This window comes from Streptomyces sp. NPDC014861 (assembly GCF_043081625.1).
Taxonomy (GTDB): Bacteria; Actinomycetota; Actinomycetes; order Streptomycetales; family Streptomycetaceae; genus Streptomyces.
Window position 1 is genome coordinate 31,475 of record NZ_JBIBWV010000014.1, and the last position, 57,671, is coordinate 89,145.

Genomic DNA, 57,671 nt, shown 5'->3' on the forward strand with positions numbered 1-57,671 from the left:
CTCGGTGACCTCGGCCGTCTTCTTGGCGGCGGTCCGCTTGCGGGGAGCCTTGGGGGCTTCCTCGGCGGGGGCCTCGGCGGCGGGCGCCTCGGTGACGGCGGCGGCGGCCGTCTTCTTCGCGGCGGTCCGCTTGCGCGGGGCCTTGGGGGCCTCCTCGGTGGCGGCGGGGGTCTCGGTGACCTCGGCCGTCTTCTTGGCGGCGGTCCGCTTGCGGGGAGCCTTGGGGGCTTCCTCGGCGGGGGCCTCGGCGGCGGGCGCCTCGGTGACGACGGCGGCGGCCGTCTTCTTCGCGGCGGCGCGCTTGCGCGGGGCCTTCGGGACCTCCTCGACCGGAGCGGCGACCGGGGCCGGGGCCTCGGCGACCGGGGCCGGGATGACCATGACGGCCTCGATGGCGGCGGTGGTCGTCACCGGGCTGGACGCCTTGCGCACCGCGCGGCGGCGCGGCCGGGCGGCCGGCTCCTCGACGACCGGGGCCGCGGGGGCCTCGACGACGGCCGGAGCGGCCTCGATCACGGCACCCGGGGTGGTCGCCGGGCGGGTCGCACGACGCCGGCCCCGCGGCGGCGCGGCCACGGCCACGGCCACGGCCTGCGCGGGCACGGAGGCGGGCGCGGCCTGGACCGGGGCGGTCCGGACGGGCGCGGCCTGGACCGGGCGCTCCACCGACTGGGCGGGGACCGGGGCGGACCGCTTGCGGGCGGCGGCCAGCTCGGCGGCGGCGCTCTCCACCGTCTGGAACGACACGGTGTCCTCGGCGCGCGGCCGGACCCGGCGCTTGCGCGGCGCGTGCGTCGGCGCGGGAGCGGCGGCCGGGGCGACGGGCGCCGCGACGACCGTCTCCGGACGCCCGCCACGGCCACGGCGGCGGCGCGGAGCAGCCTCCTCGGCCGGGGCCTCGACGGTCTCGGCGGCCGGGGCCGTCTCGGTACGGCCGCCGCGGGCGCGGCGGCGGCGCGGAGCAGCGTCCTCGGCCGGGGCCTCGACGGATGCCGGAGCCTCGACGGGCGCCGGGGTCTCGACGACCGGGGCCTCGACCGGCTCGGCGACGACCGTCTCGGCGGCGGCCGGGGCCGTCTCCGTACGGGCGCCGCGGGCGCGGCGGCGGCGCGGGGCCGCCTCCTCGACCGGGGTCTCGACGGGCGCCGGGGCCTCGGCCGCCGGGACGGCCTCGACCGTCTCCGCGGCGGCCGGGGCGGCGCCGGCGACCGGGATGCCCCCGCCGACCGGGCCGGTGCCGCGGGTACGGCGGCGGCGCGGGCGGCGCGGACCGTCGACGGCCTCCGGGGCCTCGGCGGTCTCGCCGGCCGGGGTGCCGGTCGTCGGGGCGGCCTCGGCGTCGGACCCGCCGCGGGTGCGGCGGCGCTGGCGCGGGGTCCGCGTACGCTCCGGGCGCTCCTCGACGGGGGCCGGGGCCGCGTCACGGCCGCCGCGGCCACGACGGCCGCCCGGCTCGCCCAGGTCCTCCAGCTCCTCCGCGGCGAGACCCGCGCGGGTCCGCTCGGAGCGCGGCAGGATGCCCTTGGTGCCCTCGGGGATGTCCAGCTCGGAGTACAGGTGCGGGGAGCTGGAATAGGTCTCCACCGGGTCGGCGAAGTTCAGCTCCAGCGCCTTGTTGATCAGCTGCCAGCGCGGGATGTCGTCCCAGTCGACGAGCGTGATCGCCGTACCGGTGTTGCCCGCGCGGCCGGTGCGGCCGGTGCGGTGCAGGTAGGTCTTCTCGTCCTCGGGCGTCTGGTAGTTGATGACGTGGGTGACGCCCTCGACGTCGATGCCGCGGGCGGCGACGTCGGTGCAGACGAGGACGTCCACCTTGCCGTTGCGGAAGGCGCGCAGCGCCTGCTCGCGGGCGCCCTGGCCGAGGTCGCCGTGGACCGCGCCGGAGGCGAAGCCGCGACGCTGGAGCTGCTCGGCGATGTCGGCCGCCGTCCGCTTCGTACGGCAGAAGATCATCGCGAGGCCGCGGCCGCGGGCCTGGAGGATGCGCGCGACCATCTCCGGCTTGTCCATGTTGTGCGCGCGGTAGACGTGCTGCTTGATGTTGGCGTGCGTCACGCCCTCGTTGTCCGGCGAGGTGGCGCGGATGTGCGTGGGCCGCGACATGTAGCGGCGGGCCAGGCCGATGACCGCGCCCGGCATGGTGGCCGAGAAGAGCATGGTCTGGCGGGTCGCCGGAAGCATGTTGATGATCTTCTCGACGTCGGGCAGGAAGCCCAGGTCGAGCATCTCGTCGGCCTCGTCCAGGACGAGGGTCTTCACGTGCGACAGGTCGAGCTTGCGCTGACCGGCCAGGTCGAGCAGGCGGCCGGGGGTGCCGACGACGACGTCGACGCCCTTCTGCAGGGCCTCGACCTGGGGCTCGTACGCCCGGCCGCCGTAGATGGCGAGGACGCGCACGTTGCGCACCTTGCCGGCGGTGAGGAGGTCGTTGGTGACCTGCTGGCACAGCTCGCGGGTCGGCACGACGACGAGGGCCTGCGGGGCCTCCGTCAGCTGCTCGGGCTTCGCGCGGCCCGCCTCGACGTCGGCGGGGACGGTGACCCGCTCCAGGATCGGCAGACCGAAGCCGAGGGTCTTGCCCGTGCCGGTCTTGGCCTGGCCGATGACGTCGGTGCCGGTGAGGGCGACCGGAAGGGTCATCTCCTGGATGGGGAAGGGGGTGATGATGCCGACGGCTTCAAGCGCTTCGGCGGTCTCGGGAAGGATTCCGAGCTCTCGGAACGTAGTCAGGGTGCTGCCTCTTCTGTGAGACGCGGCGCGAGGCGAACGAAGGGGGTCTCATCGTGCCGGGCTCTTCCCGCGGGATCCTGGGGAAGATCGCCGCCGGGTGGCACGGGACCACTGCCGTCGCTCGAGCGTCGTACCGCTGAGGGACCCTTCGGCGGGTCCGCCGGAAGGGCTGTCGGGCCGGAGCCGATCGGGCCACCGACCGGGCATCCTCATTCATGCGTCGGCCCACCGGGTACGTCCGAACGTGCGAAAGCATGTACGCATACTCGGCAGGCGCATTACCACTGTACCTCGGAATCGCGCATGTGTGTTGGGGGAAATGGTGATGAGGGCACGGTCACACTGACTGACCAGCGCCTTCGGGGGCCCTGGGGGCGGGCTATTGTGCGCTCCATGGAGACGCCTGACAACGCCACACCCGCCGGAGCCCCGGACGACGCCGACACTCCCACCGGCATCGCCGCCAAGGACTGGGCCACGGCTTCCGCGGAGCCGCAGTACCGCGCCGCCGTGATCGACCTCCTCGGCGCCCTCGCCTACGGCGAGCTGGCGGCCTTCGAGCGGCTCGCCGAGGACGCCAAGCTCGCGCCGTCCCTGGAGGACAAGGCGGAGCTGGCGAAGATGGCCTCCGCCGAGTTCGCTCACTTCGAGCGGCTGCGGGACCGGCTGGCCGCCGTCGACGCGGAGCCCACCGCGGCCATGGAGCCCTTCGCGAAGGCGCTCGACGACTTCCACCGCCAGACCGCCCCGTCGGACTGGCTGGAGGGTCTGGTCAAGGCGTACGTGGGCGACTCGATCGCCAGTGACTTCTACCGCGAGGTCGCGGCCCGGCTCGACTCGGACACCCGCGCCCTGGTGCTCGCGGTGCTCGACGACACCGGGCACGGGAACTTCGCCGTGGAGAAGGTCCGCGCGGCGATCGACGCCGACCCGCGCGTCGGCGGCCGGCTCGCGCTGTGGGCCCGCCGGCTGATGGGCGAGGCGCTGTCCCAGGCGCAGCGGGTGGTGGCCGAGCGGGACGCGCTCTCCACGATGCTCGTCGGCGGGGTCGCGGACGGCTTCGACCTGGCGGAGGTGGGCCGGATGTTCTCCCGGATCACCGAGGCGCACACCAAGCGGATGGCGGCCCTGGGCCTCGCCGCCTGAGCCGGCGTCACCCCTGGAACGGATCGGCCGCGTGGCCCGGGACCTCGGTCCCGGGCCACGCGGCCGTCCCACGCGCGGTGCGGCGGGTCAGTACGCCGCGGGCGATGATCGGCGGAGCCGGCGGGCGGCCGGGCGCACGAGCAGCGAGAGCAGCACCGCCGCCACCGCGACGGCGCCGACGAGGGTGGCGAGGAAGTGGCCGGGTCCGAGCGCCCCGTGGGTGACGAGCGCACCGAAGACGGCGCCCAGCCCACCGGTCAGGAACACGGTCCTCCGGGCGGGGAGGCGGTGGGGCAGGCGATGCGCGGCGGCCCAGGCCAGGGCCAGTCCGAGCAGGGCGGAGCCGAGGGCTTCCAGGAACACGGTGGATCACCTCGCGAGGGGTGCGGGGCGGGCTGTGCGGTCAAGTCCCCTTCTACCCCGGGCCGTCGGAACGCAACCCTCCCCCCGCCCCGCCGAGAGGCCCCCGCGGGGCGGCCGCGGCGCCGGAGGGCGTACCGGAGCGCCCTCGCGCACACCACCCGGACGGCCCCGCGCCCGACCGGCGCGGGAGCGGGACCGACGGATCCCGCGCGGACGTGTGAAGAGCCCCGGACGCGGGCGCGCACGGGGGGCCTGCGCGTGTGTGGCACTCGGTCCGTACGCACGCGCGTGGCACTCGGGCAGCGCGCACGCGCGGGCACGTACGGACGCGAGGAGGCCCGGAGGGACGGGTGTCCCTCCGGGCCTCCTGTGCGGGAGCCGCGGCCTCAGAGCGTGCCGAAGCCCACCCGGCGCACCGCGGTCTCGCCGAGCTCCACATAAGCGATCTTGTCCGAGGGGATGAGGACCCGGCGGCCCTTCTCGTCCTCAAGGCTGAGCAGCGGTGCCTTGCCGGACAGCGCGTCCGCGACGGCGCGCTCCACGTCCTCGGCGGACTGCCCGCTCTCCAGAACGATCTCCCGGGGTGCGTACTGCACGCCGATCTTGACCTCCACGGCTATGTCCCTCCGAACGGTCAGCCATGCGCGATGAACCCGCGCCGTACGCTGCACACATTAGCCCGGTGAGGGGACGCGCACGGCTCAGCCGCCGCACGCCAGGAGCGAACAGGGAGCGGGAACAAAGCCCGGGACCCGTCCGCGGCCGGCCCGGGTCAGTGGCCCTCGGCGCTCAGCTGGCCGTCGACCGGGTGCAGCGGGAAGCCCGCGATGCCGCGCCAGGCGAGCGAGGTGAGCAGCGAGACGGCCGTGTCGCGGGGGATCGGGGACTCGCTGGAGAGCCAGTAGCGGGCGACGACCTGAGAGACGCCGCCGAGGCCCACCGCGAGCAGCATCGATTCGTCCGTGGAGAGACCGGTGTCCTCGGCGATGACCTCGGAGATGGCCTCGGCGCACTGGAGGCTGACGCGGTCCACGCGCTCGCGGACGGCCGGCTCGTTGGTGAGGTCGGACTCGAAGACGAGGCGGAAGGCGCCGCCCTCGTCCTCGACGTAGGCGAAGTAGGCGTCCATCGTGGCCGCGACCCGGAGCTTGTTGTCCGAGGTGGAGGCGAGGGCGGTGCGGACCGCGTGGAGCAGGGACTCGCAGTGCTGGTCGAGCAGGGCCAGGTACAGCTCCAGCTTCCCGGGGAAGTGCTGGTAGAGCACCGGCTTGCTCACGCCGGCCCGCTCGGCGATGTCGTCCATGGCCGCGGAGTGGTAGCCCTGGGCGACGAAGACCTCCTGGGCCGCGCCGAGCAGCTGGTTCCGCCGGGCACGGCGCGGCAGCCGCGTACCGCGAGGGCGTGCTGCCTCTGTCTGCTCGATGGCGCTCACGCGGCCTCCCAAGAATTCGATCCATGTGCGCTGTCGCGCCGCGCCGCCATCGTACTTTTGGGTAACCCGGCTGTGCGCGGTGCGGACGCAGAATTTCACGGACCGGACGTTGGGGTCGACAGTCGATTCAATATTAAACCGAACAAATCAGCGGTAGTCGTCAGCGGTAGTCGTCCTCGTCGAGGGTGACCACCCGTGCCTGCTCGGAGGCGTCGGCCTCGTCCGCCGCCTCGTGGTCGATGTCGCCGAGCGGTTCGTCCTCCCTCGGACGCAGTTCCGTGTGCTGCTCGGCCGCGTCGGCCTCCGGGACTTCCTCGTCGAGCACGGCGTCCTCTTCCTCGGGGAACGTGTCCGGCTCGGACGGATCGACAGTCATGCGATTCCTTCCCGTCCTCCCCGCGCGCGGACGGCCGCCCGCGCGGATGGCCCTCCCTACGAGCGTAGGAGCACCGGCGTCCCCCCGCACCCGAGCCGCCTCCGCCGGGGGCGAACGGAGGCCCCCGCGGACGCCACGCGCGCCTGTGACCGCACCCACACCCGAGCCCGCGTGATCGTCTCGTAATATTGCGGCCATGTCCTCGACCGAGCTGCCGGAAACCCGGACCGCCGACACCGCTCCGCCGGCGCCGCGTCCGCGCGCCGTCCGGATCGCCGACGGCGAGGAGCTCCGCTCCGTCGCGCTCCCCGGTCTCACCCTCACCGTGCGCTCCCGGCCCGGCACCCGCCCCGGCCTGCCGCCCGCGCTGTACGTGCACGGCCTCGGCGGTTCCTCGCAGAACTGGTCCGCGCTGATGCCGCACCTCGCCGACCTCGTCGACGGCGACGCCGTCGACCTGCCCGGCTTCGGCGTCTCCCCGCCGCCCGACGACGGCAACTACTCGGTCACCGGGCACGCCCGCGCGGTGATCCGGCTGCTCGACGCCTCGGGGCGCGGCCCGGTCCACCTCCTCGGCAACTCGCTGGGCGGCGCCGTCGCCACCCGGGTCGCCGCCGTCCGGCCCGACCTGGTCCGCACCCTGACCCTGATCTCGCCGGCCCTGCCCGAGCTGCGCGCCCAGCGCACCGCCTGGCCGACGGCGCTGCTCGCGGTGCCCGGAGTCGCCGGACTCTTCGCCCGCGTCTCCCGCGACTGGACCGCCGAGCAGCGCGTCCGGGGCGTCCTCTCGCTCTGCTACGGGGACCCCGGCCAGGTCACCGACGAGGGCCTGCGGCACGCCGTCGAGGAGATGGAGCGCCGGCTGGAACTCCCCTATTTCTGGGACGCGATGGCCAGGTCCTCGCGCGGAATCGTCGACGCCTATACTCTCGGCGGCCAGCACGGCCTGTGGCGGCAGGCGGAGCGGGTGCTCGCTCCGACCCTGCTCGTCTACGGCGGCCGTGACCGGCTCGTCTCGTACCGGATGGCCCGCAGGGCCGCCGCCGCCTTCCGGGGCTCGCGGCTGCTGAGCCTGCCCGACGCCGGACACGTGGCGATGATGGAGTACCCCGAGACGGTCGCCGCGGCCGCGCGGGAGCTGATCGCGGAACACGACGCACGGCACGACGGGAGCTGAACCCGGGGTGGGACGACATAGTCGCAAGGGGCCCGTGCCCTCGGCGGGCGACACCGGGCGCGCGCCCGTGAGGGACGCCGGGCGTCCGCAGGCGGCCGAGACCGGGCGCACGCCCGTCGTGGACGGCGGCACGGGGACGGGCACGGGCCGGCGCCGCAGGGCCGCCGAGTCCGGCCGGCCGGAGTACGGCACGCCCCCGGGCGCCGCACGCGGCCACGTCCCCTTCCCCGGCCACGGCACCCCCGCGCAGGGGACCCCCCAGGCGTACGGGACGCCCGGGCAGGGCGGTCCTGGCCGCGCCGCGCCGGGGCAGGGCGGCTCCGGGTACGGGACCCCGGCCCACGGCACGCCGGTGTACGGGACGCCTGCTCACGGGACCCCCGTCCCAGGGACCCCGGCCCACGGCACCCCCGTCTTCGACGCGCCCGCGCACGGGGCTCAGCACACGCCCGCCCACGGCATTCCGGTGCGCGGCGGGCATCCCGCGCACGAGGAGGGCGTGCGGTCCGCGCCCGAGCGGTACGGGCCCACCACCGGTGGTCCCTCCAAGGTCCCCGCCCCCCGCCGGGTCGCCGCGGCACCGCCGGACGGGCCCGACGCGCCCGCGGCGGACGCCGAGGGCGCGGACGAGGACGAGACGTCGGGCAGAGGCGGCAAGGGGCGGGCCCTCACCGGCATCGCCGCCGCCGCCGTCACCACCTGCCTCGCGATCGTCGTCGCGGGGCAGGTCGCCGACCGCGAGGACGGCGCCCCGGCCGTCCGCGCCGCGCAGGAGCCCGCCCAGCGGGCCTCGGAGGACTCCGCCTCCCGCTCCGAGGAGCGGGTCGGGCCGGCGGAACCGGCTCCCGTGAAGCGGCAGCCGGCGCCCACGTACGAGCAGTTGATGACCCACCAGTTCCCGATCGACCCGAAGCTCAGCGGCTCCGGTGACTTCGAGGCGGTGCCCGGGCTCGACAAGGCGCCGGGCAAGGGGCAGAAGTACCGCTACCGCGTGGACGTCGAGAAGGGCCTCGGGCTCGACGCCGGGCTCTTCGCGCGGGCCGTCCAGCAGACCCTCAACGACAAGCGCAGCTGGGCCGGTCAGGGCGCGATGACCTTCGAGCGGATCTCCAGCGGGGAGCCCGACTTCGTCATCACGCTCGCGAGCCCCGGTACCACCGGCAAGTGGTGCGCCAAGTCCGGCCTCGACACCACCGTCGACAACGTCTCCTGCGACTCGGCCTCCACCGAGCGCGTGATGATCAACGCCTTCCGGTGGGCGCAGGGCTCCGAGACCTTCGGCCCGAAGGCGATGCACGCCTACCGGCAGATGCTCATCAACCACGAGGTCGGGCACCGGCTCGGCCACAACCACGTGACGTGCCGGACGCCGGGCGCACTGGCGCCGGTGATGCAGCAGCAGACGAAGTCCCTGGAGATCGACGGCGTGGCCTGCCGTCCCAACCCTTGGGTGCACCCCGGGAGTTGATCGCCGCGGTCCGCATCCTGAGGCGTACGTCCCGGGATGCGGTCGGCGGGCCCGTGTCGCACGTGCGTCGGCGGTGGCGCCTCGGTGAACCGGCTCGGGGGTGTCGGCGGCCGGGCCCGCCGTGACCGGCTCGGGCGTCGTCCGGTCGCCCTTTCGCCGTCGGCCCGGGTGTCGTCCGGTCGCCCTTTCGCCGTCGGCCCGGGTGCCGTTCCGTCGCCCTTTTCGCCATCGGCTCGGGCGTCGTTCCGTCGTCCTTTCGTCACCTGCTCGGGTGCCGGTCGGTCGCCCTCCGTCGCGGGTTCTCGTTTTCCCGGCGGTGCCCGCATTCACGCGGGCGCGCCCCTCACCGTGTTCCCCTCTTCCGGTGATTTCCCGCGTCCGCGCAATTCCCTTTCCCCGGGCGTGGTTCACGCGGGAGACCCTGAGCCGCGCGCCCTCCGTCCGTGCTCTCGCGCGGGGCCCGGCGCCGCCGAGAACCGGCTGCCCGCCGTCCTCCGCCGCGTATCGCGACCGAACGCGACCGGAGTGGGAAAGTTACGTGCATTCACCCCTTCCGGTGGTGCGGCGGACAACCGTCCGTCGCGCCGCCGCTCCCTGCGCTTACGTTCTACCCGCTGCGGGAATCCCGCCGTGGGACTCCCGCCGAGCAGCGCGCACCACCGACGGGACCGGTGGGCGCCGTCGAAAAGGACCGGGGGTGGGTGCTCGTGCGGATCGGACTGCTCACGGAGGGTGGCAAGCCGTGCGCCACCGGTGACACCGGCGCGTGGTGGCAGCGGCTCGTCCGCGGCCTCGCCTCCCACGACTTCGACCTGTACGCCGTCGGCGGCCCCCTCCCCACCGGCCCGCTGCCTCCCCACGCCCGCCCCGTCGCCGCCACCGGCGCGGGCGCCCTCCCCGCCGGACCGCCCGAGCGCGCCGGCCGCCGCGCCTACGGCCGCCGCGACCGCCGCCGCTTCGCCGAGGGCTTCCACGCCCTCGCCACCGGCCTCGCCGCCGAGGCCGACCCCGCGCGCCCCGCCGAAGGCGCCGCCGCCGACTCCTTCGCCACCGGCCTCGGCGCCCTCGCCGACCTCGCCCGCGACACCGGCGGACTGCCCGGCGCGCTCCGCTCCGACGACGCCGTCCGCCTCCTGGAGAGCGCCTGCCGCGCCCCCGGCGCCCGCCGCGCCGCCGCCGCGGCGGGACTCCGCGACCACCTCGCCTTCGCCGACCACCTGGAGCGGGCCCTGCGCCCCCTCTCCCTCGCCTGGTACGACGAGACCGCCCTCGGCGCCGCCGACCTCTGCCACGCCACCGCCGGCGGCCCCGTCGCCCTCCCGGGCCTGCTGGCCAAACGCTTCTTCGGCACCCCGCTCCTCGTCACCGAGTACGGCGTCGGCCTCCGCTCCCACTACCTCGCCCGGCCCGGCACCGGGACCTCCGACGCCTCCACCGCCCTGCGCACCCTGCTCGCCGCCCTCCACGGCCGCCTCGCCGGCGAGACGTACCGCCAGGCCGCCCTCCTCACCCCCGGCAACGCCCACGCCCGCCGCTGGCAGGAGCGGCTCGGCGCCGACCGCGACCGGGTCCGCACCGTCCACCCCGGCATGCCCGCCGAGCGTTTCGCCGACGTCGGCGAGGACGAGGAGAGCGGCGAGCCCGGCACGCTCGTCTGGATCGGCCGCGTCGAACCCGCCAAGGACCTCGTCGCCCTCCTCCACGCCTTCGCCGAACTCCGCGCCCGCCGGCCCGACGCCCGGCTGCGGATCGTGTCCGTCCCCGCCGACGCCGGCGCACCCGACGGAGCCACCGAACCCTGCGCCTACCTCGCCCAGTGCGCCGCGCTCGCCGCCCAGCTCTTCCCCGACGAGGCCGCCGGCGCCCACGCCGTCGGCGAGAACCCCGTCTCCTTCGAGGAGTTGGGCGGACCCGAGGCGCCCACCCTGGAGGACGTCTACGCCTCCGCCGCCGTCGTCGTCCTCTCCAGCACCGTCGAGGGCTTCCCCGCCAGCCTCGTCGAGGCCATGTTCTGCGCCCGCGCCACCGTCTCCACCGACGTCGGCGCGGTGGTCGAGATCATCGGCGGCACCGGGCTCGTCGTCCCCCCGCGCAACCCCCGCGCGCTCGCGGACGCCTGCCACGCGCTGCTGAGCGACCCCGAGCGCCGGTACCGGCTCGGCGCGGCCGCCCGCGCGCGGGCACTGGAGCTCTTCACCGTCGACCAGAACCTCGCCGCGTTCCGCGGCATCTACCTCGAACTCCTCTCCCACGCCCCGGTCCGCCACCGCGCCGGGTCCGACGTGCCCTTCGCCCACCCCGCCGAGGCGCACCTCCCCGGCAGCTGGGCGCCGAAGGCCGTCGCCGCGGGCACAGGAGCCCCCGATGCCTGAAGGAGGCACCCCCATGCGCGGCCCCGCCGCCCCGACGAGCCCCGGAGCCTGGGACGCCCGCTCCGAAGCCCTCCTCGGCGCCCCCGCGGTGGACGCGGAGCCCGCGCCGCCCGCGATAGCCCCCGGGGCCGCCCGCCCGCTCCCCGCCCTCGACCTCCACGCGGACCCGCCGTCCGCGACCCCCGATCCCACCCCCGGCCCGTCCGCCCTGGACGACCTCCTCTCCGCCTTCGGCCCGCCCCGTCCGACCCCGCACGCGCGCGTGCCCGAGGAAGGGCACGCGGAGGCGACCGCCACCGACCCGGAGCCGGTGGCGCCCTCCCCGGCGGGGACCGGTACAGGCGCGGAGCCTCGAACCGATGTCGAGCCCGATGCCGATGCCGAGCCTCAGGCCGACGTCAGGCCCGAGCCGGGGACCCGACGTGAGGGCGCGTCCGGCGCGGAGCCTTGGCCCGAGACCGAGCCGTCGACCGCCGAGCCCGCCGACGGGACCGGGCGCGCACCCGCCCCCGCGCCAACGCCTGCGCCAACACCCACACCCGCACCCACCCCCGCGCCCGAACCCGTGTCCGCCCCCGAGCCGGTCGCCGCGGGCCCCGCCGTCGCCTCCCCGCCGCCCGTACCCCAGGACCCCACCACGGGAGGGGCCGTCGCGCCCGGGCCCGGGGCGGCCTGGGGGGAGCCGCCCGCGCCCGTCGCGCCGCCCGCCGCCCCACCCGCCGCCCCGCCCGCTCCCGCGGGCAGGGCCCGCCGCGCGGGAGACCCCGTCAAGGTGCTCATGCACCGGCACCGGGAGCTGTGCGCCCGCGCCGTCGACCCGCTGGAGATCGCCGCCGGGCTCGAAGCCCAGGGGTTCACCGACCGGACCGCCGCCCGCTACCGCCACCGCGACGTCTTCTCCCTCGCCGAGGAGCTGTACGCGCGCGTGCCCCGCGGCCACCAGGAGGCCACGCCCCCGCGGGACGCCCCCGCGCCCCGTACCCCGTGGGCACTCGCCGCGCTCGCCCCCGGCGCCGCGGCGGCGCTCCTGGTGCCCGCCCTGCTCCACCTGGACGGGGCCGCCCGGTTCGCCGCCGCGACCGCCGGGACGCTCGGGCTGGCCGGCGCGCTCGTCCTCGCCGTCCGGCGCGGGCCGCTGCGCGCCGCCGTCCCCGCGCCCGCCGCCCGGCTCTGGATCCTGTGGCTCCTCGCGTACGCCGTCGCGGGCGACGGGCTCCTGGAGCAGGTGCTCGCCGGCGGACCCGACGGCGCCTGGGACCTCCATCCCACCCCGCTCCTCGGCCTCGCGCTCGCCGTCGCCCCCGCCGCCTGGTGCGCCCACCTCTTCGCCGGCCGCGCCCGGCGGCGCATCGCCGACAGCCGCGGCCTCGCGGACTTCGCCGCCGGCACGCGCGCGTGGCTCCTGGCCGCCGTCCTCCTCCATCTCGCCGCCCTCACCGCCCTGCTGGCGCTCACCGGACTCACCGCCGGCGCGCTCGCCCTCGGCCTCCTGCTCCTCCTCGCCCGGCTGCTCACCGTCCACGGACACCCCGAGACCGCCGCCGCCGCCCTCGCCGCCGCCTGCGCCGCCGAAGCCCTCGGCCTCGCGAGCGTGCTGGCCGCCCGGCTCCCGCTCCCCGGCTTCGACGCGCTCGCCCTCCCCGTGCGGACCGCCGTCGGCGCCTGGGGCCCGGGCGCACTCCCCGCACTCGTGTGCGGCGCCGCCGCGCTCGGCCTGCTGGCCCACGCGACCGGCGCCCTCACCCGGGCCTCGGCCCACACCACCCCCTGACCCGAGGCACCCGCGGAGCCGACGCCGCGGGCGCCCGGCCCCCGACTCACCACCCTCAAGGAGAAACCAGACCATGACCCCTCACTCCCCAGCACCGGCCGGTCGGCACGAAGGGGCCGCACGATGAGGGTGCTACTGCTCGGAGCCAACGGCTTCATCGGCCGCTTCGTCGCCGACCGGCTGCTCGCCGACCCGGCGGTCCACCTCACCGCCCTCGGCCGCGGCGACGACGCCGACGTCCGCTTCGACCTCGCCTCCGGCAGCCCCGGCGCGCTCACCCGCTTCCTGGACGCCGTGCACCCCGGCGTGGTCGTCAACTGCGCGGGCGCCACCCGCGGCGGCGCCCGCGACCTCACCCGGCACAACACCGTCGCCGTCGCCACCGTCTGCGAGGCCCTGCGCCGCAGCGGCTGCGGCGCCCGGCTCGTCCAGGTCGGCTGCGCCTCCGAGTACGGGCCCAGCCAGCCCGGCTCCTCCACCGCGGAGGACGCCGTGCCGCGCCCGGGAGGCCCGTACGGCGTCTCCAAGCTCGCCGCCACCGAACTCGTCCTCGGCTCCGGGCTCGACGCGGTCGTCCTCCGGGTCTTCTCCCCGGTCGGCCCCGGCACCCCCGCCGGCTCCCCGCTCGGCCGGCTCGCCGAGGCCATGCGCCGGGCGATGCAGGCCGGGGACGGCGAGCTCAAGCTCAGCGGCCTCGGCGTGCAGCGGGACTTCGTCGACGTCAGGGACGTGGCCCGCGCCGTGCACGCCGCCTCCCTCTCCGCCGCCCAGGGCGTCGTCAACATCGGTACGGGACGGGCCGTCCGGCTCCGGGACGCCGCCGCCGTCCTCGCCCGGGTCGCCGGCTACGCGGGCAACCTCCACGAGGTCGACGCCCCGCACGGCGTCCCGCAGCGGCCCGTCATCGGCCCCCCGCGCTCCGAGGCGACCATCGCCGAACAGCTGGCCTCCGCCCCCTTCCCGTACCCCGACGGCTGCGGCCCCTGGCAGCAGGCCGACGTCCGCACCGCCAGGGACCGGCTCGGCTGGCGCCCCCGGATCAACCTGGAGGAGTCGCTGGCCGACATCTGGATGGAGGCGGCGTGTCGCATCTGACCGCCACCGGCACCGTCCGGGCGCTCGGCGTCGGCGCCCCCGGCTACGCCCATCCGCTGCTCGCCCCGGTCGAATGGGCCGAACTGACCCGCCCCGGCACCCCCGTGCACTGGGCGGTGCTCAACGTCGCCGACGGTCCCGGCAGCCGTCCCGACCCGCACTGCCTGGACACCGCGGGACGCCTCCGGCACGCGGGGGTGAGGGTCCTCGGGCACCTCGACCTGGCGCACGGCTCGCGCCCCTTCGGCGAGCTGGTCTCACAGGCGCAGCGGTACCTCGACTGGTACCGGGTCGGCGGCTTCTACCTGGACCGCTGCCCCACGGACCGGACCGACCTGCCCGGAGTGAGGAGGGCCACCAGCACCCTCTCGGCCCTCCTCGGCGGGGACGCCCACCTGGTCCTGGGCCAGGGCAGCCACCCGTACCCCGGCTACGCGGAGGCGGCGGACCAGCTGGTGACCTTCTCCGGCGCCTGGGCGGACTACCGCTGGTCGCAGGTGGCGGAGTGGACGGCGGAGTACCCGGAGGGGAAGTTCGCGCACCTCGTCCACGGAGTGCCGCGCACCCACCTCGACGAGGCGCTGCGGATCGCCCGCTGGCAGGGCGCGGGCACGATCTTCTTCACCGACCGCCCCGGCGGGCCGGGCGGGGCCGCGGGACAAAGTGCGCCATTCCACTCGCTGCCCGGCTACTGGGACGAAATCGTCTCGCGTATCGGACCGGGTGTCTCGGAATGAGGAGGGGCGTGGCAGTGTTACGGGGAGAACAACCGTACTGACATACCGACCAACGGAGTCCCCGTGTCGCTGCCACCCCTGGTCGAGCCGGCTGCCGAGCTCACCGTAGACGAGGTCCGCAGGTACTCCCGCCACCTGATCATCCCCGACGTGGGGATGGACGGGCAGAAGCGGCTGAAGAACGCCAAGGTGCTCTGTGTGGGCGCCGGCGGCCTCGGCTCGCCGGCCCTCATGTACCTGGCCGCGGCCGGTGTCGGCACGCTCGGCATCGTGGAGTTCGACGAGGTCGACGAGTCGAACCTCCAGCGCCAGATCATCCACAGCCAGGCGGACATCGGCCGCTCCAAGGCGGCGTCGGCGCGCGACAGCGTGCTCGGCATCAACCCGTACGTGAACGTGATCCTTCACGAGGAGCGGCTCGAGGCCGACAACGTGATGGAGATCTTCGGCCAGTACGACCTGATCGTCGACGGCACGGACAACTTCGCCACCCGCTACCTGGTGAACGACGCCTGCGTGCTGCTGAACAAGCCGTACGTCTGGGGCTCGATCTACCGGTTCGACGGCCAGGCGTCCGTCTTCTGGTCCGAGTACGGCCCCTGCTACCGCTGCCTCTACCCGGAGCCCCCGCCGCCGGGCATGGTCCCCTCCTGCGCCGAGGGCGGCGTCCTGGGCGTGCTGTGCGCGTCCATCGGCTCCATCCAGGTCACCGAGGCCATCAAGGTCCTCGCGGGCGTGGGCGACCCGCTGGTCGGCCGCCTGATGATCTACGACGCCCTGGAGATGCAGTACCGCCAGGTGAAGGTCCGCAAGGACCCGAACTGCGCGGTCTGCGGCGAGAACCCGACCGTCACCGAGCTCATCGACTACGAGGCCTTCTGCGGCGTCGTGTCCGAGGAGGCCCAGGAGGCGGCGCTCGGCTCCACGATCACTCCGAAGCAGCTCAAGGAGTGGATCGACGACGGCGAGAACATCGACATCATCGACGTCCGCGAGCCGAACGAGTACGAGATCGTCTCGATCCCCGGCGCGCGCCTGATCCCGAAGAACGAGTTCCTGATGGGCACCGCCCTCCAGGACCTCCCGCAGGACAGGCGGATCGTCCTGCACTGCAAGACGGGTGTCCGCAGTGCGGAAGTCCTCGCCGTGCTCAAGTCCGCGGGCTTCGCGGACGCGGTGCACGTCGGCGGCGGCGTGATCGGCTGGGTCCACCAGATCGAGCCCGAGAAGCCGGTCTACTAGCCGGTGCGACGAAGGCCCCGGACCGTGCGACGGTCCGGGGCCTTCGCGCGTCCCGGCTACCCGCAGGTCGTGCCGTACGCGGGCACCTTCCCGTCGAGCAGGTACGCGTCGACCGTCCGTGTCACGCACGCCGAGGTGCCGTACGCGCCGTGCCCCTCGCCCTTGTTGGTCACCAGGATCCCGACGCCCTCGCCGAGCTCCCGCGCCATCCGCTCCGCGCCCTCGTACGGGGTCGCCGGGTCTCCCGTCGTCCCCACCACGAGGACCGGGGCCGCGCCGGGCGCGGACGCCGCCGGGGTCCTCGCCTCGCCCGCCACCGGCCAGTCGGCGCACCAGCCGGCCGTGTCCCAGGCGAGGAAGGCGCCGAAGACGGGGGAGAGCCGGCGGAACTCCGGCAGCAGCGCCTTCGCCTGCGCCGCGGTCGGGCGCTCGCTGGAGTCGGCGCAGGAGATCGCCCGCTGGGAGTGCGACTGGGTGGAGTAACGCCCCTGCTCGTCCCGGTCGTTGTACGCGTCGGCGAGCCGCAGCAGCGGGCCGCCGTCCCCGGCCTCGGCCGCCTCCAGCGCCTCGGTGAGCAGCGGCCGGCTGGACTCCGCGTAGAGGGTGACCGCGATGCCGGTGACCGCGAGGCCCTCGGTGAGCCGCCGGTCACCGACCTCCAGGGGGCGCCGGTCGAGCTCCGAGAGGAGCCGGGTGATCCGCTCCGTGCCGGCCTCCGGCGTCCGCCCGGTGCTCTTCAGGTAGCTGTCCAGGGCCCGCTGGAAGCCGACCGTCTGGTGCCGGGCGTGGCCCACGGTGTCGCTGGTCGGGTCGACGACCGCGTCCAGGACCAGCCGGCCCGTGTTCCGGGGGAAGAGGTGGGCGTAGGTGCCGCCGAGCTGGGTGCCGTACGAGATGCCGAAGTAGTGCAGCTTCTCGTCGCCGAGGACCCGCCGGATCAGGTCGAGGTCGCGGGCGGTGGCCGTGGTCGTGGTGTACGGGATGACCGCCCCGGACCGGCGGGCGCAGCCGGCCCCGAAGGAGGCCGCGTCCTCCAGGAAGGCGGCCTCCTCGGCGGGGGTGTCCGGGGTGGCGTCGACGCGGGTCTCGGCCGCCGCCTGTTCGGCGTCGGTGCGGCAGACGACTCCGGAACTGCGGCTCACGCCGCGCGGGTCGAAGCCCACGAGGTCGTACCGCTCGTTCAGCGCCCCGTACTCCCCGGACAGCTGCGGCAGGATGTCCACGCCGGAGCCGCCGGGCCCGCCGAAGTTGAAGAGCAGCGACCCGATCCGCTCCTTCCGGTCGGTCGCCTCCTTGCGGATCAGCGCGACGGGGAGCGTGGCGCCCGACGGTTTCGCGTGGTCCAGCGGCACCTTCACGGTGGCGCACCGCCAGTCGGCGCCGGCCCCGTCCCCCTCGCACGGCTTCCAGTCGGGACGCTGGCCGGTGAGCGAGGCGGGGAGGGAGGGGCCGCCCGGCGCGGGGGTGCCGGAGGTGGGCGCGGGCTTGGCGTCGGAGGCGGGTCCCGGCGTCGGCGCGGCGGCCGGGGAGTCCGTCCCCGTGCAGCCGGTGACCAGGAGCCCTCCGACGGCGAGGGCCGTCAGGTGCCGGCGTATGCGCATGGGGGACCCCCTGGGATCGAGACCGGCTCTTCATCCTAGGGGGCCCGGTTCCGCGTCCTCGCGGGCGGTGCGGTCCGCTACTTGCAGACCGTGCCGGAGGCGGGGACCTTGCCGTCGAGGAGGTAGCCGTCGACGGCCTTCTTCACACAGGCGTTGCCGCCGTTGTAGGCGCCGTGGCCCTCGCCCTCGTACGTCAGCTCCACGCCGACGCCCTTGCCGAGCGCCTGCACCATCGCGCGGGCCCCCTCGTACGGGGTCGCCGGGTCGCCGGTGTTGCCGATGACCAGGATCGGCGCGGAGCCCGGCGCCGACACGTCCGGGTGGTCCCAGGCGCCCGGCACCGGCCACTGCGAACAGCTCGACAGCGCCCAGCCCATGAAGTCGCCGAAGACGGGGGACGCCTCGCGGAACTGCGGCAGCCGCTCCTTGGCCTGGCCCAGGGTGTAGCGCTCCTTGAAGTCGACGCAGTTGATGGCGGCGTTGGCGGCCTGGATGTTGCTGTAGCTGCCGTTCTCGCCGCGCCCGTTCATCGAGTCGGAGAGGGCGAGCAGGAGGGCGCCGTCGCCGCCGTCCGCGGCCTCCAGGCCCTGCTCCAGATAGGGCCAGAACTCCTTCGAGTACAGGGCCTGGGCGATGCCGTTGGTGGCCTGGGTCTGGGTGAGCTTCCGGCTGCCGATGCCGGTGATCGGCTTCTCGTCGAGCGAGTCGAGGAGATCGGTGACGCCCTCCTCGACCTCGGCGACCGTCGCACCCGGCAGGGCGCATTCGTCGCCCCGGTCCACGCAGTCCTGCGCGAAGTTGTCCAGCGCCAGCTGGAAGCCCTTCGCCTGGCCCAGCGCGCCGTCCTCGACGCCGGCGTCCGGGTCGACGACCGCGTCGAAGACGGCCCGGCCGACCCGCTCCGGGAACAGGTGGGCGTAGACGCCGCCGAGCTCCGTGCCGTACGAGATGCCGAAGTAGTGCAGCTTGTCGTCGCCGAGGACCTGCCGCAGCAGGTCCATGTCCCGGGCCGCGTTCTCCGTGCCGACGTACGGCAGGACGGGGCCGGAGTCCTTCTCGCAGCCCGCCGCGTACGTCTTCTGCGCGTCGGACAGCGTCCGCTCCTCCGCCAGGTCGTCCGGGGTGAAGTCCAGCGCGTAGTAGGCGTCCAGCTCCTTGTCCGTCATGCACTCCACCGGCTCGCTCCGGCCGACGCCGCGCGGGTCGAAGGAGACGAGGTCGTAGCGGGAGCGGAGGGTCTCGTACTCCGTGGCGAACCCCGGCAGGGCGGTGACTCCGGAGCCGCCCGGGCCGCCGAAGTTGAAGACGAGGGAGCCGATGCGGCGGGCGTTGTCCTCGGCCCGCGCCCGGATCAGCGCCAGCTCGATCGTCTCCCCCTCCGGCTTCGACCAGTCGAGCGGGGTCGTCAGGAACGCGCACTCCCAGGGCGTGCCGCCGGGCAGCGGCGTCGGCGCGGAGCCGCCGCCCTCCGCCGCGGACGGCGGCGGGCACGTGTCCCACTCCAGCTGCTGCTCCGTCAGCGCCGGGAGGCCGCCGCTGCCGGTGGGGCGGGCGGCCGCGGGGCTGTCGTCGCCGTCGTCCGAGCAGCCGGCCGTCAGGCAGAGGACGGCGGAGGCGGTGAGGAGGGCGGTGGCGCGGGCGGGGGAGATCGGCATGCCCCCATGCTCGGGCCCGCCGCCCGCGCCCGCCCGTGACGCACGCCCAAGCGGGTGCATCCGGGACCCGCCGGACCGCGCCTCGCCGCCGTACGCCCGTCCTCACCGCCCCGTCCCCAGAAGCCCGTCGCCACAGCCCCGTCGCCGTGCTCCCGTCGGGACAGTCCTTACTCGGCCCCCTCCGGCGCGGTGCGGCCGCGGAGGGTGTCGAGGTGGGCCCGGGCCGCCTCGGCGGCCTGGGTGAACCAGTCCGCGATCACAGCGGTCTCCTCGGGCGAGTAGCGGGCGAAGATCTGGCCGAGCCGCTCGTAGAAGGGCTGGTACAGCTCGGTCAGGCGCGTGACGGCGGCCGGGTCGGCGACCACGCGGACCCGGCGGCGGTCGCCGGGGTCGGGCACCCGGCGGGCGTATCCGGCCTTCTCCAGCCGGTTGAGGACGCCGGTCACCGCGCCGGTGGTCAGGTTGGCCCGCTCGGCGAGGTCGCCCGCGGAGAGCGGTTCCGCTCCGGCGCCGAGCACATGGCCGAGGCAGGTGAGGTCGGTCACGTTCAGGCCGAGTGCCTGGGCCACCTCCTGCTGCCCGATCAGGCCGAGCGCCACATAGGTGTCCATGCGCGAGATCGCCTCGGCGGCGGTGGCCGGAGGCCGGCTCTTGCCCTGCACCCAGATACTCCTTACGGTCTAAGATACTTAGCTCGTGAGATAAAAGATCTCGGGCGAGCCTCGTCCTCATCCTGCCCTCCCGCACCCCAAGGAGCCTCCATGAGCGCACACGGCGACGTCGACCTCGGCCACACCCTGGCCGGCTGGACCGGAACCGCCCTCGCCACCCTCGGCTGCGCGGCCCTCGGCCTGGCCCTCTGCCTCGGCTCGGCCGCGGCGGGAGGGCTCGGTACCGCCCTCCTCGCCGCCGCCGCCCTCGTCACCTGGCTGCTGCACCTCGCCGGCTGGGGCAAGCCCTCCGGTCCCCGCCCCCCGGACCAGTGGGACTGGCGCGTCCGCGACACCGCGGCCGGCACCGGCCACCCGGACTGCCTCGGCTGCCGGCTCGCGGGGCGGCGGGCGCCCACCGCGAGCGCTCCCGGGCCGGTCACCGCCGAGCCCGCCCCGGCAGCCCCGCGGGCGCGGGCCGCCACCGGCCGCGCGTGACGCGTACGCGGCTCCGGTGACCGCCGGGTCCCGGCGCCGGGACCCGGCGGTCACCGGTCCAGGCCCGGTTCAGGCCCGGTTCGGGCCCGGTTTCGGGCCCGATTCAGGCCCGGTTTCGGGCCCGATTCAGGCCCGATTCAGGCCCGATTCAGGCCCGGTTCAGGCCCGGTTCAGGCCCGGCTTCGGGCCCGGTTCAGAAGGAGTCCGCCGCCGCTCCCGCCGCCCGCAGCCCCGACGCCACACAGGCCGCCACGCCCACGCCCTCGTACGCCGCCCCGCACAGGAACAGCGACGGGAGCCCCGCGACGGCCGTGCGCGCGCGGTCCACCCGGGCGGCGTGACCCGTGTCGTACTGCGGGAGGCCGGCGGCCCAGCGGCTGACCCGGGTCGCGACGGGCGCGGGCAGCGGGCCGACCGCCGCCCGCAGGTCCCCGAGGGCCGCCGCGACCAGGTCGGGATCGGGCGCGGACAGGACCGGCGGTCCGCCCGCCCGCCCCAGCGAGGCGCGGACGACGCACGGGCCGCCGGCCGGGAACGCCCACTTCCGGGACAGCAGCGTCGCCGCCTTGATCGTGCGGCCCTCGACCGCGGGGACGAGGAAGCCGTTCCCGGGCGGCAGCGCCGCCTCCGTACCCGCGGGGAAGGCCAGCGCCACCACGGCGGTGTCCGCGTGCCGGATCCCGCCGAGCGCCTCCGCCGCCTCCGGCGCGAGCCCCGCGAGCAGCGGCGCCGCCGCGTGGGCGGGGAGCGCGAGGACCAGCGCGTCGGCGGCCAGGGAGCCGGTCGTCGTCGTCACCCGCCACTCGCCTCCCGCCCGCCGCAGCCCGGTGACCGGCGTGCCGGTGACGATCCGCGCCCCGGACTCCCGGGCGACCGCCGCCGGGAGGCGCCCGGTGCCGCCGACCACGCCGCGCACCGCCGCGCGGGGCGGCCGGGCGGGCCGGTTCCGCAGCGCCGCGAGCAGCGAGCCGCCCCGCCCGGCGAGCGCGGCCACCGGCCCGAGCGCGGAGCGCAGCGAGAGGCGGTCGACCTCGCCCGCGTACACCCCGCCGAGCAGCGGTTCGACGAGCCGGTCGACGGCTTCCCGGCCGAGCCGCCCGGCCAGGTACTCCGCCACGGAGGGGTCCCCGTCCGGCGACAGCGGTGGCGCCGGCAGCCCCTCCTCCTCGCGCAGCCGCGCCAGGCCCGCCTCCGACAGCAGCCCCGTGCCGTCGAGCGCCCCCGGATCCGGCGGCACGCCCATCACGTGCCCGGGCGGCAGCGCCCGCAGCGCGCCCCGGCTCCACAGCGTGACCGGGCCGGGCGCGGGGTCCCGCAGGTCCCCGCCGAGGCCCACCGCCTCCGCCAGCTCCACGGCCTCGGGGCGCAGCGCCATCAGCGACTCGGCGCCCTCGTCGACGGGTACGCCCGCCAGCGGGGTGGTGCGGAGCTTGCCGCCGATCCGGTCGCCGGCCTCCAGGACGGTCACCTCGGCCCGCCCGCGCAGCGACCACGCCGCCGCGAGGCCGCTGATGCCGCCGCCGATCACGATCACCCGGCGCATGCCAGGACCTCCCGGAGTTCGTCCTGATGGGGGAAGGAGCCCGGCCGGTAGGCGCACCACGGGTCCGCGGCGAGCGGGTCGCCGGTGACCGCGTACGCCCGGGAGCGCGAGCCCCCGCAGACCCGCGCGAACTCGCAGGCCCCGCACGCGCCGCGGAGCCGCTCCGGGTCGCGAAGCGACCGGAAGAGTTCCGACTCCCGGTAGACCTCCGGCAGTTCGCGTTCCTTCACGTTCCCCGCCGACAGCGGCAGGAAGCCGCTCGGATGCACTTCCCCGGTGTGGGACACGAAGACGAAGCCGCGCCCGGAGGAGACGTCCATCGGAGGGCGGCGCGCGGTCCGCCGCTCCCCCTCGAACAGGCCCAGTTCGCCGGCCCGCGCGGTGAGCCGCGCGTGCAGCGGGCCGAGGTCCGGCCGCTCGCCGCGCCGGTCGAGCACCGCCCGCTGGAGGGCGACCCGCCGGAAGTGGTGGCCCTCGGTGGTCTTCACCGGCATCCGCGCCCCGAGGTCGTACAGGAAGTGCAGCACGTCCTCGCACTCGGCGGCGGTGAGCGCGTCGAGCGCGCCCGCCCGGCCGGTGGGCACCAGCAGGAAACCGGACCAGAGCATGGCGCCCTCGCGCCGGACGAGCGCGGCGATGTCGGCGAGGTCGGGCAGGCTGTGCCGGCCGACGGCGGTGTTGATCTGCACCTTCAGGCCGAGCTCGCGGGCGGTCCGCCAGCCGTCGAGGGTGAGGCCGAAGACGCCGGGGACCCCGCGGAAGGCGTCGTGGCGGGCGGCGGTCGACCCGTCGAGGGAGAGCGAGAGGGCGACCGCCCCGGCGTCCCGGATCCGCGCGAGGCGGTCGCGGTCCAGGGTCGCCGTCCCCGACGGCGAGACCGCGACCCGCAGCCCGAGCGAGGTGCCGTACGCGACGAGCGCGGCGAGGTCGGGCCGCTGGAAGGGGTCGCCGCCGGTGACGACGAAGAGCGGTGCCGGCTTCCCGAAGGAGGCGATCTGGTCCATCAGGCGGCGGGCCGCCGGGCCGTCCAGCTCGTCGGGGTGCCGGTCGGGCACCGCTTCGGCCCGGCAGTGCAGGCAGGCCAGCGGACAGGCCCGGGTGGCCTCCCAGATGACGAGGAACGGCCGTTCGCCCACCGGCCGGCGGGGCCGGCGCACGAGCGTCCTCGGCGCGGTGCTCACACCCGCTCCCAGCCGCGCTTCGACGCCCGGTTGGCGATCGGGCCGGGACGCCGGCGCCGGTAGACGACGAACGGACGGAAGAGGTACCGCACCGGCACCGCGAACATGTGCACCAGCCGCGAGTACGGGACGAGCGCGAAGAGCGCGAAGCCGAAGAGGACGTGCAGCTTGAAGGCGAGCGGCGCGCCCGCCATCAGCCCCCAGTCGGGGCTGAGCGCGAAGAGCGAGCGGAACCACACCGAGATGCCCTCGCGGTAGTTGTAACCGTCGGTCGCGCCGGTGGAGTTGAGGACGGTGGCGAGGATCCCGAGCGCCATCGCCCCGAGCAGCACCGTGTACATGAGGTGGTCGCTCCCCAGCGTCGCCTTCCGCACCGCCGGCACCCGCGCCCGCCGGTACACGAGGATCCCGATGCCGGCGGCGGCGGCCGTGCCCGCGACGGCGCCGGTCGAGACGGCCATCAGGTGGTAGGCGTGGTCGCTGATCCCGAGCGCGTCGGTCCACTCCATCGGGATCAGCAGCCCGACCACGTGCCCGAGGACGACGAAGAGCATCCCGAAGTGGAAGAGGGGCGAGCCGATCCGCAGCAGCCGCGACTCGTGCAGCTGGGAGGAGTGGGTCGTGATGCCGAAGCGGTCGTGGCGCCCGCGCCAGACCGTGCCGGCGACGAGCAGGGCCACCGAGACGTAGGGCAGCACGCCCCACAGCAGCAGATCCATCAGACCGGGGTCCTTTCGGCGCGGTGCGTGGTCGGCCAGGGCAGCTCGACGCCCGGGCCGAAGGGTTCGAGTCCGACGAGCTCGCGCGGCGGCCCGGACCGGGCCAGCTCCTTGGCCTCCTCCCTCGTCGCCGGGGACGGCCCGGGCAGGGTGCCGCAGACCGCCTCCAGGACGCCGGTGTACGGGGTGCCGGCGGCGGCCAGCGCGAGCCGCAGCAGCTCCAGGCCGGCCCGGTGCTCCTGGAGCAGCACGGTCCCGGGCTCCTCGTGGAGGGCGGCGAACTCCAGGGCGGCGGGCAGGAAGTCGGGCAGCTCGTCGCTGTCGAACTCCAGGCCGTACTCGCGGTAGGTCCGCTTGATCCCGACGAGGGAGAGCCCGCGCCGCCGGGTGTCGCCGTCCGTCCACCACGTGAGGTGCAGGCAGTGGCGGTTGCGGGTGTCGAAGGTGTCCGTGTAGTGCGCGGCGAGGTCGAGGAGCGGGGTCCGCTCCAGGTGCCCGAGGAAGTCCCGTATTCCCTCCGCGCCCGGCACGTCCGCCACGGCGCCGCGCATCAGCGGGAGTTCGGCGTACAGGCTCTCGTCCGGGTAGGTCAGGCAGCGCGCCGCCACCAGCCGCACCACGGTGTCCGGGTTCATGAACTCCTCCTCGTGCGGCTCAGGTTGAGCAGGACCCGGCTGTCTCCGGCCGCCTGGTCGGAGACCGGGCAGCCCGCGTCGGGCTCCAGCGGATGGGAGTCGGCGAGCGCCTGCGCGTCGGCGCGGGCCGCCGTGGGGATCACGTACCGGTCCTCGTACTTGGCGATGGCCAGCAGCCGGAACATGTCCTCCATCTCCCGCCCGGTCAGCCCGACCGCCGCGGCGACGCCCTCGTCCCGCTCCTCGCCGAGGTTGACCGCCCGCATGTAGGAGCGCATGGCCGCCATCCGGCGCAGTACGGCCTCGACGGGCACGGTGTCACCGGCGGTCAGCAGTTCGGCCAGGTACTCCACCGGGATCCGCAGCGCGTCGATCGCGCCGAAGAGGTTCCCGGCGTCCTCGCCGTCGCTGCCGGTGGCGGCGACCGCGTCGACGACCGGGGAGAGCGGCGGCACGTACCAGACCATCGGCATCGTGCGGTACTCCGGGTGGAGCGGCAGCGCGACCTGATAGGTGGCGATGAGGTCGTGCACGGGGGAGCGCCGGGCCGCGTCCAGCCACTCCTCGGTGATCCCGGACGCCCGCGCGGCGGCGGCCACGGCCGGGTCGCGCGGATCGAGGAAGCACTCCAACTGGGCGGGGTAGAGGTCGTGTTCGTCCTCGACGGCGGCGGCCTCGGCGACCTTGTCGGCGTCGTACAGCATCACGCCGAGGTAGCGCATGCGGCCCACGCAGGTCTCGGAGCAGACCGTCGGCATGCCGACCTCGACGCGCGGGAAGCAGAAGGTGCACTTCTCGGCCTTGCCGGTGGCGTGGTTGAAGTAGACCTTCTTGTAGGGGCAGCCGGTGACGCACATCCGCCAGCCCCGGCACCCGTCCTGGTCGACGAGGACGATGCCGTCCTCCTCGCGCTTGTACATGGCGCCGGAGGGGCAGGCGGAGACGCACGCCGGGTTGAGGCAGTGCTCGCAGATCCGGGGCAGGTAGAACATGAAGCTCTGCTCGAACTCGAAGCGGATCCTCTCGCCGACCTGTGCCCGGACCTTCTCCACCAGCGGGTCCTTCGGCCCGTGCTCGGGGGCGCCGCCGAGGTTGTCGTCCCAGTTCGGACCCCACTCGACCTTGTCGAGGGGTTCGCCGGTGAGCTGGGAGACGGGCCGGGCGACCGGCAGGTCGTCGCCGGCGGGTGCCTCGGTGAGGTTCTTGTACTCGTACGTCCACGGCTGGTAGTAGTCGTCGAGCTCCGGAAGCTCCGGGTTGGCGAAGATCTGCCCGAGCCGCTTCAGCCGCCCGCCGGCCCGCAGCCGCAGCCGCCCCGAGCGGGTCCGCTCCCAGCCGCCCTTCCAGCGCTCCTGGTCCTCCCAGCGGCGCGGGTACCCCTGCCCGGGGAGGGTCTCGACGTTGTTGAACCACACGTACTCGGTGCCCCGCCGGTTGGTCCACGCCTGTTTGCAGGTGACCGAGCAGGTGTGGCAGCCGATGCACTTGTCGAGGTTCATCACCATCGCCACCTGTGCCATGACACGCATGGGTCAGTACTCCACCTTCTGGTCGCGGCGGCGGATGACCGTCACCTCGTCGCGCTGGTTGCCGGTCGGGCCCAGGTAGTTGAAGGCCCAGGTCAACTGGGCGTAGCCGCCGACGAGATGGGTCGGCTTGAGCATCACGCGGGTGAGCGAGTTGTGGATGCCGCCGCGGCGGCCGGTCTTCTCGGTCCTCGGGACGCCGACCGTGCGCTCCTGGGCGTGGTTCATGTAGACCGTGCCGGCGGGCATCTTGTGGGAGACGATCGCGCGGGCGGTGACCACGCCGTTGCGGTTGACCGCCTCGATCCAGTCGTTGTCGCGGACCCCGATGGCCTCGGCGTCCCGCGGCGACATCCAGACCGTCTGCCCGCCCCGGCCGAGCGTCATCATGTACAGGTTGTCCTGGTACTGGGAGTGGATGGCCCACTTGTTGTGCGGGGTGAGGTACCGCACGGCGACCTGGCGCCCGTCGCTCGACCCCAACTCCGGCTCCCCATAAAGCTGGTGCATGTCCAGCGGCGGCTTGTAGACGGGCAGCGACTCGCCGACCTCGTGCATCCAGTCGTGGTCGAGGAAGAAGTGCTGGCGGCCGGTGAGGGTGTGCCAGGGCTTGAGGTGCTCGGTGTTGACGGTGAAGGCGGTGTAGCGGCGTCCGCCGGACTCGCTGCCCGACCACTCGGGCGAGGTGATGACGGGGACGGGCCGGGCCTGGGTGTCGGCGAAGGTGATGCGCCTGCCCTCGGCCTCGGCGGCCAGGTGGGCCATCTCCTGACCGGTGCGCCTCTCCAGCTTCTCGAAGCCCTGCGTGGCGAGCCGTCCGTTGGAGGTGCCGGAGAGGGAGAGGATCGCCTCGCAGGCCCGCCGCGCGGTGTCCAGGCGCGGACGCCCGTCCGCGACACCGCCCCTGACCAGGCCGTTCTTGGCGCCCAGGTAGGCGACCTCCTCGTCGACGTCGAAGGTGATCGCCTTCGTCGTCACCCCGAGCCGGTCGACCAGCGGCCCGAGCGCGGCGAACTTCTCGCCCACGGCCCCGTAGTCCCGCTCGACCACCGTCAGGTTGTACATCGTGCGCCCGGGGACCGGCTCGCACTCGCCCTTCGACCAGTCGAGCGCCACCCCGCCGGGCTGCGCCATCTCGCCGCCCGGGGTGTCGTGCTGGAGGGCGGTCGCCACCAGGTCCCTGCGCACCCCCAGGTGGTCCTTCGCGAGTTCGCCGAAGCGGCGGGCGAGGGCGTGGAAGGCGTCGTAGTCGGAGCGGGCCTGCCACGGCGGGTCGACGGCGGGGGTGAAGGCGTGCAGGAAGGGGTGCATGTCCGTGGAGGACAGGTCGTGCTTCTCGTACCAGGTGGCGGCCGGGAGCACGATGTCCGACAGCAGCGTCGTGGAGGTCATCCGGAAGTCCATGGCGAGCAGCAGGTCGAGCTTGCCCTCGACGTCGTCCTCCCGCCACCGCACGTCCCTCGGGGTGCAGCGCGGCCCGTCCTCGGGGAGGTTGGAGTGGGTGCCGAGGAGGTGCTTGAGGAAGTACTCGTTGCCCTTGGAGGAGGAGCCGAGGAGGTTGGCCCGCCACACGTTGAGCACCCGGGGCCAGTTCCCCGGCGCGTCCGGGTCCTCCCCGGCGAAGCCGAGCGAGCCGTCCTTCAGCGCCCGCACCGTGTCGGCGACCGGGTCGTCCTGGGCGCCGAGTTCCAGCGGGTTGCGGTCGAAGGTCGGGTACGAGGGCATCCAGCCCATCCGCGCGGAGGCGGCCAGGCAGTCGGCGCCCGTCATGCCCGCGAAGCGCCCGGCGCCGAGCGGCGAGGCCAGCGACTCCGCGGGCAGGGTGTCGTACCGCCACTGGTCGGTGTGGAGGTAGAACCAGCCGGCGCCGATCATGTGCCGCGGCGGCCTGCTCCAGTCGGAGGCGCTCGCGAGGGTGGCCCAGCCGGTCACCGGCCGGCACTTCTCCTGGCCGACGTAGTGGCCCCAGCCGCCGCCGTTGCGGCCCTGGCAGCCGGTGAGCGTGAGCAGGGCGAGGAAGGCCCGGTAGATCGTCTCGGAGTGGAACCAGTGGTTGGTGCCCGCGCCCATGAGGATCATGCAGCGGCCGCGCGAGCGCTCGGCGGTGTCCGCGAACTCCCGTGCCACGCGCGCCGCCTGGGCCGCGGGCACCGAGGTCAGGGTCTCCTGCCAGGCGGGGGTGCCGGGCTGCGAGGCGTCCTCGTACGACTCCGGCCACTCGCCCGGCAGGCCGGGGCGCCCGACGCCGTACTGGGCGAGCAGCAGGTCGTACACGGTGGTGACCAGGGGCCCGTCCCCGGAGAGCCGCCGCACCGGCACGCCCCGCCGCAGCACCTCGCCCTCCTCGTCGAAGCGGGGCAGCACCACCTCGGCGGCCTCGCCCTCCTCCAGGAGGGAGAGCCGGGGGCGGACGCCGCCGAGGTCGAGGTTCCAGTCGGGTTCGCCGCCGGTGCCCCAGCGGTGCCCGAGGGTGCCGTTCGGGACGACCGCCCGGCCGGTGGCGTCGTCGACGAGGACGGTCTTCCACTCGGCGTTCTCGACGTCCTGGCCGAGGTCGGCGGCGGTGACGAACTTGCCGGGGACGAGACCCCGCCCGGTCTCCTGGAGGGTGACCAGGAAGGGCAGGTCGGTGTAGGTGCGCACGTACTCGGCGAAGAAGGGCGTCTCGCGGTCGACGAAGAACTCCTTGAGCAGCACGTGCCCCATCGCCAGGGCGAGCGCCCCGTCCGTCCCCGGGTGCGGGTGCATCCACTCGTCGGCGAACTTGGTGTTGTCGGCGAAGTCGGGGGAGACGGTGACGACCTTCTGTCCCCGGTAGCGGGCCTCGGTCATCCAGTGGGCGTCCGGCGTGCGCGTCACCGGCACGTTCGAGCCCCACATCAGCAGATAGGCCGCGTCCCACCAGTCGCCCGACTCCGGCACGTCGGTCTGGTCGCCGAAGACCTGCGGGGAGGCCACCGGCAGGTCCGCGTACCAGTCGTAGAAGGAGAGCATCGGCGCGCCGATGAGGGAGTGGAAGCGGGCGCCGGCCGCGTGCGAGGCCATCGACATCGCCGGGATCGGGGAGAAGCCGGCCACCCGGTCGGGGCCGTGCTCCTTGACGGTGTGGACGTGCGCGGCGGCGGCGATCTCCACCGCCTCCTCCCAACTCGCCCGCACGAGGCCGCCCTTGCCCCTGGCCTGCTGGTAGGTGCGGCGGCGGACCGGGTCGCGCTGGATGTCGGCCCAGGCGAGCACCGGGTCCTTCAGACGCTTCTTCGCCTCCCGGTACATCGCGAGGAGGGTGCCCCGGACCATGGGGTGGCGGACCCGCGTGGGGGAGTAGCTGTACCAGGAGAAGGAGGCGCCGCGGGGGCAGCCGCGGGGCTCGTACTCGGGCCGGTCGGGGCCGACGGAGGGGTAATCGGTGGCCTGGGTCTCCCAGGTGATGATCCCGTCCTTGACGTACACCTTCCACCGGCACGAGCCGGTGCAGTTGACGCCGTGGGTGGAGTACACGACCTTGTCGTGGCTCCAGCGGTCCCGGTAGAAGGACTCGCTCTCGCGGCCACCGGTGCGGTGCACCGTCCGCAGGTCGTCGGAGACCTCGGAACGGGAGAAGAACCTTCCCGCTCGGAGGAGGATCTCGGCGGCGTCCGGCTGCTCCTGCTGCACGTCAGGCTCCTTCACGACGATGCGTTCAGCAGCCTGAGCCTAGGTCGGGCGAAACCGCCCGAAGGGGGGCCGATGGTCCCTTACGGGGGTGACCAAATCCCGCATTTGTCCCGGGGGTCGGTGTGTGAGGCTGGTCCGGTGAGCATTCCGAGACGGTGGATACCGAACCAGCACGGGGCCTGGGCGATGCTCGCCGTGCCCTACCTCGCGGGCGTCCTGACCGGCTCCCCGACCTGGATCCAACTCCCGCTCTTCGTGGCCTGGTTGCTCGGCTACTGCGCGGTCTTCCACGCCGAGCAGCGGGTACGGCTCCGACGCGCCTCCCGCAACCCCCGGGCAGCCGCGCGCCACACCCGCCCCGCACTCGTCCTCGGCACCGCCACGGCCGCCCTCGGACTGGTCCTGCTGGTGGCCGAGCCCTGGCTCGGGGTCGCCGCGGCCCTGATGGCGCCCTTCCTCGCGGTGAACGTCCACTACGCCCGCCGCAACAGGGAACGGGCGCTCGTCAACGGCCTCGTCGCCGTCGTCCCCGCCTGCGGGATGCTGCTCGTCGCGCTCCGGCTCGGCGGCGGCACCGTCGCCCAGGGCCTCGCGCCCGCCGCGGCGTGCCTGCTCTACTTCGCCGGCACCGTCCCGTACGTGAAGACGATGATCCGCGAGCGGAGGTCCGCCGCGTACCGGAAGGGCTCGGTGGCCTACCACGCGGTCGCGCTGGTGGCGGCGGCCCTCCTGAACCCGTGGCTCGCCGTCCCCTTCGCCGTCTACCTCGCCCGCGCCGCCGTCCTCCCCGGCCGGGGACTCAGGGTCCCGGTGGTGGGAGCGGTCGAGGTCGGCTGCTCGCTGCTGCTGCTCGGCTTCCTCGTCGGCGTGTACGGCTGACGGCGGACTACAGCGCTCCGCGTTTGGTGAGCCAGTTGAAGCAGAGCCAGCCGGGCAGGACCGGCAGCCACAGGGTCAGCAGACGGTAGAGGAGCACCGCCGGGGTGGCGACGTCGATGGGCAGGCCCACCGCGAGGAGCCCGCCGATCAGGGCGGCCTCGACGGCGCCGACGCCGCCGGGCGTGGGGGCCGCCGAGCCGAGCGCGTTGCCCGCCAGGAAGACCACGGCCACGCCCGCGAGGCTGATCGACACGTTCCCCTGCCCGAAGGCGCGGATCGACGCGTCCAGGCAGAGCACGAACACACCGGTCAGCAGCAGCATCCCGCCGATGCCCGTGATCAGCTTCATCGGCCGCTGGAGCACGTCCAGCATGCGCGGCACCACGCCCGCGAAGAGCGAGCGCAGCCGGGTCGCGACGAACTTCCGCATGAACGGGATCGCCGTCATCACGAGGACCAGCACCGCCACCGTCAGCAGGCCGGCGATGACCGTGCGCGACGGGGTGAACGACTGCGACTTCTCCGTCCCGGTCAGATAGCCGAAGGAGAGCAGCAGCAGGATGTGCGCCCCGAGCCCGAAGAGCTGCGACGCGCCGACGCTCGCCACCGCGAGCCCCGGCCGTACCCCCGCGCGTTGGAGGAAGCGGGTGTTCAGGGCGACACCGCCGACCGCCGCCGGGGCGACGATCTTCACGAACGAACCGGCGACCTGCGCCACCACCGTCCGCCAGAAACCGACCCGCTCCGGCACGAAACCGAGCAGGCTCATCGCCGCCGCCACATAGCTGAGCGCGGAGCACAGCACCGCGACGGCCACCCACCGCCAGTCCGCCTCGCTCACCGTGGACAGCGGCGTGCGGGCGATCTGCGACAGCAGGAAGTACGCGGCGACCGCGCCCGCGATCAGCGAGATCAGCGTCCGCGGCTTGATCCGCTCGAGACGGACCGGCTCCACCGGCGCCTGCGGCCGGATGAGCAGCACCTGCCGGCGGATCTGCGCCAGCAGGTCCTCCTCGCGGGCCTCGTCCAGGGCCTCGTCGAGCGCCCGCTTCTCCGCCTTCTTGTCCGCCCGCTTCTCGGCCTTCTCGGCCTTCGGGTCGGCGCCCGGCGCCGGAAGCCCCGCGTGGGCCGCCGCCTTGGCCTCCGCCCGCTCCCGCTTCGCCGTCTCGGAGGCGGCGAGCACCGCCTCCCGCTCCCGCTGCGAGCGCTCCCGCGCCAGTCTCCGCAGGGTGGCCCGGGTCGACCGGCTCAGCGCGATCGGCTGGAGCAGCGGCAGACAGGCCGCCACCGCGTCGGGGCCCAGCACCTCCACGGCCGCCGCCACCGTCCGCTCCGCCCCGACCCGCAGACCCAGGGTGGTGAGGAACTGGGCGATGTCCATCCGCAGCACCAGATCGCCGGCCGCGATCTCGCCGCCGCGCAGATCCGTCAGGAAGACCCTGCCGGAACGATCCACCAGGATCGCGTCCCCCGACAGCCTGCGGTGCGCGATCCGGCGCGACTGGAGCGCCTTCACCTGCCGCCACGCGCTCCGCGCCAGCTCGTCGGTGATCTCGGCGTCGTCCAGCGAGTCCAGGCTCCGCCCGCCGATGTGCTCGTACACGAGCATCACCGCGTCGGGACCCAGCTCGGAGGTGGCGATCAGCTTCGGCGCGTTCGCCCCGGCCGCGATCGCCGCGTACGCCAGCAGCGCCTCCTGCTCCAGCGCCTGCCGGAGCGACACGATCGACCGGCGGGTGGTCACCGTCCGCAGGGTGATCCGCCGCCACAGCCGGTAGAAGAAGCCGTGCGCCTGCTGCTCCCGGTCGACGACGGTGACGTCCAGCGGCGGGCCCTCCTCCAGGCTCACGATGTACCGTCGGCCCCGGTCCCCGCTCTCCGCGGTCTCCGGGACGTCCTCGGCCCGCAGCGCCGTCACCGGCCGGAAGCCGACCCGGCGCAGTCCGGCCAGCAGGGTCTGACCGGTCGGACGGACGTTCGGCGAGCCGACCGTGTAGAGCGTGCCGTAGGCCACCGTCCAGCCGATCAGCACGGTGAGGATGATCGAGAAGGCGGTCGTGTAGCCGGCCACCAGCATGGTGAAGGCGTCGAGCAGCAGCACCGTCCAGAGCGAGAACCGCCAGCGCGGCCTGCGCGCCATGCCCACGGCCGTCATGTAGGCGATCACCGGTGCGAGGTAGTTGTGCACCGGGTCGGTCAGCCCGCCGCCGCTCGCCGCCTGGGTCAGCGCGTCCTGGATGGTGTCCGGCGCGGCCTTCGCCACCCACAGGTCGATCGCCAGGGTCACCCCGTGGGCGAGGACGGCCGCGAGCACGCCGTCGGCGATCCGCAGCCCGTCCCGTTTGACCAGCCGCTCGATGGCGAACGCCACCGGCAGCACCAGGATCGCGATCGACGAGACCAGACCGGCGATCTTGACGAAGACGTCGGGCGCGCCGACGGCCCCCTTGTTGATGTCCTGTTCGAGACCCGAGGTGGTGCCGTGGGCGAAGGCGGCGATGGCGAGGACGACGGCGATGGCCAGCAGCCCCGCCAGCAGGCGCATCAGATCGGAGGGCCGGTGGACGCGGGCGGCGAGCAGCGGCTCGTCGCCGGAGACCCGCTCGGGCATGTCGGGCCGAGCCTCACCGGGAGGCTGAGTGTCCTGACCCATCACCATGTCCGTCTCTGCGTGTACTTCTGCTTGTGTCTGTCGCTGTTGATCTCGTATCACCGGTCACCGCCCGGACGATGGTGGCACGAAGAGCCGCCCCGCGGAGGCATCGATGCCATGTCGGTGCGGTGAGGCAAGATGTGCCGGATGAGCCTGGAGGGACCCGTGGGACAGACCGGACCGAGCGGAGCGGACGGCTCCGGACCGGCGGAGGGCCGGCCTCCGGCCTCCGCGGAGAGCGAGCTCCCCCCGTACGCGGAGGCGGTGCTCGACGTGGCCGACCGCATCCCGCCCGGCCGGGTGATGACCTACGGCGACGTGGCCGAATGGCTCGGCGAGGGCGGCCCCCGCCAGGTCGGCCGCGTCATGTCCCTCTACGGCGGCGGCGCTCCGTGGTGGCGGGTGGTCCGCGCCGACGGCGTCCTGCTCCCCGGCCACGAGCTGCGCGCCCTCGGCCACTACCGCGACGAGGGCACCCCGCTGCGCGAGCGCGGCCCGGCCGCCGAGGGACACGTGCCGAAGGTCGACATGCGCCGCGCCCGGTGGGACGGCGGCTCCGACGGCGACGCCCCGGCCTGAACCCCCCGGCACCCGGCCGACGCCGGGCGTGCGGGATCTCACACCCGCCCCGCCGGCCCCTGCCGCCCCGGTGACGACGGCGGTCCGGTCCGTCCGCTCCGTCCGGTCCGGGAGACCGGGGCCCGCCGCGGCCCGGTTTCGCGTACCGTCGACGGGCGTGCCGCACCCGGCGCCGGACACGGCGGGGACACGGACCGCGGTACGGAGACGGGCACGCGCGCGTGCCGGGGCCCGTACCCGCGTCCCCCCAGCGGTCACCGGCGCCGCCCGCGGCACCGGCACCACATCACCATCGACCAGGACCGGCCAACCACGTGAGCTCCTCCTCCACCACCCGGCCGACGCCGCCGCACCGGGGACAGCCGTACCCGGGCGCGGGCAGGCAGCGGACCCCCGGCGCGTACCGGCTGGTGCGCACGGCCCCGGCCCCGGTGGACCCCCCTCAGCTGGACGCAGCGCAGCGGGCGGTGGTTGAGCACGACAGGGGACCGCTCCTCGTCCTCGCCGGACCCGGCACCGGCAAGACGACGACGCTGGTGGAGGCCGTCGCCACCCGCATGGAGCGCGGCACCGACCCCGAGCGGATCCTCGTCCTCACCTTCAGCCGCAAGGCCGCCGTCGAACTCCGCGACCGGATGGCCACCCGGCTCGGCGGCCGGCGCCCGCCCCAGGCCACCACCTTCCACTCCTACTGCTACGCCCTCATCCGCGCCCACCAGGACGCCGAACTCTTCGCCGAACCGCTGCGGCTGCTCTCCGGCCCCGAGCAGGACCTCGCCGTCCGCGAGCTCCTCGCCGGCCAGATCGACCTCGAACGGACCGGGCTCGGCGGGGTCCGCTGGCCCGACGAGCTCCGCGCCTGCCTCACCACCCGCGGCTTCGCCGACGAGGTCCGCGCCGTCCTCGCCCGCTCCCGCGAGCTCGGCCTCGGCCCCGACGCGCTCCGGCGCTTCGCCGAACGCGTCGGCCGCCCCGACTGGAAGGCCGCCGCCGGCTTCCTCGCCGAGTACCTCGACGTCCTCGACCTCCAGGGCGTCCTCGACTACACCGAGCTGGTGCACCGGGCGGTCCTGCTCGCCGAGCGGGTCACCCTCCCCGGGTACGACGCCGTCTACGTCGACGAGTACCAGGACACCGACCCCGCCCAGGTCCGGCTGCTCACCGCCCTCACCGGCGGCGGCCGGAACACGGTCGTCGCCTTCGGCGACCCCGACCAGTCGATCTACGCCTTCCGCGGCGCCGACGTGAACGGCATCCTCGACTTCCCCGCCGCCTTCGGCGGCGCCCCCGTCCGCGTCCTCGGCACCTCCCGCCGGGCCGGCGCCGACCTCCTCGCCGCCACCCGGCAGCTGACCCGCCGGATGCCGCTGACCCGGCTGCCCGCGGCCGCGGTCCGCGCCCACCGGGAACTGGCACCGGTACGGGACGGAGGCCGGGCCGAGGCGTACACGTACCCCACCGCCTCCGCCGAGGCCGAGAACATCGCCGACCTGCTCCGCCGCGCCCACCTGGAGGACGGCGTCCCCTGGCAGGCCATGGCCGTCCTCACCCGCGCCGGCGCCGGCCTCCCGGCCCTCCGCCGCGCCCTGACCTCCGCGGGCGTCCCCGTGGAGACCGACGCGGCGGACACCCCGCTGCGCCACGAACCGGCGGTCTCCCCCTTGCTGCTGGCCCTGCGCGCGGTCGCGTCGGCCGCGGGCGGCCGGGACGCGGGTGGCCCGGATGCGGGTGCCTCGGTCGTGGGCGGTCGGGCCGAGGGTGGCCAGGTCGAGGGCGGGGCCGCCGAGGTGCTCGGCGAGGAGCCCGGCGACGGGCTCGGTGAGGCGTCCGGGGACGCGCCCGGCGGCGGGCTCCGCGAGGCGCTCGACGACGTATCCGGCGACGCCGTCGGCGACCTGCCCGGCGGGGCGACCGCGTGGCTGGACGTCCAGACCGCCCTCGAACTCCTCGCCTCGCCCCTGGCCGGCATCGACCCCGCGGACCTGCGGCGGCTCGGCCGCGCCCTCCGCGACGAGGCCCGCGCCGCGGGCGACAGGCTCCCGCCCCCCTCCGACGTCCTGCTCGCCCGCGCCCTCGCCGAGCCCGAGCGCCTCACCGCGCACGACCCCGCGTACGCCCGCGGCGCCCAGCGGCTCGGCCGGCTCCTCCAGGAGACCCGCGCGCTGCTCGCCGCCGGCGGCACCGCCGAGGAGGCCCTGTGGGTGCTCTGGAACGGCACCCCCTGGCCCGCCCGCCTGGAGCGCGCCGCCCTCCGCGGCGGCCCGGCCGGCCGCAACGCGGACCGGGACCTCGACGCCGTCTGCGCCCTCTTCGAGACCGCCGCCCGCGCCGAGGAGCGGCTCGGCGGCCGAGGCGTGCTCAACTTCCTCGAAGAGCTCGACGCCCAGGACATCGCCGCCGACACCCTCACCCGCCGGCACACCCGCCCGGACGCCGTCCGCCTGATGACCGCGCACCGCTCCAAGGGCCTGGAATGGAGCCTCGTCGTCGTCGCCGGCGTCCAGGAGGGCCTCTGGCCGGACCTGCGCCGCCGCGGCTCCCTTCTCGAAGCCGACCGCATCGGCCGCGACGGCCTCGCCGAACCGCTCACCCCCGGCGCGCTCCTCGCCGAGGAGCGCCGGCTCTTCTACGTGGCCGCCACCCGCGCCCGCGACCGGCTCGTCGTCACCGCGGTGAAGGCCCCCGCCGAGGACGGCGACCAGCCCTCCCGCCTCCTCACCGAACTCGGCGCCGAACCCAAGGAGGTGCCGGGCCGGCCCCGCCGCCCGCTCGCCGTCTCCGCGCTCGTCGCCGAGCTGCGCGCCACCACCGTCGACCCGGACGCCTCGCCCGCGCTCCGGGACGCCGCCGCCCGCCGCCTCGCCGAACTGGCCGCCCTCGCCGACGAGGACGGGCAGCCGATGGTCCCGGCCGCGCACCCGGACCGCTGGTGGGGCCTCCACGAGCCCACCCGCTCCGCCGCTCCGCTGCGCGACCGCGACCGGCCCGTCGCGCTCTCCCCGAGCGCTCTGGAGAACCTCGCCGCCACCTGCTCGCTCCAGTGGTTCCTGGGCCGCGAGGTCAAGGCCGCCGAACCGGCCTCCGCGGCCCAGGGCTTCGGCAACGTCGTCCACGTCCTGGCCGACGAGGTCGCCTCCGGCCGCACCCCGGCCGACCTGGACGTCCTCATGGCCCGGCTCGACACGGTCTGGGACGCCCTCGCCTTCGACGCCCCCTGGAAGTCGGAGCAGGAGAAGGGCCACGCGCGCGTGGCCCTGGAACGGTTCCTGAGCTGGCACGTCATGGACCGCGGCGGCCGCACCCCCGCCGCCTCCGAGCACGGCTTCGACGTCACCCTGGAGGCGGGGGAGTACCAGGTCCGCATCCGCGGCTCCATGGACCGCGTGGAGACCGACGAGGAGGGCCGCGCGTACGTCGTCGACTTCAAGACCGGGAAGTCCGCCCCCACCCGGGACGAGGTCGCCCACCACCCGCAGCTCGCCGTCTACCAGCTGGCCGTCCGCGAGGGCGCCCTGGACGAGGTCCTCGACGGCCGCCGCCCCGAACCCGGCGGCGCCGAACTCGTCCAGCTCCGCCAGGCCGCGCCCAAGAAGGAGGGCGGCGACGCGCTGCCCAAGGTGCAGGCCCAGCAGCCGCCGGACGGCGAGTGGATCGGCGACCTACTCGCGACCGCCGCCGGCCGCGTCCTCGACGAGCGCTTCACCCCGACGACCGGTCAGCACTGCGCGACCTGCTCCTTCCGCGCCGCGTGCAGCGCCCGGCCCGAGGGCCGCCAGGTCGTCGACTGAGCGAGTGACGCGGGTCACATTTCCGTTTGCGCAGCCTTTGTCCACCCCCGTTCACCGTCCGTTGCGCGCCACCCCATAAGGTCTGCGTGAAGAGAACCTGTGAACATTCGCTTTCGAACACACCGAAAGCACATCGAGCACGCTGAGGAGCACGCGCATGAGGGCCAACCGGAAGCTCTGGGCCGCGACGACGATCTGTCTCACCGCCGTCATCGGTCTCACGGGCTGCGGCAAGGGCGACGACAAGGCCGCCGACCCCTTCGCGGGCGTCTCCGCCGACGACATCGCCAAGAAGGCCATCGAGGCGACCAAGACCGCCACCTCGGTCCACATGAAGGGCGACATCAAGAGCGACGGCCAGGCCATGGCCATCGACTTCAGCGTCGACGACAAGGGCACCTGCCAGGGCACCATGGGTGTGGGCGCCGAAGGCAAGGCCGAGATCATGCGGACCGGCGGCTTCACCTACATCAAGGGTGACGACGCCTTCTACAAGAACTCCGGCGACGAGAAGGGCGCCTCCGCGGAGGAGGGCGCCGCCATGGCCGCCCTGCTCAACGGCCGCTGGATGAAGATGCCGGCCGAGGGCTCGGACTCCGACGACATGGGCGAGTTCTGCGACCTGAAGGCGCTCTTCGCCGACATGGGCAAGGACGACAAGACCACCGGTCTCACCCGTGAGGCCGACGCCGACGTCGACGGCACCCCCGCCGTCGTCCTCAAGTCCAAGGCGGACGACAAGGGCGAGGTCAACACGGTCTACGTGGCCAAGGACTCCGCCAAGCCGTACATCCTCCGCACCGTCGCCACCGGCGGCGAGGAGCCCGGCGAGATGACCCTCTCCGACTACGACAAGGCGCTCACCGTCACGCCTCCGCCGGCCGACCAGGTCATGGACCTGGAGGCGCTCATGAAGGCCGGCGCCGGCAGCTGACCCACGCCGAGTAGCGACCACGCGCGCGTGGGGCCACCCTGGTGACAGGGTCCGGGGGGACGAGGAGGCTCGTATGCGGTCCCAGTCCAGCCACCGGAAGCTCCGCGCCGCGGCGGTCGTCTGCGCCGCCGTCGCCGTCGCGGGCCCCGCCCCGGCGGCGGCCTGGGCGGCGACGGCGCCCCAGGGCCCCGCGCGGCCCGCCGCGGCACCGACGCCCGACCCCTTCGACGGACTCACGCCCACCGCGATCGCCGACCGGGCCGTGGACGCCACCCGCTCCGCCGACTCCCTGCGCATGACCGGAGAGGTCGTCACCGAGGGACAGGACCTCGACGTGGACTTCTCCGTCGACGACCAGGGCTCCTGCCGGGGCCGCATCGGCGTCGACGACGGCAGGGCCGAACTCCGCCGGGTCGACGACATCACGTACATGAAGGGCGACGAGTCCTTCTGGCGGACCTCCATGACGGCCCAGGGCGTCCCCGAGAACCAGATCGCCCCCGTCATCGAGCTCGTCCAGGGCCGCTGGCTCAAGATCGCCCCCGGCCAGGCCGGCAGCGGCGACCTCAGCGAGGTCTGCGACCTCGACACCCTCCTCGACGACCTCGGCAGGGACGAGGAGGACCGCGAGGGCCTCACCCGGGGCCCCGACCGCGAGGTGGACGGCACCCCCGTGGCGACCCTCGTCAGGAAGGACGGCGACGAGACCACCACCGTCTCCGTCGCCCAGGAGGGCAGGCCGTACATCCGGGAGGTCGTCAGGACCGGCGGCGACGAGCCCGGCTCCATGACCCTCTCCGAGTTCGACCGCCCGGTGGAGGTCACCGCCCCGCCGGCCGACGAGACCGTCGACCTCTCCCGGCTCGACCCCGGCACCCCCGCCTGACCCCCTCCGCCCGGCCCCGTCCCGCCCCCGAGCCGCGAAACCGCAGGTGAGGCCGGTGCCGGACGGGAATGTCCGACCGCCCGGTTAGCCTCTTCAGGGTGACCGCGCACCTCACCGACCCCGAGCAGCTCAAGGAGCTCCTCGGCATCCCCTTCACCCCGGAGCAGACGGCCTGCATCACCGCGCCGCCCGCCCCGCAGGTCATCGTGGCCGGAGCCGGCTCCGGCAAGACCACGGTGATGGCGGCCCGGGTCGTGTGGCTGGTCGGCACCGGACAGGTCGCCCCCGAGCAGGTCCTCGGCCTCACCTTCACCAACAAGGCCGCGGGCGAACTCGCCGAGCGCGTCCGCACCGCCCTCGTCCGCGCCGGCGTCACCGACCCCGACCCGGTCGACCCCGACAACCCTCCGGGCGAGCCCCGCATCTCCACGTACCACGCCTTCGCCGGGCAGCTCCTCACCGACCACGGCCTGCGCATCGGCCTCGAACCGACCTCCCGGCTCCTCGCCGACGCCACCCGCTTCCAGCTCGCCGCGCGCGTGCTGCGCGAGGCCCCCGGCCCGTACCCGGCGCTCACCAAGTCCTTCCCGACCCTCGTCGAGAACCTGCTCGCCCTCGACGCCGAACTGGCCGAGCACCTCGTCGACCCCGCGGACCTCCTCGCGTACGACGCCGAGCTCCTCACCGCCCTCGCCGGCGCCAAGCTCACCAACGACGACCTGCGCAAGCTCCCCGAGACCGCCGCCGCCCGCCGCGAGCTCACCGGACTCGTCACCCGCTACCGGGCCGCCAAACGCTCCCGCGACCTGCTCGACTTCGGCGACCAGATCGCCCTCTCCGCACGGCTCGCCACCACCCGCCCCGAAGTCGGCGGCCTGCTCCGCGACGAGTTCCGGGTCGTCCTCCTCGACGAGTACCAGGACACCTCCGTCGCCCAGCGGCTCCTCCTCTCCGGCCTCTTCGGGCAGGGCACCGGCCACCCCGTCACCGCCGTCGGCGACCCCTGCCAGGCCATCTACGGCTGGCGCGGCGCCTCCGTCGCCAACCTCGACGACTTCCCCGACCACTTCCCCCACACCGACGGCACCCCCGCCGCCCGCCACTCCCTCTCCGAGAACCGCCGCAGCGGCGGCCGCCTCCTCGACCTCGCCAACGGCCTCGCCACCCCGCTCCGCGCGATGCACGCGGGCGTGGAGGCGCTGCGTCCCGCCCCCGGCGCCGAGGCCGACGGCACCGTGCGGATCGCCCTCCTCCCCACCCACACCGAGGAGATCGACTGGCTCGCCGACTCCCTCGCCCACCTCGTCCGCACCGGCCGCGAACCCGGCTCCATGGCCGTCCTGTGCCGCACCGCGGGCGACTTCCCCGCGATCCAGGCCGCCCTCGTCGCCCGAGGAGTGCCCGTCGAGGTCGTCGGCCTCTCCGGCCTGCTCCACCTCCCCGAGGTCGCCGACCTCGTCGCCGTCTGCGAGGTCCTCCAGGACCCAGGCGCCAACGCCGACCTGGTCCGCCTCCTCACCGGCCCCCGCTGGCGCGTCGGCCCCCGCGACCTCGCCCTCCTCGGCCGCCGCGCCCGCCTCCTCGTCCACCGCGGCGACACCGACCCCGACCCGGGCCAGAAGCTCGCCGCCGCCGTCGAGGGAGTCGACCCCGCCGAGGTGATCTCGCTCGCCGACGCCCTCGACACCTTCCTCGACTCCGCCGGCCACCCCGAGGACGGCCTGCCCTTCTCCGCCGAGGCCCGGGTCCGCTTCGCCCGCCTCGCCGCCGAACTCCGCTCGCTGCGCGCCGCCCTCGCCGACCCCCTCATGGACGTCCTCCACCGGGTCCTGACCGTCACCGGCCTGGAGGTCGAACTCTCCGCCTCCCCGCACGCGCTGGCCGCCCGCCGCCGCGAGACCCTCGGCAACTTCCTCGACGTCGCCGCCGGCTTCGCCTCCCTCGACGGCGAGGCGAGCCTCCTCGCCTTCCTCGGCTTCCTGCGCACCGCCGCCCAGTTCGAGAAGGGCCTCGACAACGCCCTCCCGGGCGGCGAGAACACCGTCAAGGTGCTCACCGCGCACAAGTCCAAGGGCCTCGAATGGGACGTCGTCGCCGTCCCCGGGCTGGTCGCCGGCCAGTTCCCGTCCGCCCGCGCCCGCGAGTCCTGGACCTCCCAGCCGCAGGTCCTCCCGCACGCCCTGCGCGGCGACGCGGAGACCCTCCCGGACCTCGACACCTGGGACGCCGCCGCCATGAAGGCCTTCAAGGCCGCGATGACGGACCACCAGCACACCGAGGAGCTCCGCCTCGGCTACGTCACCTTCACCCGCCCCCGCACCCTCCTCCTCGCCTCCGCCCACTGGTGGGGCCCCGCCCAGAAGAAGCCCCGGGGCCCCTCGGACTTCCTGGCCGAGCTGTACGCCCACTGCGCGCGGGGCCACGGCGACATCGAGGCATGGGCGCAGGAGCCGGAGAAGGGCGCCGAGAACCCCCTCCTGGCCGCGGCGGACCGCGACCTCCCCTGGCCCCTCCCGCTGGACGAGGACGCGCTCCGGCGACGCAGGAAGGCCGCCGAACTGGTCCACCAGCACCTGTGGTCCGCCGTCCCGCCCGAGCCCGCCCCGCCGGCCCCCGGGGATCCGCACGCCGACGACCTCTGGCTCCCGGACGACCCGGAGCAGGCCCTCGGCACGGTCCCGCACCCGCGCGAGACGCTCACCCCGGAGGAGCTCCGCGCCGTCGCCTCCTGGGACCGCGACCTCACCGCCCTCACCGCCGAACTCCGCCGCGCCCGCGCCACCACCCGCGACGTCGTCCTCCCCGCGTACCTCTCCGCCTCGCAGGTCCTCCGCCTCGCCGAGGACCCGGACGGCTTCGCGCAGGAGCTGGCCCGCCCCATGCCGAAGCCCCCGCAGCCCGCCGCCCGCCGCGGCACCCGCTTCCACGCGTGGGTGGAGTCCCGCTTCGAGGAGCTGCCGCTGCCCCTCCTCGGCCCGGACGAGCTCCCCGGCGGCGAGGACTTCGCGGGCGAGCCGGAGATCGTCGACGAGCGGGACCTGGAGGCCCTCAAGGAGGCCTTCGCCCGCACCCCGTACGCCCACCGCACCCCGTACCGGGTGGAGGTCCCCGTCCACCTCACCCTCGCGGGCCGGGTCGTGCGCGGCCGGATCGACGCCGTCTACCGGGACCCGGAGTCGGGCGCGTACGAGATCGTCGACTGGAAGACCAGCCACCACCGCACCGCCGACCCCCTCCAGCTCGCGCTGTACCGGCTCGCCTGGGCCGAGCAGCACGGCCTGGACCCCGAGGAGGTGGCCGCCGCCTTCGTCTACGTGCGCACGGGCGAGACGGCCCGCCCGGCCCGGCTGCCCGGACGGGCGGAGCTGGAGGCCATCCTGCTGGGCGGGGCACCCCCCGGCGCCGGATAGGCTCGTGGCCATGAGCGAGACCCCGGACAGCGTCGTCCACCCCGTACGCGCGTACATCGAGCAGCACCGCGCCGCCTTCCTCGGCGACCTCGCGGAGTGGCTGCGCATCCCGTCCGTGTCGGCGCAGCCGGAGCGGGCCGGGGACGTGCGGCGCAGCGCCGAATGGCTGGCGGGAGCGCTGAAGGAGACCGGCTTCACCACGGTCGAGGTCTGGGAGACCGACGGGGCTCCGGCCGTCTTCGCCGAGTGGCCGTCCGACGACCCGGACGCGCCGACGGTCCTGGTCTACGGCCACCACGACGTGCAGCCCGCCGCCCGTGAGGACGGCTGGCACACCGACCCCTTCGAGCCGACCGTCGTCGACGGGCGGATGTACGCGCGCGGGGCGGCGGACGACAAGGGGCAGGTGTTCTTCCACACCCTCGGGGTCCGCGCCCACCTCGCCGTGACCGGCCGCACGACCCCCGCCGTCCACCTGAAGCTGCTCGTGGAGGGCGAGGAGGAGTCCGGGTCGCCGCACTTCCGCGCGCTCGTCGAGGAGCGGGCCGGCCGGCTCGCCACCGATGTCGTGATCGTCTCCGACACCGGCATGTGGTCCGAGACCACCCCGACCGTCTGCACGGGCATGCGCGGGGTCGCCGACTGCGAGATCGACCTGTACGGCCCCGACCAGGACATCCACTCGGGTTCCTTCGGCGGCGCCGTCCCCAACCCGGCCACCGTCGCCGGCCGGATCGTCGCCGCCCTGCACGACGCCGGCGAGCGGGTCGCGATCCCCGGCTTCTACGACGGGGTGACCGAGCTCACCGAGGCCGAGCGGAAGCTCGTCGCCGAGCTCCCCTTCGACGAGGAGGCGTGGCTGCGCACCGCCAGGTCGCACGGCACCCTCGGCGAGGCCGGCCACTCGACCCTGGAGCGCGTCTGGGCCCGCCCCACCGCCGAGGTCAACGGCATCGGAGGCGGCTACCAGGGCCCCGGCGGCAAGACCATCGTCCCCGCCTCCGCCCACCTCAAGCTGTCCTTCCGGCTGGTCGCCGGCCAGGACCCGCACCGGATCGAGACGCTGGTGCGCGAGTGGCTGGCCGGACTCGTCCCGGCCGGCATCCGGTACGAGATCGTCTTCGGCGCCCCCACCCGCCCCTGCCTCACCCCGCTCGGCCACCCGGCCCTGAAGGCGGTGGCCGGGGCGATGAGCCGGGCCTTCGACGGCGCCACCGTCCGCTACACGCGCGAGGGCGGCTCGGGACCCGCCGCCGACCTCCAGGACGTCCTGGACGCGCCCGTGCTCTTCCTGGGCATCTCGGTCCCGTCCGACGGCTGGCACGCGCCGAACGAGAAGGTCGAGCTCGACCTCCTCATGAAGGGCGTCGAGACGACCGCCCACCTGTGGGGCGACCTGCCCGCCGCCCTGCGGGCCGGCGAGCGCTGAGCGCCGGGCCCACGCCGTCATCACCGTCACCGAACCGGGGGAGTTGGAAGCACCTGTGAGCACCTTGAACAACGCGTTCGCGGACCGCCCGATCTCGCTCACCGCCCCGAGCGGTGTCGACCGGGCCGCCCACCACCGCCTCGACGAGGCGTGGCTCGCGGCCGCCTGGAGCCACCCGACCACCCGCGTCTTCGTGGTGTCGGGCGGCCAGGTGCTGATCGACGACCGCCCCGACGGCACCACCGAGCTGGTCATGACCCCGGCGTTCGAGGCGCCGATGACCGAGACGCACCGCTACTTCCTCGGCACCGACACCGACGGGGTGTCGTACTTCGCGCTCCAGAAGGACTCGCTGCCCGGCCGGATGGACCAGTCGGCGCGTCCGGCGGGCCTGCGCGAGGCCGGGATGCTGCTGTCGCCGCGCGACGCGGGCCTGATGACCCACGCGGTCGCCCTGGAGAACTGGCAGCGCCTCCACCGCTTCTGCTCCCGCTGCGGCGAGCGCACGGTGATCGCGGCGGCCGGCCACATCCGCCGCTGCCCGGTCTGCGGCGCCGAGCACTACCCGCGCACCGACCCCGCCGTGATCATGCTGGTCACCGACGACCAGGACCGGGCGCTGCTCGGCCGCCAGGTGCACTGGCCGGAGGGCCGCTTCTCGACGCTCGCCGGCTTCGTGGAGCCGGGCGAGTCGATCGAGCAGGCGGTCGTCCGGGAGGTCTTCGAGGAGGCCGGCGTCACCGTCGGCGAGGTCGAGTACGTGGCCAGCCAGCCGTGGCCCTTCCCGTCCAGCCTGATGCTCGGCTTCCTCGCGCGGGCCACCTCCCCGGAGATCGAGGTGGACGGCGAGGAGATCCACGAGGCCCGCTGGTTCTCCCGCGCGGACCTGGAGGCCGGCTTCGCCTCGGGCGAGATCCTGCCGCCGTACGGCATCTCGATCGCCTCCCGGCTGATCGAGCTCTGGTACGGCAAGCCGCTGCCGAAGCCCGGCGACGTCGTCTGAGACCCCGCACACAGCGAGGGGCCCCCGCCGGAAGCGTCCGGCGGGGGCCCCTCGCTGTGCGGGGTCCGTCAGACCGAGAGCGCCTGCTTGACCTGGGCCAGGCTGGGGTTCGTCATGACCGACTCGGTGCCGGAGGGGGCGACGACCAACACCGTGGGGACGGTCTGGTTGCCGCCGTTGGCCTTCTCCACGAAGGCGGCCGACTCGGGGTCCAGCTCGATGTTGACCTCGGTGTACGCGATGCCCTCGCGGTCCATCTGGCCCTTCAGCCGGCGGCAGTAGCCGCACCACTCGGTGCTGTACATCGTCACAGTGCCCTGCATGGCCAGGCGCTCCTCATCGGTTCGGGGTCGGTGCCGAAGGAAGAACGTACGGCACCCGGCCCACCATTCCCGCCCGCCGGGTGAGCTGCGCCGCTCCCCGCCCCGGCCGGGACGATCATGCGACGGTACGACCGCGTACCCCGGCCTGTGGACGACGCGCCGCACCGACCCCGCCCGACCTGGCAGCATGGCGGAGTGACAGCAGCAACGCACTCCTCTCTCTTCCCTCGGGTACCGGAGACCGCCGACGCGGTCCTCGACAGGCTCGACCCGGAGCAGCGCGAGGTCGCCACGGCCCTGCACGGACCGGTGTGCGTCCTCGCGGGCGCCGGCACCGGCAAGACCCGGGCGATCACCCACCGGATCGCCTACGGGGTCCGGGCGGGCGTGCTGCAGCCCGCGAGCGTGCTCGCCGTCACGTTCACCAACCGCGCCGCCGGGGAGATGCGCGGCCGGCTCCGCCAGCTCGGCGCGGGCGGCGTCCAGGCCCGCACCTTCCACTCGGCGGCGCTGCGGCAGCTCCAGTTCTTCTGGCCGAAAGCGATCGGTGGACCGCTGCCCCGGCTGGTGGAGCGGAAGGTCCAGCTCGTCGCCGAGGCCGCGGCCCGCTGCCGGGTCCGGCTCGACCGGAACGAGCTGCGGGACGTCACCGCCGAGATCGAATGGGCCAAGGTCACCCAGACCGTGCCCGCCGACTACCCGGCGGCCGTCGCCCGCACCCGGCGCGACGCCCCGAGGGACCCGGCCGAGATCGGCCAGCTCTACGCGATGTACGAGCAGCTCAAGGGCGAGCGCTCGGTGATCGACTTCGAGGACGTGCTGCTGCTCACGGTCGGCATCCTCCAGGACCGGCACGACATCGCCGAGCAGATCCGCCGCCAGTACCAGCACTTCGTGGTCGACGAGTACCAGGACGTCTCCCCGCTCCAACAGCGCCTCCTGGAGCTGTGGCTGGGGGAGCGGGACAGCCTCTGCGTGGTCGGCGACGCCAGCCAGACGATCTACTCCTTCACCGGCGCCACCCCCGACCACCTGCTGGACTTCCGCGGCCGGCACCCGCAGGCGACCGTGGTCAAGCTGGTCCGCGACTACCGCTCCACCCCCCAGGTCGTCCACCTCGCCAACGGCCTCCTCGACCAGGCCCGGGGCCGGGCCGCCGAGCACCGCCTGGAGCTGGTCTCGCAGCGCGAGCGCGGCCCCGAGCCCGTCTACACCGAGTACGGCGACGAGCCCGGGGAGGCCGAGGGCACCGCCCGCCGGGTCCGCGACCTGATCGCCGCCGGCGTCCCCGCCGGCGACATCGCCGTCCTGTACCGGATCAACGCCCAGTCGGAGGTCTACGAGCAGGCCCTCGCCGACGCCGGCGTCCCCTACCAGCTCCGCGGCGCCGAGCGCTTCTTCGAGCGCCAGGAGGTGCGGGAGGCCGGCGCGGCCCTGCGCGGCGCGGCCCGCTTCGGGGCGAACGACACCCTCCTCGACGGCGCCGAGGACCTGCCGGCCCAGGTGCGGGCGGTGCTTTCCGGCCACGGCTGGAGCAGTCGGCCCCCGGCGGGCTCCGGCGCCGTCCGGGACCGCTGGGAGTCGCTCGCCGCGCTCGCCCGGCTCGCCGACGACTTCGCCGCCGCCCACCCCGGCGCCACCCTCTCCGATCTGGTCGCCGAGCTCGACGAGCGCGCCGCCGCCCAGCACGCCCCCACCGTCCAGGGCGTCACCCTCGCCTCCCTGCACGCCGCCAAGGGCCTGGAGTGGGACGCCGTCTTCCTGGTCGGCCTCACCGACGGCATGCTGCCGATCACCTACGCCAAGACGGACGAGCAGATCGAGGAGGAGCGCAGGCTGCTCTACGTCGGCGTCACCCGCGCCCGCGTCCACCTCACGCTCTCCTGGGCGCTCTCCCGCTCCCCGGGCGGTCGCCCGAGCCGCGTCCCCAGCCGCTTCCTCAAGGGCCTGCGCCCCGGCTCCGGCAGCCGCGGCACCGGCCACGGCGCCGTCGGCGGCGGCATCGAGCGCGGCGGCTCCGGCCGGGCCGGCGAGGGAGCCCGGCGCCGCCCGCGCGGCCCCGTCCGCTGCCGGGTCTGCGGCACCACCCTCACCGAGGCCGGCGCGATGAAGCTGCTCCGCTGCGAGGACTGCCCCTCCGACATGGACGAGGGCCTGTACGAGCGGCTGCGCGACTGGCGAGCCGACCGGGCCCGGGAACTCGGCCAGCCGGCCTACTGCGTGTTCACCGACAAGACGCTCATGGCGATCGCCGAGCGGGTGCCCGGCTCCGGCGGCGAGCTCGCCGTGATCGCCGGCGTCGGCGCCCGCAAGCTGGACCGCTTCGGAGCCGACGTCCTCGCCATCTGCGCAGGTGAGGACCCGGGTGGAGAGGGTGCGGAGGAGCCGGACGACGTCTGATCGAAACTCGTGGGAAAAATAGTTTGCGCCTGCCCCGTCAAGCCCCATAGGTTCTTAACCACGCAACAGCGGCTTCTTATGAAGCCCTGTCTCGTGTTGTACTTGTCCAAATAAACATCGAGAGCCCGGCTCGCACCCGAGCTCTCCGAGACGCCGAGAGGAGGCGATTCCAGTGATCAGCAACATCAACGTCATCAGCAGCAATGTCGTCAGCAGCAAGCTCGACGCCATCGTCAGCACCGCCAAAATGACCGATCGCTCGGTCGCCTCCGCCTGCTCGCTCGGCCTCTCCGCCTTCGCGTTCCTTGGCAGCGGTCTGCCCGCCACCGGTCTGTCCGGTCGCGGCACGGCCGTCATCGAGCGCGACGAGCGACCGACCGAGGCACGGGTGGCTGAAGAGGGCAAGGCCGGAATCACGGCCTATGGCTTCGCGGCGGCCGGTGCCGGCAAGCAGCAGACGACGCAGCACCACACGATGTGGGCCTTCCGTGGGCTCGAACCCTGGAGTGATCCAGCCTGACCTGATCAGGCCGGCGCCTTCAGGGCCGCGGAACCCCACCCGGGATCCGCGGCCCTTCTGTTTGTCCCCGAACGGGGACGACGGAGCGAAGGGGCCTCGGGACAAGAAACCCGGTACCAGCCGAAGACCCGGCCGACCGGCCGGAACGACCAGACGAGGAAAAGACACCCGTGCAACTCGAAGCGCACGCCCCGTCCGTACCGCCTTCCGAAACGCTCCCCCCGTCCGGCCTCACGGAGGACCACGCCTTGACCCCCCTCACATCGCTCACCGCTCTCGACGACGCCATCGAGAACCTGGGCGTCCCCGTCCCGTGCCGCGCCTACGACCCGGAGGTCTTCTTCGCCGAGTCCCCGGCCGACGTCGAGTACGCCAAGTCCCTCTGCAAGACCTGCCCGCTGGTCGCGGCCTGTCTCGCCGGTGCCAAGGAGCGCCGTGAGCCCTGGGGTGTCTGGGGCGGCGAGCTCTTCGTCCAGGGCGTCGTCGTCGCCCGCAAGCGGCCCCGCGGCCGTCCGCGCAAGAACCCGGTCGCGGCATGACCGCCCGCACCTGGGAGGCACCCCACAAGGCCCCCAGGCGTACCGGAACGATCGACCACCCCCTCACGCACGATCCCCAGAAGCAGGCCCCGATGACCACGCCCGCCACCGAGCCCGTCCGCTCCGCCACCCCCGACCTCTCCACCGCCGGCGCCCCCGCGCTGCGTCAGAACAGGACCCGTGACATGCAACTCATCCCAGAAGCCCTGGCCCGTGCCCATATGCACGAGCGACAGCGTGAGGCCGAGGCGGAACGTCAGGCCGCGCGCCTGATCGCCGCCCGGCGTATGCAGCGCCGCGCCGAGCGCGTCTCGCTGCGCGCCCGCCGCGCGCTGGCCATGGCCGTCATGCACTGAGCGCCCCACCAGGCGTCCCCGCGGGGGCCGGTCCGAACGGACCGGCCCCCGCGGTGCGTTGCCCGGCCGCGGGCGCCCCGCCGGGCTATCGTCACGAGGATGAACGAGCCCCGCGCCGCGGAGGAGACCGTGGCCTGCGCACGCTGCGGCAGGACCGCCGAGACCCTCCCGATCACCTGGACCTGCTCCGTCGAGAACGGCCGCCGCCAGTACTTCTGCGAGGCGTGCGCCCGCGCCAACCTCCGCGCCATCGAGGGCCGCCTCGACTCCTCCTGGTGGTGAACCCGGCCCTCAGCCCTCCGGGTCGAAGCCGGGCAGCCAGGCGGACAGCTCGTCCCGCAGCCGGACCGTCGCGTTCAGCTGGCAGAGCACCCCGATGGTGGAGAGCGTCACCCGGTGGATCAGCAGATACGAGGGCGGCAGGTTCAGCTGCCGCCCGAGCTGGTGCGCGGGGGAGCGCGGATCGGCGATCCGGGCCGCCTGCGTCCGCATCCAGCCCCGGGTGAAGACGAAGGACTCCGCCTCCGCCGGCTCGATGATCGGCAGCAGGTACTTCAGGACCTCCTCCGGGTCGAGCGCCACCGACTCCTTGACGAACCCCTCCTCCCGCAGCAGCGCGTACACCGGCTCCGCCTCACCGGCCAGCGTCATCCGCAGACAGGTCCCGATCATCTCCGGAAGCCCGCCCGGGAGCCGGTCCACCGTGCCGAAGTCCAGCACCCCGAGCCGCCACCCCGACGGATCGTCCGACCCGTCCGCGGCCGGCAGCAGCCGGAAGTTCCCCGGATGCGGATCCGCGTGCAGCAGCCCCGTCCGGGCCGGACCCGAGAACAGGAACCGGGCCAGCAGCTGACCGGCCCGGTCCCGCTGCTCCTGCCCGCCGTCCGCGATCACCTCCGCCAGCGGGATCCCGTCCATCCACTCGGTCACCAGCACCTGCTCCGCCTGGTGCACCACGCCCGGCACCACCACGTCCGGATCGTCCGCGAAGACCTCGGCGTGCGCCCGCTGCGCCCGCGCCTCCAGCGCGTAGTCCAGCTCCTCCGTCACCCGCTCCCGCAGCTCCGTGATGAGCGGCTTCACCTCGATCCCCGGCACCAGCGGCCCGAGCAGCCGGGCGAACCGGCCCAGCTGCGCCAGATCCGACAGCAAGGCCTCCCCGGCACCCGGGTACTGCACCTTCACCGCGACCTCGCGCCCGTCGTGCCAGACCGCCCGGTGCACCTGCCCGATCGACGCGGCCGCCGCCGGCTTGTCCTCGAACTCCAGGAACAACTCCCGCCACTCCGCCCCGAGCCGCTCCTCCAGGACCCCGTGCACCGTGCGCACCGGCATCGGCGGAGCCGCCTCCTGAAGCTTCGTCAGCGCCGCCCGGTACGGGCCGGCGACCTCCTCCGGCAGCGCCGACTCGAAGACCGACAGCGCCTGGCCGAACTTCATGGCCCCGCCCTTGAGCTCACCGAGCACCTTGAACAGCTGCTCCGCCGTGCGCTCCTGGAGCTCCCGGGCGACGAACTCGGCGGACTTGCCGCCGATCCGCTTGCCCAGGCCCCAGGTCGCGCGGCCCGCGAAGCCCAGCGGCAACGCGGCCAACTTGGCGGTCCGGGTGACCGCCTTCCGGGGAAGATCAGACATGCGCCCCTCCAATTCCCAGACTGCCGTGCCGCGCAGGGCTGTGCCCCGCCATTGTGGACCGCGCCTCCCCGGCTGCCGAGGCGCCCACCCCCACCCTGCCGCGCGCGGCCCCGCAGGGACAGGCCGGGTGCGGCACCAGCCGCTCGGACCGCCACCCCAGCGTCGGGGCCACCGCCTCCCAGCGGGTGCCGGTGCTCGCCGGAAGCTCCCCGTCCAGGAAGGCCAGCGCGTGCGCCGCGGCGAGCCCCGCCACCGCCGCCGCCAGCGTCACGTCGCAGGCCGGCAGGGGATGCGGCGCCCCCGAACGCCACTGCGCGAGCAGCCGCGGCCACGCCGCGTCCCGGTCCACCGCCTCCTCCTGGAGACACCGGGCGCAGGCCGTCCCGCCCGGCAGCACCAGCGGCCCCACCAGACCCGTCGCCTCCAGCACCCCCGCGTACAGCTGCGGGACCCCCGCCGCCGTCCACGGCTCGGCCGCCACCGGATCCGGCCACAGCACACCGAGACCGTCCCGGGGCGTCACCAGCACGAGCGACACCGGCACCCCGTCGTCCCCGTCACCCGCCCCCGCCCGCGTGCCCCTCCGCCGGGCGGAGACCGGACCGCGCGCCCAGCGGCCCACCAGCCGCCGCGCCGCCGCGAGCCGCCGCTCGCCCACCGCCTCGGCGGGCAGCCCGCCCGGCGCCGTGTCCCACGGCTCCACCCGCCCCCGGTCCGCCACCTCCACCGTGCCGACGCCCGCCGCCGTGAGCAGCGCCGCCACCCCGGCGCCCACCCTCCCGGTGCCCCGCACCACCACCCGCCGCTCCCGGCGGGCCGCCAGCGTCCGCAGCGCCCCGTCCGGCTCCGGGCGCACCACCGACAGCGCGGCCAGATCCGCCCGCAGCGGATCCAGCGCCGTGTCCACCGCCCCCGCCGCCGGACCCGCCCGGCCCGGCCGACCGGCCCCGGCCTCCACCAGGAGGCCCGCCGCCGCGAGCCGCGCGAGCAGCGCGTCGAGCCGCCCCTCCGGCAGCCCCAGCTCCGCCGCCTCCCGCCGCAGCAGCGCCGTCCCCCGCGTCCCGTCCATCAGCCCGAGCAGCCGGCCCGTCGCCGCGTCCACCGGGTCCAGCACCACCGCGTGCGCCGGCGTCACCCCGTACTGCACGCAGGTCAGACTCCGCCACGCCCGGCGCAGCGCCGGCTTCACCATCGGATGCATTCCCGCCCCCGTCCGTCCCCGCGTTCCCGCGCCGTTCCCCGCGTCTTCTCCCGGACCAGGCTGCACGACGCCGCGGAACGGTGCGGAAAGTTGTCCACAGGCCCGCCCGAAAGTCATACGGGCGGAACGTCGCGTAGGTCATACACAGGCGATTCCGCCGGACGGGCCCGGTACCGTCGAGGGCGTGCCAGTCGAGATCCGCAGGAGCGCCCGCCGCACCCGTTCCGTCTCCGCGTACCGCGAGGGGGACCGCACCATCGTCCTCATCCCGGCCCGGATGTCGGAGGCCGAGGAGCGCCGCTGGGTCGGGGTGATGCTGGAGAAGCTCGCCGCGAAGGAGAAGCAGAAGGAGCGCCGCGCCACCCGCGGCGACGCCGAGCTGGCCGAACGGGCCGACCGCCTCTCCGCCCGCTACCTCGACGGGAAGGCCCGCCCCGATTCTGTGCGCTGGGTCACCAATCAGAACAGCCGCTGGGGCTCCTGCACCCCCGCCGAGGGCTCGATCCGGCTCTCCCACCGCCTCCAGCCCATGCCCGAGTACGTCGTCGACTACGTCCTCCTGCACGAGCTCGCGCACCTCCTCGTCCCCGGCCACGGCCCCGATTTCTGGCGGCTCCTGGAGGCTTACCCGCGGACCGAGCGGGCCCGCGGCTACCTCGAAGGAGTGGTCGCCGGCGACCGCCTCCCGCACCCTTCGGACGAAGATCACGCGGGTTGAGGCCCGATTTCCCGATTCCGTACCGGAACCGCCCCGCCCTGTCTGAATGTCGTTCGCAGCGGTTAGCCTGACGCGAGTCATTCGCCATCGGGATGGGGGACGGTCGTTACGCATGGCCAGGGAATTCCAACGCGGCCACAAGGCCAAGATCAGTGATCTGACCGCCGGTACCGATCTGTACGTGGGCGTGCAGATCGCGGCGCCCGGACTCACCTTCGACATCAGTTGCTTCGGGCTCGACGCCGACGAGCGCCTCTCGGACGACCGGTACTTCGTCTTCTTCAACCAGCCGAAGTCGCCCGAGGAGTCCATCCAGCTGCTCGGCGCGCAGTCCGGGGACACCGAGTCCTTCCGCGTCACCCTCGACCGGATCCCCCCGCAGATCCACAAGCTGGCCTTCACCGCCACCATCGACGGCAACGGCCAGATGTCCCAGGTCGGGCCCGGCTGGATCCGGATCGTCGCCGGCGGCGAGGAGGTCGCCCGCTACGCCTTCACCGGTGCCGAGTTCTCCACCGAGCGCGCGGTGATGCTCGGCGACTTCTACCTGAAGGACGTGTGGCGGTTCGCCGCCGTCGGCCAGGGCTTCGACGGTGGCCTGGAAGCGCTGCTGCGGAACTTCGGCGGCGAGGTCCTGGAGGAGGAGCAGCCCGCGGCCCAGCCGCCGGCCGCCCCCCAGCAGGCCGCCCCGGCCTTCGGTGCCCCCGCCCAGGCCGCGGCGCCCCCGGCCTTCGGCGCTCCCGCCGCCCCGGCTCCGGCCCCCGCCCCCGGCTACGGCGCTCCGCAGCCCGGCTACGGCGCCCAGCCGCCGACCCCGCCGCCCGCCCCGCAGCCCGTGCACACCCAGCCGACCATGGTCGCGCCGCTCGCCCCCGCCCCGGTGCCGCCGCCGCCCCCCGCGCCGGCCGCCCCCGCGCCGTACGGGCAGACCCCGCCGCACGGCGCCCCCTACGGGCAGATCCCGGGCCAGACCCCGCCGCACGGCGCCCCCTACGGGCAGCAGCCGCCGCAGGCCCCGTACGGCCAGCAGCCCGGCTACGGCCAGCCCGCCCCCTACGGGCAGCAGCCCGGCATGCCGCCGGGCATGCCGCCCCAGGGCGTGCCGCAGGGCGCCCCCGCGGCCGGCGCCGGACTCGCCGCCGCGCTCGCCCCGTTCAAGGAGACCGCCACCGGAGCCCGCTGGACCCCGCAGAACCAGCAGCTCATGAGGGTGGACCTGGCCATGGGCGGCACCCCCGTCCTCGCCCGCCAGGGCTCCATGGTCATGTACCAGGGCAAGGTCGACTTCTCCTACAAGGGCGCGGGCTTCGCCGGCCGGATCGTCGGCAACGCCACCGGCCAGGAGATGCAGCTCATGCGCTGCACCGGCCGCGGCCAGGTCTTCCTCGCCGAGAACGGCGCCCATCTGCACCCGATCGAGCTCCAGGGCGACGCCATCTGCGTCTCCGCGGAGAACGTCCTCGCCTTCGACGAGACCCTCCAGTACGAGGTCCGCCGCATCGAGGGCCACGGCATCCCCGGCGGCGCCCTGTTCACCATGCAGTTCCAGGGCACCGGCACCGTGATCGTCAAGACCCACGGCGTCCCCGTGGTCCTGCCGGTCACGCCGACGACCTTCGCCGACTGCAACGCGGTCGTCGCCTGGTCCGCCGCCTCGCAGGTCATCCTGTCCAGCCAGGTCCGGCTCCGGCGCAACGCCTTCCCCGGCCACAGCGGGGAGACCGTGAACCTCCAGTTCCGGGGCGCCCCCGGCAACTTCATCGTCGTCCAGCCGTACGAGGTCTGAGGGAGCCCGACACCATGAACCAGCAGCTCGCGGGCTATGCCCCGACCCCCATCGCGGCCCGCATGGAGAACCACGGCCGCACCATGCTCAAGGTCGCCATGGCCTCCGGCCAGGACCTCTACGCCCGGACCGGCTCGATGGTCGCCTACGAGGGCTTCATCAGCTACGAGCCCAACCCGCCCGCCGTCCGCCAGGTCGCCAAGGAGTGGGCCAGCGGCGAGGGCGCGCCGATCATGAAGTGCGCCGGCGACGGCCTGCTCTACCTCGCCGACTACGGCGCCGACGTCGTCGTGATCAACCTCCAGAACGACGCGATCTCGGTCAACGGCAGCAACCTCCTCGCCTTCGACGCCCACCTCCAGTGGGGCGTGGAGCGGGTCAAGGGCCTCGCCAAGTTCGCCGGCCAGGGCCTCTTCAACGTGGGGATCGCCGGCACCGGGTGGGTCGCGCTCACCTCGCGCGGCACCCCGATCGTCGTCGACTGCGGCCGCGGCGAGGACGAGACCTACGTCGACCCCGACGCGCTCGTCGCCTGGTCGCCGACGCTGAAGGTCAAGGGCAAGCGCAGCTTCAAGGCGTCCTCCCTCATCGGGCGGGGCAGCGGCGAGGCATACCAGATGGCCTTCTCGGGCCAGGGCATCGTCGTCGTACAGCCCAGCGAGGACAGCAGCGACCGCCTGCGGGTCCGGGGCTGAGGGGGAGCGAGAACACATCATGCAGAGCCCGCTTTTCAACCACGCCGAGCAGCAGAGCCAGGAGCGGTACGTCGTCCAGAACCCGCAGCTCCTGCGGGTCAGCCTCACCGGCCACGACGACATCCTGGCGCGCAAGGGCGCCATGGTCGCCTACCAGGGCCTCGTCGACTTCGACGGCGAGTACCAGAGCAGCAGCCAGCGGCAGGCCCGCGCCCGCACCGGCGAGGGCCTCGACCTGATGCGCTGCTCCGGCCAGGGCACGGTCTACTTCGCCAACCTCGCCCAGTACATCCACGTCGTCGAGGTCGACCACGAGGGCCTCACCGTCGACAGCGCCTACGTGCTCGCGCTCGACACGAGCCTCCACACCGAGGTCATCGCGGTCGACAGCCAGTACGGGGTCTCCGGCACCGGCAAGTACCAGCTCAACATCACCGGCCGGGGCAAGGTCGCCCTGATGACCTCGGGCCAGCCGCTGATGCTCCAGGTCACCCCGGAGAAGTACGTCAGCGCCGACGCGGACGCGATCGTCGCCTGGTCGACCTCGCTGCGCGTCCAGATGCAGGCCCAGACGCACAACAGCAGCGTCCGCAGCCGCCGGGGCAGCACCGGCGAGGGCTGGGAGCTCAGCTTCCTCGGGCAGGGCTTCGCCCTCGTCCAGCCCAGCGAGGTCATGCCGCCGCAGAACGCGGCGATCGGCCAGGGCGCCGCCGCCCAGTTCGGCGTCGGCCAGCACGGCGCCCACGCCCAGAACCAGAACAACGCCTGGAACTGACGCACCGCGCGCGGACGGAACGAAGAGGGCCCCCGGAAGATCCGGGGGCCCTCTCTCGTCCGCCGGCCGTCACAGGCGGGCCAGGGTGCCCTCCACCAGCCGCACCACCGAGGTGTCCGCGACGGCGGCCACCTCGTCGTACGCGAACCACTTCAGGTCCAGCGACTCCTCGCTGATCCGCTCCACCGCGTCCGCGGGCGCCAGCGCCGCGTACTGCACGTCGAGGTGCCAGTGGCAGGGCGCCGGGATCGCGTGCCGGTCCAGCCGCACCGGGCCGCCGGGCAGCAGCGTCAGACCGCTCACACCCGACTCCTCCGCCGCCTCGCGCAGCGCCGCCGCCTCGACCGTCGCGTCGCCCTCCTCGCAGTGGCCGCCCATCTGCAGCCACATGCCGAGCTTCTTGTGGAGGGTGAGCAGCACCCGCCCGCGCGAGGGGTCGATCACCAGCGCGCTGCTGGTGAGGTGACCGGCCGCGCACGGCTTGTACATGCCGTCCGGATGGGCCGCCAGGTGCTCCAGGTACAGATCACGCAGCTCGGGCTGGCCCTCGTACCCCTTCAGGACGAGGACCGCGTCGTCGTGCAGGGTCACTTCTTCTCGTCCCCGTCCCCGTCCTTCGGGTCGCGGTCGCCCTGGGCGGCCTCGCCGAGCATCTTGTCCAGCTCGGAGAAGTCCAGGTGCTCGCGGTGGACGAAGCCGTCCGGGTCGTCCAGGTCGGTCGCCGTCGGCAGCATGTCCGGGTGCTCCCACAGACCGTCGCGGCCGTCGACCCCGCGCGCGTCGGTGAGCGAGGCCCACAGCCGCGAGGCGTCCCGCAGCCGGCGGGGGCGCAGCTCCAGACCGATCAGGGTGGCGAAGGTCTGCTCGGCCGGGCCACCGGTGGCACGACGCCGGCGCAGCGTCTCGCGCAGCGCGTCCGCAGAGGTCAGCCGGGACTTGGCGGCCTCGTGGACCACCGCGTCCACCCAGCCCTCGACCAGCGCGAGCGCCGTCTCCAGACGGGCCAGGGCCGCCTTCTGCTCGGGCGTGTCCTGCGGCTGGAACATGCCGGACTGGAGCGCTTCCTGAAGCTGCTCGGGGTGGGTCGGGTCGAGCTGGGAGACGGCCTCCTCCAGCTTCGAGGTGTCGACCTTGATCCCGCGCGCGTAGCTCTCGACGGCGCCGAAGAGGTGCGCCCGCAGCCACGGCACGTGGGCGAAGAGGCGCTGGTGCGCGGCCTCGCGGAGCGCCAGGTAGAGCCGGACCTCGTCGGAGGACACGCTCAGGTCCTTGCCGAACGACTCCACGTTCAGCGGGAGCAGCGCGGCACGGCCGGCCGGGCCGAGCGGCAGGCCGACGTCGGTCGAGCCGACGACCTCGCCCGCGAGCGCGCCGATGGCCTGCCCGATCTGCTGGCCGAACATGGCGCCGCCCATCGACCGCATCATGCCGATCAGCGGGCCGGCCATGGCCTGCATCTCCTGCGGCAGCACGTCGCCCATGGCGGTGCCGACCCGCTCGGCGACCGGGTCCACCAGCTCCTTCCACGCCGGGAGGGTCGCCTCGACCCACTCCGCGCGGCTCCACGCCACCGCCGTGTTCGCCCCGGAGG

General features: G+C 74.6%; 46 protein-coding genes (1 of these 46 cut by a window edge). 26 read left to right on the forward strand and 20 right to left on the reverse strand.

Features of this window, described 5'->3' with window-relative positions:
• Nucleotides 1–2,640: DEAD/DEAH box helicase (locus ACF1BN_RS24870; RefSeq protein ID WP_392333802.1), on the reverse strand; the 2,640-nt coding region annotated here is incomplete at its 3' end.
• Between the two features lie 483 nt (nucleotides 2,641–3,123).
• Between ACF1BN_RS24870 and ACF1BN_RS24875 the strand changes: the two genes are divergently transcribed.
• A complete protein-coding gene (locus ACF1BN_RS24875) occupies nucleotides 3,124–3,876 on the forward strand; it encodes a ferritin-like fold-containing protein (RefSeq protein WP_392333803.1) in 753 nt (250 codons plus the stop codon).
• Nucleotides 3,877–3,963: 87 nt separating this feature from the next.
• Here the strand turns inward: ACF1BN_RS24875 and ACF1BN_RS24880 are convergent, their stop codons facing one another.
• The 4 genes from ACF1BN_RS24880 to ACF1BN_RS24895 form a co-directional block, all read right to left on the reverse strand.
• Entirely contained in the window at nucleotides 3,964–4,239 is a 276-nt protein-coding gene (locus tag ACF1BN_RS24880; protein WP_392333804.1) for a hypothetical protein, read from the reverse strand.
• A gap of 386 nt (nucleotides 4,240–4,625) precedes the next feature.
• A complete protein-coding gene (locus ACF1BN_RS24885; protein ID WP_189847783.1) occupies nucleotides 4,626–4,853 on the reverse strand; it encodes a DUF3107 domain-containing protein in 228 nt (75 codons plus the stop codon).
• 158 nt (nucleotides 4,854–5,011) lie between these two features.
• A complete protein-coding gene (locus tag ACF1BN_RS24890; protein ID WP_376601756.1) occupies nucleotides 5,012–5,671 on the reverse strand; it encodes a TetR/AcrR family transcriptional regulator in 660 nt (219 codons plus the stop codon).
• Between the two features lie 160 nt (nucleotides 5,672–5,831).
• Nucleotides 5,832–6,047: a hypothetical protein gene (locus tag ACF1BN_RS24895; protein WP_376601758.1), complete on the reverse strand. Its 216-nt coding sequence runs from the start codon at nucleotides 6,045–6,047 to the stop codon at nucleotides 5,832–5,834.
• A 196-nt stretch (nucleotides 6,048–6,243) separates the two neighbouring features.
• On the opposite strand from ACF1BN_RS24895, the gene ACF1BN_RS24900 reads away from it, so the two are divergent.
• From ACF1BN_RS24900 to moeZ, 7 genes are all read left to right on the forward strand, one after another.
• A complete protein-coding gene (locus ACF1BN_RS24900; RefSeq protein ID WP_392333805.1) occupies nucleotides 6,244–7,224 on the forward strand; it encodes an alpha/beta fold hydrolase in 981 nt (326 codons plus the stop codon).
• Between the two features lie 7 nt (nucleotides 7,225–7,231).
• Nucleotides 7,232–8,692, forward strand: a complete 1,461-nt coding sequence (locus ACF1BN_RS24905) for a DUF3152 domain-containing protein (protein ID WP_392333806.1) — start codon at nucleotides 7,232–7,234, stop codon at nucleotides 8,690–8,692.
• A gap of 707 nt (nucleotides 8,693–9,399) precedes the next feature.
• Entirely contained in the window at nucleotides 9,400–11,064 is a 1,665-nt protein-coding gene (locus tag ACF1BN_RS24910; protein WP_392333916.1) for a glycosyltransferase, read from the forward strand.
• 13 nt (nucleotides 11,065–11,077) lie between these two features.
• Nucleotides 11,078–12,835 carry a hypothetical protein gene (locus tag ACF1BN_RS24915; protein ID WP_392333807.1) on the forward strand — a complete coding sequence of 586 codons (1,758 nt, stop codon included), beginning with the start codon at nucleotides 11,078–11,080 and terminating at the stop codon, nucleotides 12,833–12,835.
• Nucleotides 12,836–12,958: 123 nt separating this feature from the next.
• Nucleotides 12,959–13,930, forward strand: a complete 972-nt coding sequence (locus ACF1BN_RS24920; RefSeq protein WP_392333808.1) for an NAD-dependent epimerase/dehydratase family protein — start codon at nucleotides 12,959–12,961, stop codon at nucleotides 13,928–13,930.
• Nucleotides 13,918–14,667, forward strand: a complete 750-nt coding sequence (locus ACF1BN_RS24925; RefSeq protein ID WP_392333809.1) for a spherulation-specific family 4 protein — start codon at nucleotides 13,918–13,920, stop codon at nucleotides 14,665–14,667. The genes ACF1BN_RS24920 and ACF1BN_RS24925 overlap by 13 nt, the downstream gene beginning before the upstream one ends.
• Nucleotides 14,668–14,730: 63 nt before the next feature.
• Nucleotides 14,731–15,909, forward strand: coding sequence for an adenylyltransferase/sulfurtransferase MoeZ (gene moeZ / locus ACF1BN_RS24930; RefSeq protein ID WP_392333810.1), 1,179 nt, complete (start codon nucleotides 14,731–14,733; stop codon nucleotides 15,907–15,909).
• A gap of 56 nt (nucleotides 15,910–15,965) precedes the next feature.
• Here the strand turns inward: moeZ and ACF1BN_RS24935 are convergent, their stop codons facing one another.
• The 3 genes from ACF1BN_RS24935 to ACF1BN_RS24945 form a co-directional block, all read right to left on the reverse strand.
• Complete coding sequence (locus tag ACF1BN_RS24935) at nucleotides 15,966–17,510, reverse strand: alpha/beta hydrolase (protein ID WP_392333811.1); 1,545 nt, start codon at nucleotides 17,508–17,510, stop codon at nucleotides 15,966–15,968.
• Between the two features lie 77 nt (nucleotides 17,511–17,587).
• Nucleotides 17,588–19,165 carry an alpha/beta hydrolase gene (locus ACF1BN_RS24940; RefSeq protein WP_392333812.1) on the reverse strand — a complete coding sequence of 526 codons (1,578 nt, stop codon included), beginning with the start codon at nucleotides 19,163–19,165 and terminating at the stop codon, nucleotides 17,588–17,590.
• A gap of 167 nt (nucleotides 19,166–19,332) precedes the next feature.
• Nucleotides 19,333–19,827, reverse strand: coding sequence for a MarR family transcriptional regulator (locus tag ACF1BN_RS24945; protein WP_392333813.1), 495 nt, complete (start codon nucleotides 19,825–19,827; stop codon nucleotides 19,333–19,335).
• A 99-nt stretch (nucleotides 19,828–19,926) separates the two neighbouring features.
• Here ACF1BN_RS24945 and ACF1BN_RS24950 point away from each other — a divergent pair, with 99 nt between their 5' ends.
• Nucleotides 19,927–20,313: an HGxxPAAW family protein gene (locus tag ACF1BN_RS24950; protein ID WP_392333814.1), complete on the forward strand. Its 387-nt coding sequence runs from the start codon at nucleotides 19,927–19,929 to the stop codon at nucleotides 20,311–20,313.
• Nucleotides 20,314–20,506: 193 nt separating this feature from the next.
• Here ACF1BN_RS24950 and hemG read toward each other — a convergent pair whose 3' ends face one another.
• The 6 genes from hemG to ACF1BN_RS24980 are packed head-to-tail and all read right to left on the reverse strand — an operon-like array spanning nucleotide 20,507 to nucleotide 29,571.
• Nucleotides 20,507–21,856 carry a protoporphyrinogen oxidase gene (gene hemG / locus ACF1BN_RS24955; protein WP_392333815.1) on the reverse strand — a complete coding sequence of 450 codons (1,350 nt, stop codon included), beginning with the start codon at nucleotides 21,854–21,856 and terminating at the stop codon, nucleotides 20,507–20,509.
• Complete coding sequence (locus ACF1BN_RS24960; RefSeq protein WP_392333816.1) at nucleotides 21,844–23,037, reverse strand: TIGR04053 family radical SAM/SPASM domain-containing protein; 1,194 nt, start codon at nucleotides 23,035–23,037, stop codon at nucleotides 21,844–21,846. The genes hemG and ACF1BN_RS24960 overlap by 13 nt, the downstream gene beginning before the upstream one ends.
• Nucleotides 23,034–23,756, reverse strand: a complete 723-nt coding sequence (gene narI / locus ACF1BN_RS24965) for a respiratory nitrate reductase subunit gamma (RefSeq protein WP_392333817.1) — start codon at nucleotides 23,754–23,756, stop codon at nucleotides 23,034–23,036. The genes ACF1BN_RS24960 and narI overlap by 4 nt, the downstream gene beginning before the upstream one ends.
• Nucleotides 23,756–24,391: a nitrate reductase molybdenum cofactor assembly chaperone gene (gene narJ, locus ACF1BN_RS24970; RefSeq protein WP_392333818.1), complete on the reverse strand. Its 636-nt coding sequence runs from the start codon at nucleotides 24,389–24,391 to the stop codon at nucleotides 23,756–23,758. Before narJ ends, narI begins: the two co-directional genes overlap by 1 nt.
• A complete protein-coding gene (gene narH / locus ACF1BN_RS24975; protein WP_392333819.1) occupies nucleotides 24,388–25,920 on the reverse strand; it encodes a nitrate reductase subunit beta in 1,533 nt (510 codons plus the stop codon). Before narH ends, narJ begins: the two co-directional genes overlap by 4 nt.
• 3 nt (nucleotides 25,921–25,923) lie before the next feature.
• On the reverse strand, nucleotides 25,924–29,571 hold the full coding sequence (locus ACF1BN_RS24980; protein ID WP_392333820.1) for a nitrate reductase subunit alpha: 3,648 nt from the start codon (nucleotides 29,569–29,571) through the stop codon (nucleotides 25,924–25,926).
• Nucleotides 29,572–29,709: 138 nt separating this feature from the next.
• Here ACF1BN_RS24980 and ACF1BN_RS24985 point away from each other — a divergent pair, with 138 nt between their 5' ends.
• Nucleotides 29,710–30,450 (forward strand): YwiC-like family protein, encoded by a 741-nt coding sequence (locus tag ACF1BN_RS24985; RefSeq protein WP_392333821.1) that lies wholly within the window; start codon nucleotides 29,710–29,712, stop codon nucleotides 30,448–30,450.
• A gap of 7 nt (nucleotides 30,451–30,457) precedes the next feature.
• On the opposite strand, the gene ACF1BN_RS24990 is transcribed toward ACF1BN_RS24985, so the two are convergent.
• Entirely contained in the window at nucleotides 30,458–33,109 is a 2,652-nt protein-coding gene (locus ACF1BN_RS24990) for a lysylphosphatidylglycerol synthase domain-containing protein (protein ID WP_392333822.1), read from the reverse strand.
• 132 nt (nucleotides 33,110–33,241) lie between these two features.
• On the opposite strand from ACF1BN_RS24990, the gene ACF1BN_RS24995 reads away from it, so the two are divergent.
• The 7 genes from ACF1BN_RS24995 (at nucleotide 33,242) to nudC (ending at nucleotide 45,132) form a co-directional block, all read left to right on the forward strand.
• Entirely contained in the window at nucleotides 33,242–33,682 is a 441-nt protein-coding gene (locus ACF1BN_RS24995) for an MGMT family protein (protein WP_392333823.1), read from the forward strand.
• A 314-nt stretch (nucleotides 33,683–33,996) separates the two neighbouring features.
• Nucleotides 33,997–37,470, forward strand: a complete 3,474-nt coding sequence (locus tag ACF1BN_RS25000) for an ATP-dependent helicase (RefSeq protein ID WP_392333824.1) — start codon at nucleotides 33,997–33,999, stop codon at nucleotides 37,468–37,470.
• Nucleotides 37,471–37,627: 157 nt separating this feature from the next.
• Nucleotides 37,628–38,404 (forward strand): hypothetical protein, encoded by a 777-nt coding sequence (locus ACF1BN_RS25005; protein ID WP_392333825.1) that lies wholly within the window; start codon nucleotides 37,628–37,630, stop codon nucleotides 38,402–38,404.
• Between the two features lie 73 nt (nucleotides 38,405–38,477).
• Nucleotides 38,478–39,290 carry a hypothetical protein gene (locus ACF1BN_RS25010; RefSeq protein ID WP_392333826.1) on the forward strand — a complete coding sequence of 271 codons (813 nt, stop codon included), beginning with the start codon at nucleotides 38,478–38,480 and terminating at the stop codon, nucleotides 39,288–39,290.
• Nucleotides 39,291–39,388: 98 nt separating this feature from the next.
• The gene (locus tag ACF1BN_RS25015) at nucleotides 39,389–42,700 is read left to right on the forward strand and encodes a UvrD-helicase domain-containing protein (RefSeq protein ID WP_392333827.1); all 3,312 of its coding nucleotides are present in this window, start codon (nucleotides 39,389–39,391) and stop codon (nucleotides 42,698–42,700) included.
• A 10-nt stretch (nucleotides 42,701–42,710) separates the two neighbouring features.
• Nucleotides 42,711–44,129 carry a dipeptidase gene (locus ACF1BN_RS25020; protein ID WP_392333828.1) on the forward strand — a complete coding sequence of 473 codons (1,419 nt, stop codon included), beginning with the start codon at nucleotides 42,711–42,713 and terminating at the stop codon, nucleotides 44,127–44,129.
• A gap of 55 nt (nucleotides 44,130–44,184) precedes the next feature.
• The gene (gene nudC, locus ACF1BN_RS25025; protein WP_392333829.1) at nucleotides 44,185–45,132 is read left to right on the forward strand and encodes an NAD(+) diphosphatase; all 948 of its coding nucleotides are present in this window, start codon (nucleotides 44,185–44,187) and stop codon (nucleotides 45,130–45,132) included.
• A 68-nt stretch (nucleotides 45,133–45,200) separates the two neighbouring features.
• Here nudC and ACF1BN_RS25030 read toward each other — a convergent pair whose 3' ends face one another.
• Nucleotides 45,201–45,455: a glutaredoxin domain-containing protein gene (locus tag ACF1BN_RS25030; RefSeq protein ID WP_392333830.1), complete on the reverse strand. Its 255-nt coding sequence runs from the start codon at nucleotides 45,453–45,455 to the stop codon at nucleotides 45,201–45,203.
• 195 nt (nucleotides 45,456–45,650) lie between these two features.
• Between ACF1BN_RS25030 and ACF1BN_RS25035 the strand changes: the two genes are divergently transcribed.
• The 5 genes from ACF1BN_RS25035 (at nucleotide 45,651) to ACF1BN_RS25055 (ending at nucleotide 49,552) form a co-directional block, all read left to right on the forward strand.
• Nucleotides 45,651–47,855, forward strand: a complete 2,205-nt coding sequence (locus ACF1BN_RS25035) for an ATP-dependent DNA helicase UvrD2 (RefSeq protein ID WP_392333831.1) — start codon at nucleotides 45,651–45,653, stop codon at nucleotides 47,853–47,855.
• Between the two features lie 172 nt (nucleotides 47,856–48,027).
• Nucleotides 48,028–48,375, forward strand: a complete 348-nt coding sequence (locus ACF1BN_RS25040; RefSeq protein ID WP_392333832.1) for a hypothetical protein — start codon at nucleotides 48,028–48,030, stop codon at nucleotides 48,373–48,375.
• A gap of 170 nt (nucleotides 48,376–48,545) precedes the next feature.
• On the forward strand, nucleotides 48,546–48,914 hold the full coding sequence (locus tag ACF1BN_RS25045; RefSeq protein WP_392333833.1) for a WhiB family transcriptional regulator: 369 nt from the start codon (nucleotides 48,546–48,548) through the stop codon (nucleotides 48,912–48,914).
• Entirely contained in the window at nucleotides 48,911–49,270 is a 360-nt protein-coding gene (locus ACF1BN_RS25050; RefSeq protein WP_392333834.1) for a hypothetical protein, read from the forward strand. Before ACF1BN_RS25045 ends, ACF1BN_RS25050 begins: the two co-directional genes overlap by 4 nt.
• Before the next feature lie 99 nt (nucleotides 49,271–49,369).
• Nucleotides 49,370–49,552: a hypothetical protein gene (locus tag ACF1BN_RS25055; RefSeq protein WP_392333835.1), complete on the forward strand. Its 183-nt coding sequence runs from the start codon at nucleotides 49,370–49,372 to the stop codon at nucleotides 49,550–49,552.
• Nucleotides 49,553–49,561: 9 nt separating this feature from the next.
• On the opposite strand, the gene ACF1BN_RS25060 is transcribed toward ACF1BN_RS25055, so the two are convergent.
• Together ACF1BN_RS25060 and ACF1BN_RS25065 are read right to left on the reverse strand one after the other, a co-directional pair.
• A complete protein-coding gene (locus ACF1BN_RS25060; RefSeq protein ID WP_392333836.1) occupies nucleotides 49,562–50,905 on the reverse strand; it encodes an ABC1 kinase family protein in 1,344 nt (447 codons plus the stop codon).
• Complete coding sequence (locus tag ACF1BN_RS25065; protein ID WP_392333837.1) at nucleotides 50,898–52,106, reverse strand: TOMM precursor leader peptide-binding protein; 1,209 nt, start codon at nucleotides 52,104–52,106, stop codon at nucleotides 50,898–50,900. Before ACF1BN_RS25065 ends, ACF1BN_RS25060 begins: the two co-directional genes overlap by 8 nt.
• 151 nt (nucleotides 52,107–52,257) lie before the next feature.
• On the opposite strand from ACF1BN_RS25065, the gene ACF1BN_RS25070 reads away from it, so the two are divergent.
• From ACF1BN_RS25070 to ACF1BN_RS25085, 4 genes are all read left to right on the forward strand, one after another.
• On the forward strand, nucleotides 52,258–52,824 hold the full coding sequence (locus tag ACF1BN_RS25070) for a M48 family metallopeptidase (RefSeq protein ID WP_392333917.1): 567 nt from the start codon (nucleotides 52,258–52,260) through the stop codon (nucleotides 52,822–52,824).
• A gap of 112 nt (nucleotides 52,825–52,936) precedes the next feature.
• Nucleotides 52,937–54,610 (forward strand): TerD family protein, encoded by a 1,674-nt coding sequence (locus ACF1BN_RS25075; protein WP_392333838.1) that lies wholly within the window; start codon nucleotides 52,937–52,939, stop codon nucleotides 54,608–54,610.
• A gap of 14 nt (nucleotides 54,611–54,624) precedes the next feature.
• On the forward strand, nucleotides 54,625–55,305 hold the full coding sequence (locus ACF1BN_RS25080) for an AIM24 family protein (protein ID WP_392333839.1): 681 nt from the start codon (nucleotides 54,625–54,627) through the stop codon (nucleotides 55,303–55,305).
• Between the two features lie 19 nt (nucleotides 55,306–55,324).
• The gene (locus ACF1BN_RS25085; protein WP_387274422.1) at nucleotides 55,325–56,080 is read left to right on the forward strand and encodes an AIM24 family protein; all 756 of its coding nucleotides are present in this window, start codon (nucleotides 55,325–55,327) and stop codon (nucleotides 56,078–56,080) included.
• Nucleotides 56,081–56,149: 69 nt separating this feature from the next.
• On the opposite strand, the gene ACF1BN_RS25090 is transcribed toward ACF1BN_RS25085, so the two are convergent.
• Both ACF1BN_RS25090 and ACF1BN_RS25095 read right to left on the reverse strand, forming a co-directional pair.
• The gene (locus ACF1BN_RS25090; protein WP_392333840.1) at nucleotides 56,150–56,671 is read right to left on the reverse strand and encodes an NUDIX hydrolase; all 522 of its coding nucleotides are present in this window, start codon (nucleotides 56,669–56,671) and stop codon (nucleotides 56,150–56,152) included.
• Nucleotides 56,668–57,671, reverse strand: partial view of a zinc-dependent metalloprotease gene (locus ACF1BN_RS25095; protein WP_392333841.1) — the 3' portion only. The gene runs 427 nt beyond the window's last position; only the last 1,004 of its 1,431 coding nucleotides appear in the window; its start codon lies off the right edge, out of view — the gene reads right to left on this strand; it ends in the stop codon at nucleotides 56,668–56,670. The genes ACF1BN_RS25090 and ACF1BN_RS25095 overlap by 4 nt, the downstream gene beginning before the upstream one ends.

Coding starts and splice junctions, on each gene's coding strand:
- ACF1BN_RS25030 (WP_392333830.1), bottom strand. CDS start 45,455: ATGCAGGGCACTGTGACGATGTACAGCACCGAGTGGTGCGGCTACTGC.
- ACF1BN_RS25020 (WP_392333828.1), top strand. CDS start 42,711: ATGAGCGAGACCCCGGACAGCGTCGTCCACCCCGTACGCGCGTACATC.
- ACF1BN_RS24895 (WP_376601758.1), bottom strand. CDS start 6,047: ATGACTGTCGATCCGTCCGAGCCGGACACGTTCCCCGAGGAAGAGGAC.
- hemG (WP_392333815.1), bottom strand. CDS start 21,856: ATGCGCCGGGTGATCGTGATCGGCGGCGGCATCAGCGGCCTCGCGGCG.
- ACF1BN_RS24995 (WP_392333823.1), top strand. CDS start 33,242: ATGTGCCGGATGAGCCTGGAGGGACCCGTGGGACAGACCGGACCGAGC.
- narH (WP_392333819.1), bottom strand. CDS start 25,920: ATGCGTGTCATGGCACAGGTGGCGATGGTGATGAACCTCGACAAGTGC.
- ACF1BN_RS24935 (WP_392333811.1), bottom strand. CDS start 17,510: ATGCGCATACGCCGGCACCTGACGGCCCTCGCCGTCGGAGGGCTCCTG.
- ACF1BN_RS24900 (WP_392333805.1), top strand. CDS start 6,244: ATGTCCTCGACCGAGCTGCCGGAAACCCGGACCGCCGACACCGCTCCG.
- ACF1BN_RS24915 (WP_392333807.1), top strand. CDS start 11,078: ATGCGCGGCCCCGCCGCCCCGACGAGCCCCGGAGCCTGGGACGCCCGC.
- ACF1BN_RS25005 (WP_392333825.1), top strand. CDS start 37,628: ATGAGGGCCAACCGGAAGCTCTGGGCCGCGACGACGATCTGTCTCACC.
- ACF1BN_RS25050 (WP_392333834.1), top strand. CDS start 48,911: ATGACCGCCCGCACCTGGGAGGCACCCCACAAGGCCCCCAGGCGTACC.
- ACF1BN_RS25010 (WP_392333826.1), top strand. CDS start 38,478: ATGCGGTCCCAGTCCAGCCACCGGAAGCTCCGCGCCGCGGCGGTCGTC.
- ACF1BN_RS24990 (WP_392333822.1), bottom strand. CDS start 33,109: ATGGTGATGGGTCAGGACACTCAGCCTCCCGGTGAGGCTCGGCCCGAC.
- ACF1BN_RS24940 (WP_392333812.1), bottom strand. CDS start 19,165: ATGCCGATCTCCCCCGCCCGCGCCACCGCCCTCCTCACCGCCTCCGCC.
- ACF1BN_RS25080 (WP_392333839.1), top strand. CDS start 54,625: ATGAACCAGCAGCTCGCGGGCTATGCCCCGACCCCCATCGCGGCCCGC.
- ACF1BN_RS24920 (WP_392333808.1), top strand. CDS start 12,959: ATGAGGGTGCTACTGCTCGGAGCCAACGGCTTCATCGGCCGCTTCGTC.
- narI (WP_392333817.1), bottom strand. CDS start 23,756: ATGGATCTGCTGCTGTGGGGCGTGCTGCCCTACGTCTCGGTGGCCCTG.
- ACF1BN_RS25060 (WP_392333836.1), bottom strand. CDS start 50,905: ATGTCTGATCTTCCCCGGAAGGCGGTCACCCGGACCGCCAAGTTGGCC.
- ACF1BN_RS24950 (WP_392333814.1), top strand. CDS start 19,927: ATGAGCGCACACGGCGACGTCGACCTCGGCCACACCCTGGCCGGCTGG.
- narJ (WP_392333818.1), bottom strand. CDS start 24,391: ATGAACCCGGACACCGTGGTGCGGCTGGTGGCGGCGCGCTGCCTGACC.
- ACF1BN_RS25085 (WP_387274422.1), top strand. CDS start 55,325: ATGCAGAGCCCGCTTTTCAACCACGCCGAGCAGCAGAGCCAGGAGCGG.
- ACF1BN_RS25065 (WP_392333837.1), bottom strand. CDS start 52,106: ATGCATCCGATGGTGAAGCCGGCGCTGCGCCGGGCGTGGCGGAGTCTG.
- ACF1BN_RS25055 (WP_392333835.1), top strand. CDS start 49,370: ATGAACGAGCCCCGCGCCGCGGAGGAGACCGTGGCCTGCGCACGCTGC.
- ACF1BN_RS25075 (WP_392333838.1), top strand. CDS start 52,937: ATGGCCAGGGAATTCCAACGCGGCCACAAGGCCAAGATCAGTGATCTG.
- ACF1BN_RS24875 (WP_392333803.1), top strand. CDS start 3,124: ATGGAGACGCCTGACAACGCCACACCCGCCGGAGCCCCGGACGACGCC.